The organism is Neorhizobium alkalisoli (genome assembly GCF_007829835.1).
GTDB lineage: Bacteria > Pseudomonadota > Alphaproteobacteria > Rhizobiales > Rhizobiaceae > Neorhizobium.
Genome location: NZ_VIWP01000003.1, coordinates 398,140 through 453,341 on the forward strand (window position 1 = coordinate 398,140; position 55,202 = coordinate 453,341).

Sequence of the window (55,202 nt, forward strand, 5' to 3'; positions counted from 1 at the left end):
AAGGTCACTTCGTCGACGAAGGTCGGTGCCTTGAATTCCTGTGCCAGCACAGAAACGGAAGAGGAAAGAAACAGGGAGAGAATGACGAGCGGCAGACGCATGGCTGGGTTCCTCGCTTGGGTTGCTCAAGCGGGACGTAACGAGGCCGAATGACAGCGTCATGAAGGGCGCATGCCCTGCCAGCAAGGACGGATTTTCGCGATGTATCCGGCTACCTCCGATCGCCCGTCAATTGTCGCGGATTGACAAAATGGCGCACATGGATTCAACATGATGCCCATCGGGGATATTACGGGATTTTCGATTTTCTTGGCTTTGGCCGTCGAAAATCTGTTATGGTCACCTAAATTTGGATTTTACGATGGTTCCGAAGTTTTCACTCCGGGACCTGTTTCTTTTTGTGTCCGCGGCATCCGCGGGCATGAGCTTGAAGGACAAGAAAATGGTTGAAAAGGTACCGATGACGCAGAACGGCTTCGTCAAGCTGCAGGAAGAACTGCGCTGGCGCCAGCAGGAGGAGCGTCCCCGCATCATCGAGGCGATCGCCGAAGCGCGCGCCCATGGTGACCTGTCGGAAAACGCCGAATATCATGCTGCCAAGGAAGCCCAGAGCCACAATGAAGGCCGCGTCACCGAATTGGAAGACCTGACGGCCCGCGCCGAGGTCATCGACCTGTCAAAGATGTCCGGCTCCAAGATCAAGTTCGGCGCCACCGTAAAGCTCGTCGACGAAGATACGGACGAGGAAAAGGTTTATCAGATCGTCGGCGACCAGGAAGCCGATGTGAAGGCCGGCCGCATCTCCATCTCATCGCCGATCGCGCGTGCGATGATCGGCAAGGAAAAGGGCGATTCGATCGAAGTCGTCGCTCCCGGCGGCTCCAAGGCCTACGAGATCCTCGCCGTCACCTGGGGCTGATCGCCCGTGGTCGAAAAGGCCGAAGTCGATATCCGTGACGCCGAGATCATAGCGCCGAATTTCAAGAAACGGCTCTCCGGCGTCACCTCGACGATCATCCAGCTAGTCCCCGTCCAGCGCGCCCGCGGCCAGAAGGTCGCGGCGCTCGGACCGGGTTTGCCGGAAACACTACCGCATATCCGCTTTCGCGATCTTTTCGCGCTCTGGTCCCCTCCCCGTGGCCGGCGCCGCCGGGTCTGGCATGCACGCCGCAATCTGGAAATGCTGCCCGCCATTCTGATGCGCGACGTGCTGCGCATGCCGATCAAGATCGCCTTCACCTCCGCCTCCCAGCGCCGCCATACGGGCTGGACGAAATGGCTGATCTCGAAGATGGACGCGGTAATCGCCACCAGCGGCAAGACCTCCGCTTATCTGACCGTGCCGAACACCGTCATCCTGCACGGCATAGACACCGCCCGTTTCTGCCCGGCCGAAAACAAGACAGAAGCGAAAGCGGCTCTCGGTCTCGATCCTCACCAGAAATACGCCGGCTGTTTCGGCCGTGTGCGCCATCAGAAGGGCACGGATCTTTTCGTCGACACGATGATCCGGCTCCTTCCCGACCGACCGGGCTGGTCCGCCATCGTCGCCGGCCGCGCCACCGGTCCGCATGTCGAATTCGAAAATGGGTTGAAGGCCAAGGTCGAGGCGGCAGGTCTTGCCGACCGCATTATTTTCGTCGGCGAGCACACGAATATCCAGGACTGGTACAAGCCAGTCGATCTCTTCGTCGCGCCGCAGCGCTGGGAAGGGTTTGGCTTGACCCCGCTCGAAGCCATGGCAACGGGCGTTCCGGTCGTCGCCACCGATGTCGGCGCCTTTTCCGAACTTCTCGTCACCGGCGAAAACGAAACCGGGATCATCATCAAGCCCGACACGCTCGACGACATGGTTTTCGCCAGCGCGGCCCTGATGGACGATGATACCCGCCGTGACGCAGCGTCGAGAAACGCGCTCCGGCACGCGCAGTCGAATTTCTCCATCCTCAACGAGGTGGAAGCGCTCGGAAAAGTCTACGAAGACCTGCTGTCACGTCCGTGACCGGCGAGCATACGCTCAGCGTCGAAACAGCTCGATATAGGCGCGGCTCACCGCTTCCTCGGAAAACTGCTCCATCAGCGTCCCGTAACCGCCAGTGACGAGGTCCCGTGCAAGCGCCGGGTCAGCCAGAACCTGCTGCATCGCGCGGGCAAAACCGGGCACATCGTCGATATCGACCAGCAGCCCGTTTTCGCCGTCGCGCATGAACCAGCTCGGCCCTTCCGAACGGGAGGAGACGACCGGCCGTTTCTGCGCCCAGGCTTCGAGAATGACATTGCCGAGCGGCTCGTGATTGGACGGCATCACGAAAAGATCAGCCGCCGCCACGTAAGGCCGCGTATCGGCCTGCCATCCGAGAAAACGAGTGCGGTTGATAATGCCCTTTTCACGCGCCAGATTTTCCAGCGCCAAGCGTTCCTCGCCGTCACCGGCAAGCCAGAGCCAGGTACCGGGCAGAAGCGCCACCGCCTCGATCAGCGTGTGAAACCCCTTGCGCTGCACGAAACGTCCCATCGATATGACCAGCGGCACCCCATCCGGCGTATCGACGGCGCTGCGGGCGATCGGCGCGACGATCTCTGTCGTGGTAAAGTTCGAGATCACCTCGACGCGACGGTCCCAGCCCAGCTTTCTCACGTGATCGGCAATGCCGGGCGTGTTGCAGACGATGATGTCGGTATTCTTGAAATAGGAGAGCTTTGGCGGGTAATCGCCAAGCCGCGAGATTTTTACGCAGCCCGGATAGGCCGGCATCAGCTCACTGGCGCGCGGCGCCCAGGCGATCAGCGCATCCGGCTTTTCCTGCTTTGCCAGCCGCATTGCCTTCATCGGCAGAAGCAGCCGGTCGAGCGACAGATTGCGGAAATGGCTTTCGATGATCCTTGTCGCGCCGTCGATATCCTTGCGCCACGCCCTGCCCGGCCGGATAATGCTGGTCTGCTCGATACCGCGGCGGCCAAAGGCATTGACCAGATGCGTGAAAAACCGCTCCGCCCCGCCGTCCTTGCCGAAATGGAAATGGATGACCTTCATTCTGCTGTCGACCCCGTTTCGAACAGGCGCAGATAGGTGCGGGTGATCACCTCTTCCGAAAACCGGGTTTCCAGTGTCCGCCGGCCGCCCTCGACCAGCTTTTCGCGCAAGCCCGCATCGTCGCGAACTCGTACAAGCGCCGCAGCCAGCTGATCGGCATCGCCGCAATCGACCATCAGCGCATCCTCGCCATCCGTCATCACCCAGGCCGGACCTTCGGCGCGGGACGAGACGGTCGGCTTGCCGGCGCCCCAGCCCTCGAAACAGACATTGCCGAGCGGCTCATGCAGCGAGGTGATCGAGAATGCGTCGGCGGCAGCGAGATAGGAATAGGCATCCGTCCGCCAGCCGGTGAAACGGATGCGATCGCGTAACCCGAGCTCACCAGCCAGCGCCTCGAGGTTCTCGCGCTCCGGTCCGTCACCGAGCAGCCAGAGATAGGCACCGTCAAGTTTTGCGACAGCCCGCATCAGCGTGTCAAAACCCTTGCGCTTCACGAAACGGCCCATGCCGATCACGACGAAAGCATTTTCCGGCGTCTGAAGCTGCGCGCGAGAAATCGGCGCGCCGGGCTTGGCACGGGTGAAATTCGGAATCACCTCGACATTGCGCTGCCAGCCGAATTCCCTGACCTTTCGGGCGATATCGGGCGTGATACAGACCAGCGTCTCGACATTGCGGTAATAATCGAGATGTTCTGGATAATCGCCAAGCCGGGAGATACGGCGTGCATTTTTGTATTTCGGCATGAACCGGCTGGCGCGCAGCTGCCAGGCCATGATCACGTCCGGCTGGAAATCCTTGAGAATCCTGTTCATCCGCGCCGACAGGATGAAGCGCGACAGCGAGATGCGGCGGAACACGCCTTCATAGATCGGCCCGCAGGCCTCGATCTCCTTGCGCCAGCTGCGATCCGGGCGGATCAGCATGCGCTGCTCGACACCACGGTCATGCAGCGCATTGGCAAGGTTGACGAAAAACCGCTCGGCGCCGCCATCCTTGCCGAAATGGATATGCATGACTTTCATGGTCGCGTTCCTTTAGTGGCCGCTGGCGTCGTCTTGGTTCGGCCGCTTTTTCAAGACGCTACGCTGATAGAGCTTGGCCTGGGTCAGGAAGGCATAGACGGCCCCCGTCATCGCCTCGATGAAACCGGCCGTGCCGCAGCGCCAGAGGCCGTTTTTCAGGTAAAGCCGCAGGAAGTAGAGCCAAGGCGAAAAGACGAGTTTGAGCGCCGACGGCTTTTTGCCGGCCAAAAACTGCTGCTGCGCCTTCAGCGTCGAATATTTGTTTTCCTTAAGAATCTGCTCGTCGAGGATCAGCGGCCGATAATGTAGGAGACTGCCGGTCTTCGCCTTTTCCACCTGACCTCGAGTAACAATCCCCTCATGCACCGCCTGTGTCAGATCATAGGCGCCGGCGCCCTTGCGGATCAGCCGCAGGTTCTTGCGTTCCTTGACGCTTTCCGGCGTATAACCGAAACCGATCAGATAGGGACGCCGCGCCACCCGCCAGCCGACGACGTTTGACGGCGCTTCGACCAGTTCCGGCAGAAGCTTTTTCAGCGCCGCATCCAGCCGTTCGTCGGAATCGATATTAAAACACCAGGGCTGCTCGCACTGATCCAGCGCGAACTGTTTCTGGGCGGCGTAACCGCGCCAGGCCTCATGAAACAGTCGGATCGGCCAGCCGCTTTCGATATAGGAATGGATGAGATCGACCGTACCGTCAGACGAGCCGGAATCGACGATGACGATCTCGGAAAAATCGACAAGGCTCTCGATGCAATTGCCGAGATAGGCCTCTTCGTTCTGACAGATGATGAAGGCCGAGATCGGAAGCTTTGCCATCGCCGGACCGCCTTTAAGCGCTGATGCGTTCGAAATGCGATGTCTTGCGATCCTGCTCGCGGACGGCAAAGCCCTGCGCCTTCAGCCGCGCAACGACCGCCGCGATCTTCTCTTCGCCGACGATATGCGGATGCAGTTCGACGACGATATGGCGGATCCGACCGAGGTTTTCGACCTGAAACAGATCGACCTCCGCACCTTCGACATCCATGATCAGCACATCCGGATCGAAACCGGCAATTACGTCGGCAAAGGCATCGCTTTCGACCACGACTTCCTGCGCCTGCAGCTTGCGGTCATAGACGCTAGACGAAATGATGTTGTCGTTGCGGAAAAAGCGGATCGGCTGACCATCAAAGGTCACGGCCCGCATCTTCAGATTGGGCTCCATGCCATTCAGCGCATAGTTTTCGCGGATCATCGGCTCCAGCGAGCCGTTTGCCTCGTAGCTCAGCACCTGCCCCTGGCCACAGAGCTTTGACGACAGGAGGCTGACGAAGCCGATGCCGGTGCCGATTTCCAGAACCTTCATGCCGGGTTTGAGGACGCGCAGCAGCAGATTGCGTTCGGTATCCTCATAGACTTCGCGAAACAGGAGCTCGCGCAGTGGATCGGGAATACGGCCCTTTTCGGAGACGATGCGGACGCCATCGATCACCACCGTACGGGCATTGGTGAGGTGGCGAAACCGCTTGCGCAGCGACCGCATCAATCGTTTCACGCTTTTATCCTTCCCGGATCTCGACGACGGGTGCGTCCTTGACCTGTCGAATGGTCAGCATCGTGCGGACGGTATCGACATTGTCCATTGCAGTGAGGCCTTCAATAACGAAGTCCTGAAAGCTCGCAAGGTTCTCGGCCACGCATTGCAGCAGAAAATCCGTTTCGCCGGAAACCATCCAGGCCTGCCGGACGATCGACCAGCCTTCCATGGCGGCGGCAAACCCCTTCAGTGTCGCATCCGACTGATGCTTGAGCCCCACCATGCAGAAGGCGACGAGATCGTAACCGAGCGCCGGCGCCTGCAGAAGCGCACGATAGCCCTTGATGACCCCGCTTTCCTCCAGCTTGCGCACCCGCCGCAGACAAGGCGGCGCCGAGATGCCGACGCGCTCGGACAATTCCACGTTGGTCATCCGGCCGTCCCGCTGCAATTCGCGGAGGATTTTGAGGTCGATGGCATCAAGTTCGAGTTTCATGGTCATCTCGACATATTCGTTGTGAGGTGTGGCGGAACAGGAACCCGGAAGACCGGCATTCTCATTCCCCGCGATATTTGATGAGGCGCGCAGGCACGCCACCGTAAATTCCGTAGGCTTCGGTGCGCCCCTTCACCACCGCATTGGCGGCGATCACACAGCCTTTCGCGACATGGGCGCCGGCAAGGATCTTTGCGCCGCTGCCGATCCAGACATCATCCTCGATGACAATCGGTCGCTTCGTCACGCCCTGATCGGTGATCGACTTGGAACGGTCGTCGTAGTTATGCTCGAACGAGACGATGACGGCATGCGCGGCAATCCGGACATCGCTGCCGATCGTCACGCCGCCAAGGCCATAGACGATCGCATAAGGATTGAGCGAAAGCCGGTCGCCGATCTCGATAAAACCTTTCTGGGCATCGAGCATCGACCCCTTATGCAGCCGCGCCCGCTTGCCGAGAACGATCCGCCCACGATGGAAAAGGACGCGGGCACCGGCCATGATTTTTGCCCGGCCGCCGATCTTCAGCGTCCCCGGCAGGATCAGGCCTTTCAGTCGATGACAGAGCACGACCGGCGTTTCGATCCTCACGCGCGCGCTCCTGTTCCGGCGGTAAAAAGCAAAACGAATCGCGGGTCGACGCCAGCGTCAAACGAGCGATATGCGATCTGTCTCATCATGATTTCCGGATTGACCCTCGGACCTTCGCCTTGCCTATCACATACAATAGTGTTGCGATGACGCAAGAAAATTTCTCAAACGGGTTATATTCCGATCGTTTAAGGCCCTGAAGTGGCAAGAGCAGGAATATGCCTGCTGCGCCGCAACAAAAACTGCCATCAACACCAAGTGATCTGTTGTTAATGCAAGCCTGCCCTTGCATTGATGCATGGATAGACCTTAGATGCTGGCCTTGATGCAGCAGACCGAGATTTGACCACCTATATAGGGGGAGACAAAAGGCGTCGCTCGGTCTTTGAAAGGAAATGTCATGTCCACCCGCCATACCGAAGTTCTGATCATCGGATCCGGCCCTGCCGGCTACACCGCTGCGGTTTATGCTGCACGCGCGATGTTGAAACCGGTGCTGATTGCCGGCATGGAACAGGGTGGTCAGCTGATGATCACAACCGATGTCGAAAACTATCCCGGCTTCGCCGATCCGATCCAGGGCCCCTGGCTGATGGAACAGATGCTGAAGCAGGCGACCCATGTCGGCGCCGAGATCGTCAACGACCTCGTCACGAATGTCGACACGACCCGCCGCCCCTTTACCGTGCAGACGGATTCCGGCACGGTCTGGACAGCCGACACGATCATCATCGCGACCGGCGCCAAGGCCAAATGGCTCGGCATCGAAACCGAACAGCATTTTCAGGGTTTTGGCGTCTCGGCCTGCGCGACCTGCGACGGCTTCTTCTACCGCAACAAGGACGTGATCGTCGTTGGCGGTGGCAATTCCGCCGTCGAGGAAGCGCTCTATCTGTCGAACATCGCCAAGTCGGTCACCGTCGTGCATCGCCGTGACGAGTTCCGCTCGGAAAAGATTCTTCGCGAACGCCTGTTCCAGCGGCCGAATGTTCAGGTCCTTTGGAATACGGAAATTGCGGAAATCACCGGCAAGATGGCCAAGCCGCCGATGCCGCCTTCGGTCGAAGGCGTGCTCCTGCGCAACACGCTGACCGGCGCGATCACCGAATTCCCGATCCACGGCGTCTTCGTGGCGATCGGCCACGCACCGGCAACCGAACTGTTCCAGGGCAAGCTGCGGCTTAAGCCGAACGGCTATCTGTGGACGGCACCGGATTCGACCGCAACCGACGTGCCCGGCATCTTTGCCGCTGGCGACGTGACCGATGATACGTTCCGCCAGGCGATCACTGCCGCCGGAATGGGATGCATGGCAGCACTTGAGGCCGAACGTTACCTTGCCGGCATCCAGCCGGTGGCCGTCGCCGCGGAGTAAGCATGGGCGTACCTTTAGACTGGGATAAACTTCGCATCTTTCATGCGGCGGCAGAAGCGGGATCCTTCACCCATGCCGCCGACAAGCTGCATCTCTCCCAGTCGGCGATCAGCCGTCAGGTCAGCGCGCTCGAGCAGGATGTCGGGGTCAAACTCTTCCATCGTCACGCGCGCGGCCTGATCCTGACCGAACAGGGCGAGCTTCTCTACAGAACCGCCCATGACGTTTTGCTGAAGCTCGAGACCGTAAAAGTCCAGCTCACCGAAACGACCGAAAAACCATCCGGCAAGCTGCGCGTCACGACGACCGTCGGCCTCGGCCAGGGCTGGCTGACGGACAAGGTGCAGGAATTCCTGCAGCTTTACCCGGAAATGGCGATCCAGCTGATCCTCGACAACGAGGAAGTCGACGTCAACATGCGCCATGCCGACTGCGCCATTCGACTGCGCCAACCACAGCAGTCTGACCTGATCCAGCGCAAGCTCTTTACCGTGCATATGCACGTCTATGCCGCTCCGTCCTATATCAACCGCTTCGGCGAGCCGCAGCAGGTCGAAGATCTCGACAATCACCGTATCATCACCTTCGGTGAGCCGGCGCCGAACTACCTCCTCGACGTCAACTGGCTGGAACATGCGGGCCGCTCTTCGGACAATCCGCGCATTCCGCATCTGCAGATCAACAGCCAGACCTCGATCAAGCGCGCCTGCCTGCTGGGAATCGGCATTGCCGTCCTGCCCGACTACATCGTCGGCCGCGACCCGGGACTGATTCAGCTGGCGATCAACGCCGACATTCCGTCCTTCGACACCTATTTCTGCTACCCGGATGAAATGAAGAACGCCGCCAAGCTGAAAGTTTTTCGGGATTTCATCGTCGCCAAGGCGCGGAACTGGAATTTCTGACGGTGCCGTGCGGGTCGGCACCGCGTCAATAACTCTATAGTTTATAGTAAGTTAGACGGGGCGACTCGGATTTGTGACAATCTCATAACGGTAGTGTTGCAGCATGCGCATGGCTGTCCTGCACAAAATGAGATTGTTCACTGCACAAAAAACCACCATATCGCACACAGCTGATGCACATGGTGGCTTTTTCCTCCCAGTTCCACCGCAGCAGCTGTTCCCCTCTGGAGGTTATTTTTGACCTTCACACTTCAAAGGGCCCTGGAGCAATCCGGTGGCCCTCTTTTTTTGCTGCAATGCCGAACGCGCCGCGCGGGCATGCCCCTGCAAAAATGTTAGACTTCCGTTCAATATTTCATCCAGCCTCTTGCCGAACGCTGCGGTACTCCCCATATGTCTAATCAGCTGACGCATTTTGGTGACTTCCCCCGTCACCGCCGCGTTGGCTGTTCCCCTCTGGAGGTTTTTGACCTTCACACCTGACGGGCCTCGGAGAAATCCGCAGGCCCTTTTTTTTGCTCTGCGCAAAATCTTTGGAACAATGTCCCTTTAAATCGGGATTGAGCGATCTATATATCGATTAAACCCGATATGAGGTTCCATCATGCCGAACCATTCGCAAGACAGCACCGAAATAGACAAGACCGAAATACTGAAAGCGCTGGCGCATCCGGTCCGGGTCGATTTCCTGGAATGGATGAAGGTGCCGGAAGAGCATTTTTCCAATCAGCTGCATCCGCTCGAAATGGGCATTTGCGCAAAACAGTTCGAAGAGCGCTGTGGCCTCTCGCAGTCGACCGTGTCGACACATCTTTCCACGCTCGAAAAGGCCGGCCTCGTTAAATCGAGCCGTGTCGGCCAGTGGGCGTTCTATAGCCGCGATGAAGAAAAGATCGCGGCCTTCCTCTCCGATCTGAAAGCCACGCTCTGATCGGCACTCCTCCCAGATCCTCAACGAAAATCGAAGGAAACTGCATGTCCAGCCTTTTTGATCCAGTCAAGTTCGGCGACATCGAACTTTCAAACCGTATCGTCATGGCGCCCCTGACGCGCAATCGCTCGCCCAAGGCGATCCCGAACGATCTCAACGTCACCTATTACGAGCAGCGCGCATCCGCCGGCCTCATCATCACCGAAGGCACGCCGGTCACCCAGCAGGGCCAGGGTTATGCCGACGTTCCGGGCCTTTACGCCCCGCAGGCCGTCGAGCAGTGGAAGAAGGTGACCGACGCCGTGCACAAGAAGGGCGGCAAGATCGTCACCCAGATCTGGCATGTCGGCCGCATCAGCCACGTCTCGCTGCAGCCAAATGAAGGCGCTCCGGTCGCCCCTTCGGCCGTTCCGGCCAAGAGCAAGACCTATATCATCAACCCGGACGGCAGCGGCGCCTTCGTCGAAACCTCCGAACCCCGCGCCCTCGACAAGTCGGAAATCGCTGGCGTTGTCGCAGATTATGCCAAGGGTGCCCGTGCCGCCATCGAAGCCGGTTTTGACGGCGTCGAGATCCATGGCGCGAACGGCTATCTGATCGACCAGTTCCTGAAGTCCGGCGCCAACCAGCGCACTGACGAATATGGCGGCTCGATCGAAAACCGCGCCCGTTTCGCACTTGAAGTGGTCGATGCGGTTGCAGCAGAAATCGGCGCCGGCAAGGTCGGCATCCGCATCTCGCCGGTCACGCCTGCCAATAACATTGTCGAAACCGAACCGCAGGCTGTCTTCAATTACCTGGTCGAAAAGCTCGGCTCGCGCGGCCTCGCCTTCATCCATGTCGTCGAAGGCGCAACCGGCGGTGATCGGGCCTTCACCCAGGGCGACAAGCCCTTTGACTACCATGAACTGAAGGACATCTATCGCAAGGCTGGCGGCACCGGCGCGTGGCTGGTCAATAACGGCTACACGAAGGACACGGCGGAACAGGCAATCGCCAGCGGTTATGCCGATGCCGTCGCCTTCGGCAAGCTGTTCATCGCCAATCCTGACCTCGTCGAACGCTTCAAGACCGGCGCAACGTCGTTTAACGAACTCGATGCTTCGAAACTCTATGGCGGCGGCGCAACCGGTTATACCGATTACCCGACGCTCGAAGCCGTCGCCTGATTGTCGGACCGACAGAACAAAAGCCACGCCCGGCAGAACCGGGCGTGGCTTTTTTCATAGGCAGCGAAGATCGGCCATCGTTGCCCGCACCGCTTCGTCGATCGGCGTTTTTGGCTCTTCGCCAAGAAACGCGACAAGCCTGTCATTGCGCAGGAAGACTGGCCGGCTCCAGAGATAACGCATCTCGACGATCTCGCGGAACATCGGGACGACGGGGGCGGCAAGCCTCAGCATCCACCAGGCAAAAGCCTTGACCTTGGGGCGGCGCCCGGCGACGCGGGCAATAGCCTCGACCATTTCCGTACCATCGCGATCGCGAAACCCGTCGAAATGAAACCGTGCGAAACGGGGAAGTTCTGCCCGGCGGTCGACAAGCCGCAGCATGGTTTCGGCAAGATCAGGCAGATAGGCCCATTGATGGCCGACGCCCTTCCCGCTCGGCCGGCTGACGGAAGTGACAGGCTTGCCCGGCGTGACCAGTGCCTGACTGAACCAGCTGCCACCGGCACGCGGCCCGAAAAAGTCCCCTGCCCGGACGATCAGAACCGACACATCACCCTGGGCGGCCTCTTCCAGCCGCCTTTCAAGCTCCACCCGGATTGCACCCTTGCGGCTCACCGGAAGTTGCGGGCTGTCTTCCGAAATATCGGCGAAGGTTTCCGGCCCGTAATTGTAGACCGTGCCCGGCAGGAGAATGAGTGCACCGTTGCGGCGTGCCGCGGCAATCGTATTGTCGAGCATCGGCAGGACCAGCTTGTCCCAGTCCCTGTAGCCGGGCGGGTTGACCGCGTGAACGATCAGAGAGGCGCCCTCGGCGGCGCGCTCGACATCTGTTGCCGACATGGCATCGCCCTGTATCCAGTCGAACAGCGGCTCGCGGCTGGCAGCAGCCTCGGCATTGCGGTTCAGCGCCCGCACCGTCCAGCCGCGTTCGGCGAGCCCGCGCGCCACATGGCCGCCAATGCCGCCCGTTGCACCAAGCACGAGGGCAATGCCGGTCTTTTCCATCTCATTATTCATCGCAGGATCCTTCCATCTGCTTGTCGCTTTCGATGACTGGATTATTGCGCGATGCCTTGATATACGGAATTGGCGTAATAATTTCACATGATATACAAAAATGAATAATGAGAACTGGGACTATTATCGCAGCTTTCTGGCCGTCCTGCGGACCGGCACGCTTTCGGCCGCGGCCCGCGAGCTTGGCCTGACCCAGCCTACGCTCGGGCGGCATATCGATGCTCTGGAAAGCGAACTCGGCTGCCAGCTGTTCACCCGCTCCCAGCAAGGCCTGCTGCCAACGGAACAGGCGACGGCGCTAAAGCCTTACGCGGAGACGCTGGAGACGACGACCGCCGCGATGCGGCGTATAGTGACGGCCGAACACGGGAAAATCCGTGGCACCGTGCGGATCGGCGCAAGTGACGTGATTGGCGTCGAGGTTCTGCCGCCGATCATCGCCACCCTGCAGGATGAACACCCCGGGCTGGAGATCGAGCTGTCGCTTTCTGACGCGCTGGAGGATCTGTTGAGCCGCGAGGTGGATATTGCCGTGCGCATGACACGGCCCTCCCAGGATGCGCTTGTCGCGCGCCATATCGGTGAAATCCCGATCGGCCTGTTTGCTCACCGTTGTTATCTCGATCGTCATGGAATGCCCAAAAACATCGATGAGCTTCAGGGCCACCGGCTGATCGGCTTCGATCGCCATACGGCCTTCATCCGCGCGGCCGCCGAACGCATCCGCACCGTTGCACCTTCGTTTCCCGATGTGGAAACCATTGCCTGGAGCTACCGGACCGATAGCAATCTGGCCCAGCTTGCCGCTATCCGTGGCGGCGTCGGGATCGGCCTTTGCCAAGCCGGCATCGCCCGACGCGATCCCGATCTCGTCGCAATTCTCCCTGATGATCTGAGCCTGCCGCTCGACACCTGGGTGGCCATGCATGAAAACCTGAGGTCGGCGCCCCGCTGGCGGGTGACATTCGATGCGCTGGTGCGCGGCCTCCTGAACTATCTGCGGGCCTGAAACCTACCGCGCGACCGCAGCATCTCCGTCGCCATCCACGACTTCCGCTTCGGGACGATCACCGCCATCACTGTGCTCGCTGTGCCAGACACCCTTGTCGTCCTGCCAGCTGATCTCTTCCGGCTCGCCGCCGACCTGCTGCTCGGCCGCGACGATGCGCGCCGCCTGCAGGGCGTCAGAATGGGTCGGAAAAGTCTCGGAATAGACATCGCCCTGACGGTACGCCCAACCACCGTCATGCGGCACGATCTTGTAGACAATCTTGGTCATGATACCTCCTGTCGTCTCCGTGGCCGCTTCGATCTTGCTGATCCTGGGCGACGCTTGAGAAAGGAGCGCGGCGCCGCGAAGTTCAAACCACGAAACGATAATGTCATCAAAGGCGCCCGACCGCAAACCCTGGAAAGATCGGCAGAGTTCCTTGATGACGGCGCCGATTGCTTTAGATCTGAAATCACCAATCAGGAGCCGCCACCCGTGACATTGTCCGCCCGCCTCGCCCAAGAGAAATTTCTCCTCATCGCCCTCGCCGTCGTCATTCTCGGATTTGTGGCGGAGCATTCGGTGCTTGAGGCCGGAAAGATGGCATCGGGAGTTGCGGCCGTCATCTTTATCGCAGTCATCGTGCTCGCCTCGACCCGCGTCGCCCACCATGCCGAAGTGCTGGCCCACAAGGTCGGCGACCCCTATGGCACAATGATCCTGACCCTGTCGGCCGTCGCGGTGGAAGTGCTGATCCTCGCGATCATGATGGGCAGCTCGTCTTCGCCGACCCTGGTGCGCGACACGATCTATTCCGCCGTCATGCTCGATATCAACGGCATATTGGGCCTTGCCGCCCTTCTTGGCGGCCTGAGACACGGCGAACAGCCCTATAACGACGATTCCAGCCGCACCTATAGCGTGATGATCCTGACGGCCATGGGCATTTCGATGATCGTGCCGGAATTCGTGCCCGACGACCGCTGGACCTATTATTCCGCCTTCACCATCGCTGCCATGATCGCCCTCTACGGCGTCTTCCTGAAAATGCAGGTCGGGCCGCACAGCTATTTCTTCAGCTACAGCTATCCGCGCACGCCGAAGACGGCGACCACCACGACCCCGACCGCGGAAGCGGGTGACGATTCCGCCGCCGTTTCGATCGGCATCATTCTTGTCGGTGTCCTGATCATCGGTTTCCTCGCCGAATTCATGTCGGCCTTCATGGAAACGGGCCTGGAAGGGTCCGGGGCGCCGGTGGCGCTGACCGCGGTCGTTGTCGCCGCGATTTCCGCCGCGCCGGAAATCCTGACCGCCATGCGCGCAGCCCTGCGCAATCGCATGCAGTCCGTCGTCAACATCGCCATGGGCGCTTCGCTCTCGACCGTGATCCTTACCGTGCCGGTGATGGAGGGCATTGCACTCTATACAGGCCAGCCGTTCATCATGGCCATGACCCCGGTCCAGACGGTGATGGTGGCGATCACGCTCGTCGTTGCCGCGATCAACCTCAATGACGGACAGACCAATGCGATCGAAGGCATGACGCATTTCGTGCTCTTCGCCACATTCGTCATGCTGACCATGATCGGGCTTTGAAAACCGTTCTGCCTCAGCACCATGCAGAGGCATCTTGAATCAGTTTAACAACAGGCCGACACAGCCGTGGCGGCCTGAAGTCCTACCAATAAAGAAATCTTGAACGCCCCGTGTTCGGCACCCGGAGGCTGCCGCACTACATGATCCGCATCACCATGGATGCGCTCGATAGATGCGGAGACGATCATGAAACGCCCCCTTATCCTTCTCGCCGGCACGGCCCTTGGCGCCGCCTTTATGTCCGGCCCGATATCCGGACTGGCCCTTGCACAGGCGCAAGGCACATCGGTTGAAACGCAGGCTCCCAATGCCCGCGACCAGAAACCCGCCTTCGCCAACCAGACCCGCGCGCGGCAACCGGCCGCGACAACAAAGGTCACAACCGCGGTCGTGGCAAGGGATCTGCCGAACCTGTGGTCAATGGAATTTCTCCCCGATGGTCGCATGCTGGTCACGGCCAAGGAAGGCGCGATGCATATCGTCGCGAAGGACGGCAAACCCGGTCCGAAAATCGAAGGCGTGCCGAAGGTCGCATCCGGCGGCCAGGGCGGCCTGCTCGATGTGGCATTGGCGCCTGATTTTCAGACCTCGGGCAAAATCTTCTTTTCATTCTCGGAACCGCGCGATGGCGGAAACGGCACCTCCGTCGCCTCGGCGAAACTCGCGGCTGACGGAAATGGCGGCGGCAGGCTGGATAATCTCAAGGTGATCTTCAGGCAGATGCCGACCTATGACGGCAACAAGCATTTCGGCTCCCGTCTCGTTTTCGGCCCGCAGAACGAGCTTTATGTGACGGTCGGCGAGCGATCCGACCGCCAGCCGCGGGTACAGGCCCAGGATCTTGCCAGCGGCCTCGGCAAGACCTTTCGCATCGACATGGAGGGCAAGCCTTTCCCGGGCAATCCCCATCTGAACCGCGACGGTGCGAGGCCGGAAATCTGGTCCCATGGCCACCGCAATCTGCAGGCGGCCACGCTCGATGGTCAAGGCCGGTTCTGGACTGTCGAGCACGGCCCGCGCGGCGGCGACGAACTCAATCGCCCGGAAGCCGGCAAGAACTATGGTTGGCCCAACGTCACATACGGGATTGACTACAGCGGCGCACCGATCGGCAAGGGTCTGACTGCCAAGACCGGCACCGAACAGCCGATCTATTACTGGGACCCGGTGATCGGCCCCTCCGGCATGGCCTATTACGGTGCCGACGCCATTCCCGAATGGAAAGGCGCCTTCCTGATCGGCGGCCTCGTCAGCCAGGGGGTGGTTGTCCTCCATATGGACGGAGACAAGGTGGCGACCGAGGAGCGCATCCCGCTCGACGCCCGCATTCGCGACGTCAAGGTCGGGCCGGACGGTGCGGTTTATGCAGTGACGGAGGAACGCGGTGGCGGCGGATCGAGCATCGTCAAGCTGACCAAGGCCTGATCAGGCAGAGCTACTCGCGGCTGGCTTCAGAACCGGAAAGCCAGCCGGTGATCGGCAAGCGCGCGGTCGATCGTCACCAGTTGCAGGCCTTCGACCTGGCATTGGGCGAGGAGTAGCCGGTCGAACGGATCTTTCGTCGGAGGTTCGGGATCGGCTGCTGTAATGACGTGCTGAACATCCACGGCAAGAATAGCGATGCCGGATGACGTCAGAAATTCCGGTATCTGTAAAACCGGGATTTCCGTCTTGAGCTTGCCAAGACGGGACTTGATTGCGATCTCCCACAAACTCGCCACACTGGCAAAGCCATAGGCTTGCTTCTCGATCAACAATCGCCGAACTTTTGGAAATTCGATTTCGAAGCGCCCATCGGCCATTGCTATGACAACGTGGGTGTCGAGCAGCAATCGCATTTTACGGCAAAGGTCTCAACAGGAAGTCTTCCGGCAACGGGTCGTCGAAATCATCCGAGATAAAACCCTCGGTTCTGACGATACCTTTTGATCTCAGATAAGCTTCACCAGCCTCCGGATCGTATCCGCCTTTAGCCGGCTCTACCTTGTGCTCCGAAGAGCGCGGCACAAGATCAAACACCGGTTTTCCGTCACGCGTCACCGTCACCGTCTCACCCTGCTCCACATCCTGGGCAAGTTCGTCAAAACGGTCCTGAGCTTCACGGATCGAAACGGTTTTCATACCCGAAATGTAAGCCCGCCTCGGGAAACGGTCAATCTGGGCGTCTATCAACGAAAAAGGCCCGCCGTCACCGGCAGGCCTCTTTGATGATCAGTTCAGAACGCTATTAGCGGCAATTGGCGCAGAAACGCTGGATGCGCTTGCAGGCTTCTTCCAGCAGTTCTTCCGAGGTCGCGTAGGAGATGCGGAAGTTCGGGCCGAGGCCGAAGGCCGAACCGTGCACGACGGCAACGCCTTCCGCTTCCAGCAGTTCGGAAACGAAGTCCTCGTCCGTCTCGATCTTCTTGCCCGACGGTGCGGTCTTGCCGATCAGGCCGGCGCAGGACGGGTAGACGTAGAAGGCGCCTTCCGGCTTCGGGCATACAATGCCGGTTGCCTGGTTGAGCATGGAGACGACGAGATCGCGGCGGCCTTCGAAGATCGCCTTGTTCTTGGCAACGAAATCCTGCGGACCGTTCAGTGCTTCAACGGCAGCCCACTGGGCGATCGACGATGCGCCGGAGGTCTGCTGGCCCTGGATCATGTCCATGGCCTTGATCAGCTCGAGCGGGCCGGCCGCATAACCGATACGCCAGCCGGTCATCGCATAGGCCTTGGAAACGCCGTTCATGGTCAGCGTGCGGTCGTAGAGTTTTGGCTCGACTTCGACTGGGGTCGCGAACTTGAAGTCGCCGAAGGTCAGATGCTCATACATGTCGTCCGTCAGGATCCAGACATGCGGATGCTTCAGGAGAACATCGGTCAGCGCCTTCAGCTCGGCGGCGCTATAGGCAGCGCCCGTCGGGTTGGACGGCGAGTTGAAGATGAACCACTTGGTCTTCGGCGTGATGACGCTTTCGAGCTCGGCGGCAGTCAGCTTGAAATTGTTTTCCTGGGTCGTGTTGACCGCGACCGGCGTACCGCCGCAGATCGCCACCATTTCCGGGTAGGAAACCCAGTAGGGTGCCGGGATGATGACTTCATCGCCCGGGTTCAGGGTTGCCATGAAGGCGTTGAAAAGAATCTGCTTTCCGCCGGTGCCGACGATCGTCTGCTGCCAGTCGTAGTCGAGGCCGTTCTCGCGCTTGAACTTGGCGGCGATCGCCTTGCGCAGTTCCGGAATGCCGGAAACCGGCGTGTACTTGGTTTCGCCGCGGTTGATCGCGTCGATGGCCGCCTGCTTGACATTGCCCGGCGTATCGAAATCCGGCTCGCCGGCACCAAGACCGATGACATCCCGGCCTTTCGCCTTCAGCTCGCGAGCTTTTTGGGAAACTGCGATCGTCGCGGAGGGCTTCACACGGGAAAGGGCGTCAGCAAGAAAGGCCATGTCTGGGGTCCTAGAGGCTATTGACAATGGGGCTGTTCAACAAGGCGGAGGCGCGCGCTCATCCGCCGCAAAGCTGTATGTCGAATGACATCACAGGTTTCAAGCGGAAACGGTGAATGTGTTCCATCAATGTCGCTGATTAAAAGCTTCAATGCGATGTTTACATCCGCGTAACCGGCACTTGGTACAACCTTTACGACCATGACGGGAGATGCGACGGACATGACGCCCAAAAGCATATTCGCAAACCTGATACGCCGTGACGACGGCTCCTTTTCGACGGCCTATGGACCGTTCATCCTGCAATCGGCCCTGCAGCCGGTCTTTCGGTCAGTCGCCGGCCAGGCTCTGCAGATCGAAGCCTTTGAAGGACTGGTGCGCACGACGCGCGATAACGAACCGGTCGCGCCTGGCGATTTCTTCGCTCTGGTGGACGGACAGGACATCGCGGCGATCGACAGCATTGCCCGAACCATTCACATTCTCAATACCGGCCGGCTCAACCGCAGCCAGGCAAAGATCTTCGTAAAATTCCAGCCCGGCATCGTGCGCACCCCGCTCGAGATGCGTCAGGAAGTGGAGCGCATCAAGCTTGCGAGCCATGAAGCAGGCCTCGGCGTCCAGCGGATCGTCTGCGAGATCCGCGAAAGCGTGCAGGCCGACAAGGATACGATTGCCGCCTTCATCACCCATATGCGCGATATCGGCTTCATGGTTGCCATCGACGATTATGGCGCCGGCCAGTCGGACCTGGAATTGCTGAAGCGCATCCGCCCGGACTACGTCAAATTCGAACCCCGCTGGGTGCGCGATTTTCTCGACAATCAGGCAGGCACCGCCCTGCTCCGCGTCATTGTCCAGCAAATGCTCGATGACGGCATAGAGCCGATCATTGCAGGTCTGGAAGAAGAATGGCAGGTCGAGGCCTGCGAGGATCTCGGCGTCTCGCTGATCCAGGGTTACGCGCTCGCGAGGCCCGAACTGGCACCGACCTCCTTCGACCAGACCTTTCCGGAAAGACCGGTGCAAACGTCTTCGGCCCTGCACACGACATCACGCTTCGAAATACCCGATACGCCCGCCAGCCCCCTCACACGCACCCTGTCGGCACCCGCCCCCTCGCCTTTGAAGCGCGCCAGGGCCTTCGGAAAACGCAATTCCGGATTGCTCTGACAGACGCGAAAAATCCTGAATTGCGCGCGCCGCAAGCATTGGCACGCGCTATGGATGTGGTCATCAATATTTGGCCACATCATGTGTTTCATGTCGGGACAGTTGAGGGTTAACGAAACATTGCTGGCGATCCATCGCCTCGGCGACTTTCCCGAAAGGACGCAAAGCCAGCATTTCCAGTGCTTCTAAAAATTTTCCGCCGCCATTTCGGGCATTACGTTAAAAAACTTTTTCTTGCCAATTTTCGATAAACACAGCACTCTGTCCAAGTTCGGGCAATTTACGAGCATGGGAAGACCTATAATGATGCGTTCCGAAGGCGCCAAAACTTCGGGCGGGGGACTTGGGGCGAATTTCATGAAATATTGCTGCCAGTTTACCGCGGTAAAGACAGGGACCCTTTCTTAAAACTGCCTGCCGCCGCCCACACGGGCAATACTGTGATGCTGTCCGCCGCTGAACACGGACAGAGAGAAAAGGACCTGCTGCATGGCCGAAACTGGCACTGTAAAATTCTTCAATACCGATAAGGGCTTCGGCTTTATCAAGCCTGACAATGGTGGCGCTGACATCTTTGTCCACATCTCTGCCGTCCAGGCTTCTGGCCTGTCCGGACTGACTGAAAATCAGAAAGTAAGCTTCGACACGGAACCGGATCGTCGTGGCAAAGGCCCCAAGGCCGTCAACTTGCAGATTGCCGGTTGAGCCGTTAACGGCGTTCGATCGCGTTGGAGCCCGGCAGTCATGCCGGGTTTTTTTTGACCTTTTTTCGCGCCAGCCTTTAGAGCAGTTCCAGCAAAAGTGCGTAGCGGTTTTGCGTCCGGAACTGCGTCAAATCAAAGAGATAGAGCAATTTCGCGTTTCGAAGAAAAGCGGAGTTGTTCTAGAGACCGCGCAGATAGGGATTGGTTCGGCGCTCATCGCCGATACGGCTGCCCGGCCCGTGCCCACACAGGAAACCGATTTCATCTCCGAGCGGCAAAACCTTGTCGCGGATCGATGCCATCAGGGTATCATGATCCCCGCCCGGCAGATCCGTCCGTCCGACCGATCCATTGAACAATACATCTCCGAGATGCGCGAAGGAATGATCGCGATTGAAGAAGATCACATGTCCAGGGGCATGGCCGGGGCAATGAAATACTTCGAACACATGGCTTCCGAATGAAACAGTATCGCCTTCGTTCAGAAAGCGGTCCGGCACGAGGTTGCGGACATCCATCTTGACGCCGAACATCCCGGCCTGGGTTTCCAGCTTGGCAAGCAGCGGAACATCGTCTTCATGTGGCCCGATCACCGGGATCGACAGTGCTTCCCGCAATTCGTCGGCACCGCCGGCATGATCGATATGACCATGCGTGATCCAGATCTCCTTGAGATTGATGCTGTTCTGCTTGACGACCTCCAGAATGGCCGGCACGTCGCCGCCCGGATCGATCACCACACCTTCCATCGTCTCGTCGTCGAATAGAATGGTGCAATTCTGCTGGAATGGTGTCACCGGAACGATACCGGCCTGCAACTTACCCATGAAACCTCGGCTCCGATCAGAGTTCTGCCGAGGATATAGCGGCAATCTACCACCGTTTCAGCCCAAAACGGCAGCCTCGTTGGAAAATCAGTTCGAGGCGACCGTCATGTAACGCGTTTCAGCGGAAACGGGCGGTGCGAGCGATACGGTGGCGATCAGAAATGCCGAAACGACGATCTTCAACGCAATCACAGTAATGAAGACCGGACGCAGCGGATGTGCCGTCTCGTTCGAACGGTTAAGCTCGATCGGCGGGATGGCGGAATAGGTGTGCGCGGTCATTGGTATTCTCCACTCTCTCTGGCGACGATAATGGCTCTGGAACCCAAAAGTTCCGCCACATTGTTTATCGCGGCGTGCACAACCGCTCTTGTATGAACTTGCCAGACTTGGCTTTACCGCGCGCAAAACCTGATAACGCACTTCGACAAATACTGTTGATTGTTGCGGGGGCACACGCTTTATCGCGGGCGACACAGCATCGCGTTTGCGCTAAACAGTTTAAGCCATTGCAATGACAGCAACAGCGGAAAGGAATCCGGAGTGTCGCTTGCCCCGACGGGAAAGACCGTCAAGAAGGCCCTGCCGCAGATGCCGCCGGTCGACGAGGCGCAGATCGACTTCGAATCGATCGAGTTGCTGTTCTTCGCCTATCGCGACTTCGTTTCCGATCCGGATGCCATCCTGGCGAAGATCGGCATGGGGCGTGCGCATCACCGCGTCGTCTATTTCGTCTGCCGCAATCCGGGCATGATGGTCGCCGATCTCCTCGACACGCTGCAGATCACAAAGCAGAGCCTTGCGCGCGTCCTGAAAAAGTTGATCGAGCTTGGCTATATCAGGCAGATGGCCGGTGCCAAGGATCGCCGCCAGCGTCGCCTTTATCCCACTTTGGCGGGAAGAGAACTCGCTCTTGCCCTTTGTGAGCCGCAATCGGTCCGTATCGCACGCGCCATGGAAAATTTCACACCGGAAATGCGCGACCATGTCAGGACCTTCCTGCAACGCATGCGCGGACGCGATCCGAACCTTGAAATTCCTGCAGTTGATCTCGATTAGCGCAAAGGACATTTGAGATGACGAAACAGCCCCCCTCAGATGATGCGCCGCACCTGCTCGTTGTCGATGACGACACGCGTATCCGCGATCTCCTGAACCGCTACCTGATGGACCAGGGGTTTCGCGTGACCGTCGCCGGTGATGCCGCCGAGGCGCGCAGAAAACTCGAAGGCCTGCATTTCGACCTGATCATTCTCGACGTTATGATGCCGGGCGAATCCGGCCTGTCCCTCACCCAGTCGCTCTATGAGAAGAAGACCATCCCGGTCATTCTCCTGACCGCCCGTGTCGAGGCGGAATCGCGGATCGCAGGACTTGAGGCCGGCGCCGACGATTATCTGTCAAAGCCTTTCGATCCCCGCGAACTGGTGCTGCGGATCAACAATATCCTGCGGCGCAGCAGCTCGGCCGACGCGCCGAAGATCGAACAGGTCATGTTCGGGCCCTTCACCTTCTCCATTCCCCGCAAGGAATTGCGCAAGGCCGCCGAGACGATCCGCCTGACCGACCGCGAGCAGGAGATCATGATGCTGTTTGCCCTACGCGCCGGCGACACGATCCCGCGCCACGAACTGATTGGCGACGATACGGATGTCGGCGAGCGGACAATCGACGTGCAGATCAACCGCCTGCGCCGTAAGATCGAAGAGGATCCGGCAAACCCCGTCTATCTGCAGACGGTACGCGGCATCGGCTACAGGCTGAGCATAGATTGCTCTTGACGAGGAAAGGCAGCGGACAGGCGGCAGGATGGCACTTTTCGAGACGCTGAAACGCGATGCGGCGCGACTGAGCCTTCCGGGCTGGCGTCCGTTCACGCGCTGGCTGCGCCGCCGCCTGCCGACCGGGCTTTACACCCGTTCGCTGCTGATCGTCATCCTGCCCATGCTGCTGCTGCAGACCGTCGTTGCGGCGGTCTTCATGGAACGCCACTGGCGCATGGTCACAGAACGTCTATCGGAAGGCACGATCCGCGATATCGCGGCGATCATCCAGGTGATCAAGGACTATCCGCAGGACAGCAATTACGACCAGATCACGAAGATTGCCGACGACGCGCTCGACCTGACGATCGCCGTTGAGGAGAATGGCGAACTGCCGCCGCCGCGTCCCCGCCCCTTTTTCGCGATCCTCGACGACATTCTTGCCGACCAGATCACCCGCCAGATCCGTATGCCCTTCTGGATCGACACCGTCGGTGACAGCCGTCTCGTCGAGATCCGCGTCAAGTTCGACGATCGGGTTCTGCGTGTCTTCGCCCGCCGCGGCTCCACTTACGCATCCAACACCCATATCTTCCTGATCTGGATGGTCGGCACCGCCTTCGTGCTTGTCGTCATTTCCATCCTCTTCCTGCGTGGCCAGATCCGCCCGATCCTGATGCTTGCCCGCGCCGCCGAAAGTTTTGGCAAGGGCCAGAAGACGGAAGGCTTTTCGCCACGCGGCGCAGATGAAGTCCGCCGTGCCGGCCTTGCCTTCATCCAGATGCGCGAGCGCCTCGAACGCCAGATGGAGCAGCGCACAGCGATGCTGGCCGGCATCAGCCACGACCTGCGCACCATCCTCACCCGCTTCAAGCTGCAACTGGCACTGGCCGGCGACAAGCCCGAGCTTGCCGGCATGGGCCAAGATGTCGACGATATGCAGTCCATGCTGGAAGGTTATCTCGCCTTCGCCAAGGGCGAGGCAGAGGAGGATTTCGGCCAGCTGTTCCTGAGCGAACTCCTCGAAAAATTCCGCACCAATTTCGCTCTCAAGGGCAAGGTGCTGACATATACGATCGATGGTGACGACGAGATCGCGGTGCGCCCCAACGCCTTCAACCGCCTTCTCGGCAATCTCGTCGCCAATAGCGACCGGTACGCCAAATCGCTGAATATCGACGCCCGCCACAGCGCCAAATGGCTGACGCTGACACTCGATGACGATGGTCCGGGCATTCCGCCGGAATCGCGCGAGGACGTGTTCAAGCCCTTCCACCGGCTCGACGAGGCTCGCAATCTCGACGCCTCCGGCACCGGCCTCGGTCTGGCGATCGCGCGCGACATTGCCCGCTCCCATGGTGGCAACGTCACGCTCGACGAAAGCCCGCAGGGCGGCCTGCGCGCCGTGATCCGCATTCCGGCATAATCAGGCCCAGAAAACAGACTCGGGAAACCCGCAATCTCACGGTGATCGTACCGTTCTGATATGCCGGCGGCTTTACAGCGCTACCACTGCAAGATAGCTGTAATACCAAATATTAGGGTACCATCGATTTGCCAAATTCTCCCGCCCGCGAAAATGTCGGACAGCTTATTGCCCAGATCGCACGCCAGTGGCGCCGCAGGCTGGATCTGCGCCTGCGCCCCTTCGGCCTGACCGAAGCGACCTGGCTCCCCCTCCTTTACCTGTCGCGCGCAAAAACGACGATGCGCCAGAAGGATCTGGCAGCCGCGCTGACACTCGACAATTCGTCGGTCGTGCGTCTGCTCGACGCCCTGCAGGCCGGCGGGCTGATCGAACGCCGTGACGAGATTTCGGATCGGCGGGTAAAAACGATCCACCTGACCGAGGCGGCGCATGACGTGATCGAACAGGTCGAGGCAGCCTCTCGCGCCGTGCGCGACGAACTCCTGCAGGGTATCGACGACGAGGCCCTCAAGACGACTTTCGATGTGCTGACGCAGATTTTCGAGCGCCTCGCCGAACCGGGTAGCGATACGGATGACTGATACCCTGCAGGCCGCCATGCCCCAAAAGGCAGACGCGGAGCAAACTGACGGAAAACCGAATGTACTGGGCGGCAGGCCCATACCACCTCTCTGGCTGCTGGCACTGATCACCTTCAGCGGCACCCTTGCCATGCACATATTCGTGCCGGTCCTGCCGCTTGCCGGGCAATCCCTGGACGCCAATCCGGCGCAGATGCAGCTGACGATCAGTTTCTACATTCTGGGCCTTGCCTGCGGCCAGCTGTTCTACGGCCCGCTTTCCGACCGGCACGGGCGTCGCCCTGTCCTGCTCGCCGGCCTTGCCGTCTATCTTGTCGCCAGCGTGATCGCGCTTGCCTCTCCCGACATTCACACCCTGCTCGGCGCCCGGCTTCTGCAGGCGCTCGGCGGCTGCGCCGGCATGGTGATCGGCCGTGCCGTCGTGCGCGACACCTCGACCACCGAAGAGGCGACGCGCCGGCTGGCGCTGATGAACCTCATGGTGACGATCGGCCCGGGTTTTGCGCCGGTTCTCGGTGCAATTCTCGGCGATATTGCCGGCTGGCGGTCGATCTTCGTTTTCCTCTGTCTGCTCGGCCTCGCAAACAGCCTGCTCACCTGGAAACTTCTGCCTGAAACCGCTCGCAAGACGGCCGACCAGACAGCCGGTCTGGTTCTGAAAAACTATCTGAACCTGCTGCGGACGCCGGCATTTCTGGGTTATGCGATCGGCGGCAGCTGCGCCACCACATCCTTCTACGCCTTCGTCAGTGCGGCGCCCTTCATCTTCGGCACCCAGCTGAACCGGCCGAGCCACGAGATCGGCATCTATCTCGGCATCCTCATTCTCGGCTACTGGCTCGGAAGCCTGATCGCCAGCCGCCTCGCCGGCCGGGTATCCGTCCCCAAACTGCTGCGCTCGAACATCTTGAGCCTCGCCGCTGCCCTCTACCTGCTCGTCACGGCCATGACCGGTCACCTGACCGTCATCACCGTCATGCTGCCCATGTTTATCTACACGATCGGCGGCGGCATTGCGTCACCGGCAGCATTGGCCGAAGCGATCAGCGTCAATCCGCGCGTCGCGGGCTCAGCCTCGGGTCTTTATGGATTTTTCCAGATGGCGGTCGGCGCAATCGCCACCGCACTTGCAGGCCTGGGCGAAGACCACACGCTGACGGCTTCGAGCGTCGTTGTGGTCGCCTGTCTGCTGAGCCAGGTCTGTTTCGCTGTAGCGAACCGTGCCGCCCGGCGGCGGGCCGACTATATTTCCAGCTGACGGATAACCTCTCCGCCGGAAGATATCACATCATCTTGCGGCCGTTCGGCACGCCCTGCTCGACCGCGGCAAGCACGATCGCACCATTTTCATCCTCGAAACCAAGCGTCAGCACTTCCGATCGGAACGGCCCGATCTGGCGCGGCGGAAAATTGACGACGCCGAGGACCTGACGGCCGAGAAGCGTCTCCGGCGTATAATGCACGGTGATCTGCGCCGAAGATTTCTTGATGCCGATTTCCGGCCCGAAATCGATCTTCAGCTTGAAGGCCGGCTTGCGCGCTTCGGGAAAGGTTTCGACCTCGACGATCGTGCCGACGCGGATGTCGACCTTCTCGAAGTCGGCATAAGTAATCTCTTCAGCCATGCCGTCTCAGCTTCCCAGTTCTTCCGCACGCTTGCGCGCCGCTTCAAGCGCCGTGTCGAACAGCGGTTGCATCGCATCGTCCGCCATCAGCACACCAAGTGCCGCCGCCGTCGTGCCGCCCGGAGACGTGACGTTCTGGCGGAGCTTCGAGGCTTCCTCGGACGACTGATAGAGCATCTCGCCGGCACCAGCGACGGTTTCGCGCGCAAGGCGCATCGAAAGATCGGCCGGCAGCCCGAGCTTGCGCCCGGCTTCGGCCATGCATTCGACGAGATAGAAGACATAGGCAGGGCCACTGCCGGAAACGGCGGTCACCGCATCGATATCGGCTTCCGTCGCTACCCATTCGACCGGGCCGCTGACGGCGAGCAGCGCCTGCACGGCATCGCGCTGAGCGCCGCTGACTTTGGAATTGGCAAAGGCGCCGGTCACACCGCGGCCGACCATAGCCGGCGTGTTCGGCATGGCGCGCACCATGCCGATCTCACCGAGATGCGATGCGAGATAGGCAAGGGTCTTGCCTGCAGCGACCGAGACGGCAACCGTCTTTTCGCCGGCCGCAGATTTTACGGCCGGAAGCACGACATCCATTGCCTGCGGCTTGACGGCCAGGAACAGGATATCGGCCGACATCCCTTCCGGCAGAGCCGTGAAATGACGAGCGCCGGCATCGGCGATCATCTTTTTCATGGTTTCGGAAGGTGACGGGTCGAGCACCGTCACGTTTTTGCCCGGTACTCCGTTTTTCAGCCATCCGGACAGCAAAGCGCCACCCATATTGCCGGCACCGACGAGAATGACCGTTCCGAAATCTGCAGACATCAGGCTTCGCCCACCGTTTCGAACAGGACGGCATCCATGGCGGCCTTGGCCTCCATGCCGGACCAGACGACGAACTGGAACGCCTGATAATAGGCTTCACAGGCATCGAGCGCACTCGAAAGCAGCACTTCGACCTGCTGATTGGTCGGTTCGGCACCGCCGGCAAGCAGCAGCGACTGCCGGAAGATGACAACGTCTTCCTGGCGCCACAGGTCAAAATGGCCCATCAGCGTCTGACCGTTGACATGCGACAGAAGGCGAATGACTTCGTTGACGCGGATATCGGGGACGCGAAGATCGAAGGCACAGGCAAGATGCAGTGCTTCAAACTCTTCCATCCAGGAAAAGGAGACGTGGTAGTCGGCCCAGCGGCCGCCAACCGTCATGGCGATTTCGTCTTCACCGGAACGTTCGAACGTCCAGTCGTTCGAGGCAGCGACGAACTCGATCATGTCGACCGGGTTCGATTGACGCTCAATTTCAAATTCCATGAGGCTCATGCGGCACCTTTTTGACCGGAATGAATGCGAATTCGAGCGAGAACGCGCCAACAATTACCGGAGACATACTATTTAGATGATCGCCCGACGCCGCCAGAATAACGCTGTTACCCTGTCTGGAGCTTACCGGCCCGTTTCGAATCATCCTTTAAAATCAGTGTAGCTAGACGGAGTCTGAGTACCATCCCCCGATGGGCTGATTTTCGTGGATTGAGGCCGAAAGCTGTTCTTGTGGGAGATCAGAAGGGGTGCTTAACCGACTCTGGACACTGGTCTTTTTGGGAGTGTCCACAGGGTGTGATTTTTTAACGGCACCTTAACGCGAAGGACGCCCGATCGGCTGTCCTGTCTCGCAAAGGGACACGGCCGGAAGGCCGAATCCATGGCCGCCTCATGAGCAGGCGGCCGATATGAAGAAGCAGATTGCAGTGATCCGCATCACTGCGATTCTCGGCTATTTGCCGAGCTTGGCTTCGAGCGCTTCGATCCGCGCCTTCAATGCATCATTCTCGTCGCGGGCACGGGCGGCCATTTCGCGGACGGCTTCGAACTCTTCGCGCTTGACGATGTCCATGCCGTTCAGGAAACGCTCGGCCTGCGCATGAAAGGCGGTCTCCACTTCCTTGCGCACACCCTGGGCAGCGCCGGCAGCATCGGTCATCAGACGCGCAAAATCGTCAAAAATACGGTTCGTTCCGGTTGACATTGGTTCATCTCCGTCGGTCGCGGCAACATGGCCCTAAAAAAGCCGTGCCCCATGAAAATCATGGGGCTTCCAGCTCCATTAAACAAGCAAGTAGGGCCTGCCGCGCATCCTTGCAAGCGTCATCCACCGTTAGCACTTAAGCCCCGTCAGATTCGTCTTGACCGCGAATGAGCACAACGGCATGTTCCGCCCAAAGAGGCGCGGACAAGAGCCGCAATGAGACCTCTGTTTTTGGTGAGACAACAGTAACTTGTACGAAGCCCTTCATCTTTTTGCTCTCATCCCGTTCCCGGACATCGATCCGGTCGCATTTTCTATCGGGCCGCTCGCAGTCCACTGGTATGGACTGGCCTATGTTGCCGGCATCATGCTCGGCTGGTTTTATGCCCGCAAGCTGATCGCGAGACCTTCGCTCTGGCCGAAGGACGAGGCGCCGCTGACGGCCGCCAATCTCGACGATTTTCTCGTCTGGATCGCCGCCGGCATCGTGCTCGGCGGCCGCACCGGCTACGTGCTTTTCTACGATCTGCCGTCGGTGATGGAAAACCCGATCCGCGCGCTGGAAATCTGGAATGGCGGCATGTCCTTCCATGGAGGCCTGATCGGCGCGACGCTGGCGATGATCCTGTTTGCCCGCCGCAACAAGCTCCCGGTCTGGAGCATGTTCGACACGGTCGCGGCCGTCGTCCCGCTCGGCCTGTGCTTCGGCCGTATCGCCAATTTCATAAATGGTGAACTCTGGGGTCGCCTCAGCGACATGCCCTGGGCAATCGTATTCCCGACTGGCGGTCCCTTCGCTCGTCATCCGAGCCAGCTTTATGAGGCAGGGCTCGAAGGCATCGTGCTTCTTCTGGTCCTTGCGCTGATGATCTTCCGTTTCCGGGCGCTGAAAGTGCCGGGTGTGATCTCCGGCACATTCGTCTGTGGTTATGCGCTCTGCCGGATCTTCGTCGAATTCTTCCGCGAGCCGGATGCCCAGCTGGGCTATCTGCTCGGCACCAACTGGCTGACGATGGGCATGATATTGTCCCTGCCGATGATCGCCATCGGCCTCTGGGCAATTGTCAGGGCTCGTATGGCAGCGGCAAAGGCTTAGATGGAGGCGCATTTGGGCACCCCTCATGTAAGCACCCCTCTCGCCGAAAAGATCAAGGCTCTGATCCGGATGAACGGCCCGATCAGCGTCACGGATTATTTTGCCCTGTGCCTCGCCGATCCCGAACACGGCTATTATCAAGCCCGCGAGCCGTTTGGCCGGCATGGCGATTTCATCACCGCGCCGGAAATCAGCCAGCTGTTCGGTGAAATGGTCGGCATCTTCATGGTCCATGCCTGGCAGCGCCACGGCTCGCCCGACAATGTCAGACTGGTCGAAATCGGCCCCGGTCGCGGCACGATGATGACGGACATGCTGCGCGTCATCAAACGCATCGCGCCACCTCTCTTCGAAGGCCTGCACGTCCATCTGGTCGAGACCAGCGAGAGGTTGCGCGGCGCCCAGCGGGTGACGCTCGAGGCCTATTCGACGAAGATCTCCTGGCATGCGAGCTTCGACGACGTGCCGGACGGCTTTACCCTGATCGCCGCCAACGAGCTGTTCGACGCGATCCCGATCCGCCAGTTCATCAAGTTCCAGTCGGCCTTCCGCGAACGGATGGTCGGCCTGGATGCCGATGACGAGCTCGCCTTCACCACGGGCGTCGCAACGCTCGATCCGGCCATCCTGCCCACTCCGATCACCAACATCCCCGACCGGACGATTTTCGAATTTGCCCCGGCCCGCCAGGCCGTGATGCAGGCAATGTGCGAAAGACTGCGCGAAACCGGCGGCTCCGCTCTGATCATCGATTACGGTCACATGGTCACCGGTTTCGGCGACACCCTTCAGGCCGTGCGGGACCACGATTACGATCCGCCACTGGCGCATCCCGGCGAGGCGGACCTGACCAGCCATGTCGATTTCGAGGATCTTGCCAAGGTCGCGCTTTCGGCGGGCATCCACTTGAACGGCGGCCTGCGGCAGGGCGAATTCCTCTATGGCCTTGGCCTTTCCGAACGCGCCTCGGTGCTGGCACGAGACAAGGATCATGCCGAACAGCGCCTGATCGCGGCGGCCGTTGACCGTCTGGCCGGCGAAGGTGCGGGCAAGATGGGCGAGCTTTTCAAGGTCATCGCCGTCTCGAGCCCGGCCCTCAATCTCATGCCTTTCCGGCCAGTGGACTGATACTCGGGCTGATACCCGGATTGACACAACGCCTCCCCTTGCGCCAATCTCCCGCCAGATCGAACCTGCGGGCGGCATTCTGACGCCCGCCAAAAATCTCAACAAATCATAGGGATAGACACGCCGATGCAGGAAAAGACCTCGCCGACGCCGATCGAGAGCCCTCTCCTGTCGCAAAAGGCCGGACCGCGTATCGCCCATGGTTTCTTCACCCGCGAAGGCGGTGTCTCTGAAGGAATCTATGCCGGCCTCAATGTCGGCATTGGCTCCAATGACGACCGAAACCATGTGCTGGAAAACCGCGCCCGCGTCGCCGGTTGGTTCGGACTTGCTCCCGAAAAGCTCGCGACCGTGCATCAGGTCCATTCGCCCGATGTCGCCGTGGTCGATTCGGCCTATGACGGCGAACGGCCGCAGGTGGATGCCATGGTCACCTCGGTACCGGGCATCGTGCTTGGCGTTCTGTCGGCCGATTGCGGCCCGATCCTGTTTGCCGATTCCGAAAACGGTGTCGTTGGCGCCGCCCATGCCGGCTGGAAGGGTGCGCTGACCGGTGTGCTCGAAAACACGATCGATGCGATGATCTCGCTCGGCGCCGAGCGGGAAAAGATCACCGCTGTGCTCGGCCCGTCGATCGGGCCCGAGAGCTACGAGGTCGGACCGGAATTCGTCGAGCGGTTCCTCGCCACCGATCCGTCCTATGCCGCCTTCTTCAGCCCGTCGAAAAATGCCGGACATTCGATGTTCGATCTGCCCTCGCTGATGATCAGCCGGCTGAAGGCAGCAGGCGTTACGGCGGAAAACCTCGACATGGATACCTATCCGGACAAAGAGCGGTTCTATTCCTACCGCCGCACCACTCATGCCAAAGAGCCGGATTACGGCCGGCAGATCTCGGCAATCGCAATTCGGGAGGATTGATATGGCCCTGCATTTCGAACGAACGGAATATTCCGCGCGGCTTGAACGCCTGACGGAAAAGATGAAGGCAGAGAAGCTCGATGCGATCCTGCTCTTTGCGCAGGAAAGCATGTACTGGCTGACCGGCTATGACACGTTCGGCTACTGCTTTTTCCAGACGCTGATCGTCAAGGCCGACGGCTCGATGACCTTGCTCACTCGCTCGGCCGACCTGCGCCAGGCGCGCCAGACCTCGGTGATTGAGAATGTCGTGATCTGGGTCGACCGGGTGAATGCCGATCCGACCCTCGACCTCAAGAACCTGTTGAGCGAGATGGATCTGCTCGGCGCCAGGATCGGCGTCGAATATGACACGCACGGCATGACCGGCCGCGTCGCCCGCCTGCTCGACAGCCAGCTGATGACCTTCGGCCAGATCAGCGATGCCTCCTATCTGGTGAGCGGCCTGCGCCTCGTCAAAAGCCCGGCCGAAATCGCCTATGCCAAGCGCGCCGCGGAACTGGCCGACGACGCATTGGATGCGGCACTCCCCTTGATCAAGGAAGGTGGCGACGAGGCCGCGATCCTTGCCGCCATGCAGGGCACGATCCTGGCCGGCGGCGGCGATTATCCCGCCAACGAATTCATCATCGGCTCCGGCGAGGATGCGCTTCTATGCCGTTACAAATCCGGCCGCCGCACGCTGGATGCAAACGATCAGCTGACGCTCGAATGGGCAGGCGCCGCAGCGCATTACCATGCCGCGATGATGCGCACGATCGTTCTCGGCGAACCGTCCATGCGACACAAGGAACTCTACAAGGCCTGCGTCGAGACCATCGATGCGATCGAGGAAGTTTTGCGTCCCGGCCATACATTCGGTGACGTCTTCGACATCCATGCCAAGATTCTCGATGAACGCGGTCTGTCCCGGCACCGGCTGAATGCCTGCGGTTATTCGCTCGGCGCACGTTTCTCGCCATCCTGGATGGAACACCAGATGTTCCACTTCGGCAATGTCCAGGAGATCCTGCCCGACATGACGCTGTTCGTGCACATGATCATCATGGATTCCGACAGCGGCGTGGCGATGTCGCTCGGCCAGACCTATCTGACAACGGATGGCGCTCCGCAGTCCCTTTCGCGTCACGACCTCTCCCTTATCCAACGCTGACTGCCCAGCGTTGGACCGCCCGCATTGACAGGCCGGAAACCGCGCCCGTAAGCTTGCATCCGGCGGAACGAAGGCGAAGGAGACTGGCGGATGCGGCTTTTCGGAAAACTGCTTTCCGCAAACCTGCTGCTGATCGTCCTTACCTCGTGCAACACGTCGGATGCGCTCTCCCCACCTATGGAGATTGGTTCGAGCCGGCGCCCGTCGACGCCGGTTACCCAGGCAGATACCGAGCGCATGGCACGCGCACCACTGCCGGAAGCCTCTGGCGCCGCCAATTCCTATCCACAGCAAAGCGGCAACATCGACCGCGGCCCGCAAAACACGCTCGATGCCCAGGCCGATGCGATGCAATCCGGAAACGGCACCTCGCCGGCCTCCTCCGGCCCACCGCCGCAATGGGGCGACCAGGGCCCGGCGACAGCAGCCCAGCAACCGGCCTATGATCCACCTGCGCACAACCAGCAGGCACCGCAGCAGCAGGCCGGCACGCCGCCGCCAGCCGCAGCGACCACGGACACGGTCCGTTTCCTGCCGATCATCGGCGCTCCCGTCCAGGCCGTCACACCGCTGTCCCGCCGCCTCGGTTCGGAAGCGCGCGCAGCCGGCCTGACGATCCGTCCATCCGGAGACACCGGTACGGAGCAGATCCTCAAGGGTTATTTCTCCGCCTTTTCCGACGAGGGCAAGGTAACGATCGTTTATGTCTGGGACGTTCTCGACGGATCCGGCGCAAGGCTTCATCGCATGCAGGGACAGGAAAACATCGCGGGCGGCGGACAGGACCCATGGGCCTCCGTACCGGCATCGGTGATGGAGACGATCGCCGACAAGACCATACGGGAATATATGAGCTGGCGTCGTTCTCGCGCCGGCTAAAAGGCAAGAGTCACGCTTTCTTCATAAAAAACGGTGACCGCGTGGAAAACTCTATTGCATTCGAGGGCAGCGACGGTAAAAGGCCCCCATCCAGCTCAAAACAGGCGGACCGCAATGAAGGTTTTCGCAGGCAATTCGAACCGGCATCTCGCCGACGCGATCTGCAGCTATCTCAATGTCCCAGTCGGAAAAGCCTCCGTAAGGCGATTTGCAGACCAGGAAATCTTCGTTGAAATCCAGGAGAACGTGCGCGGCGAAGACGTCTTCGTCATTCAGTCCACGTCCTTCCCGACCAACGACAATCTCATGGAACTGCTGATCATGATCGACGCTTTCCGCCGCTCGTCGGCGAAGCGCATCACCGCAGTGCTTCCTTATTTCGGCTATGCACGACAGGACCGAAAGGCCGGCCCGCGCACGCCGATCTCGGCCAAGCTCGTCGCCAACCTGATCACCGAGGCCGGTGCGGATCGCGTCCTGACGCTTGATCTGCATGCCGGACAGATCCAGGGCTTTTTCGACATCCCGACCGATAACCTCTACGCCGTGCCGATCCTCGCGCGCGACGTGAAGGAACATTACGACCTGAACAACGTCATGGTCGTTTCGCCGGACGTCGGGGGCGTGGTGCGTGCCCGTTCGCTCGCCAAGCGCCTCGACTGCCAGCTGGCGATCGTCGACAAGCGCCGCGAACGCGCCGGTGAATCCGAAGTGATGAACGTCATCGGCGACGTCTCCGGCAAGGACTGTCTTCTGATCGACGACATCGTCGATTCCGGCGGCACGCTCTGCAATGCGGCCGAAGCGCTGCTGAAGCACGGCGCCACCAGCGTCACGGCCTACATCACCCACGGTGTTCTCTCCGGTGGTGCCGTTGCCCGTATCGCGGCCTCCAAGCTGCGCGAACTGGTCATCACCGACAGCATTCAGCCGACCACGGCGGTGCAGTCCGCCCACAATATTCGCGTCATCACCACCGCCAACCTGCTTGGCGAGGCGATCAACCGTACGGCGATGGAATCCTCGGTTTCCAGCCTGTTCGACTGAGCATGGCGGCACGCGATCGATATTCCCGCAAGCTCGAATGTTCGCAATGCGGACATTCGGGTTTTGCGGAAGTCTCCGAGTCCGACGACAAGCGCGCGGGAAACCGCGATTTCCGGGTCGACGAATTCCCAAAAGGCTTCGTCACGGAATTTTCCTCGACCGATCCCCGCAAATACATGATCCGCTGCACCGAATGCAGCCACAAGTTCCGTTTCGAGAGCAAGACAGCCTATGCGCCGGGCGGCGAGCCGCGGCGCTGATCGCCGCGGTTGGGTAACGGAGGCGTTTAGGCCGCCTCGACTTCGATTTCCAGCTGATCGCCCATCGGCATGGGCTTGCCGAACAGATAGCCCTGAACCTCGTGGCAGCCTTCATCGCGCAGGATGTCGAGCTGATCGGTCGTTTCAACGCCTTCCGCCAGAACCGGAATACGCAGGCCCTGCCCGAGCGCCAGGATGGCCCGTACCATGGCTTTCGCCTCGTCGCTGTTTTCCACCTCGATCAGGAAGCTCCGGTCGAGCTTGATCTTGTCGAACGGGAAGGAGCGCAGCGTCTCGAGCGACGAATAACCCGTGCCGAAATCGTCGATCGCGATCGAGACGCCGAGCGCCTTGATCGAGCGCAGCGCGTTGAGCGCCCGCTGCTTGTCGCTGATGATCGAGCTCTCGGTGATTTCCAGTTCCAGCCGGCGCGGGCTCAGGCCCGTTTCGAAGAGAACGGAATGAACGAGTGCCGGCATGTCCGCATGGGCGATCTGCACCGGCGAAAGGTTGACCGCGACCTTGTAATTGTTGGGCCAACTCGCCGCTTCGATGCATGCCTGCCGCAGAACCCATTCGCCGATCGGCAGGATCGCGCCGCATTCCTCGGCAACGGTGATGAAGTCGGCCGGCGAGACATTGCCGCGTTCCGGATGATGCCAGCGCAGGAGCACTTCGTAACCGGTGATCTCGCCGGTCGAGACCGACTTCTGGACCTGATAATGCAGGCGGAACTGGTTTTCCTCGATCGCCGTCCAGAGTTCCTTGGCCATCTTCGTCCGGTCGCGGGCCGCTTCATCCATTTCCACGTCGTAGAAGCAGATATCGCGCGTCAGCGACGCCTTGGCGCGGTACATGGCAAGATCGGCATTGGCGATCAGCGCTTCCGGCGACTGGCCATCATGCGGATAAAGCGCAACGCCCATGCTGGCGCCGGGGCTCATGCGCAGACGGTCGATCTGGATCGGCAGGCTGAAGGCGCTCTGCAGCCGGTCGAGAAACTCCTGGACTTCGGCAATATCCGAATACCGCTTCACCGCCACGAATTCGTCGCCGCCGAAGCGCCCGACCATTTCGTGGGTACGGATCATCGACTGCATCCGGCTGGAGATTTCCTTCAGCACGCGGTCGCCGACCGCATGGCCGAGCTGGTCGTTGATCTGCTTGAACTTGTTGAGATCGATGCCGATGACGGCGATATTCCCCGAAGCATTCGAGACTTCCGTCTCGAGATGATCCACCAGAGCCGCGCGGTTGGGAAGCTTGGTCAGGCTGTCATGCCGCGCCATGAAGGCGATCTTTTCCTCGGTCTTGATCCGCTCGGTAATGTCCTCGAACGTTGCGACCCAGCCGCCCTTGGGAAGCGGGTTGAGATTGACGCGAATGGTCCGACCCGACATCGTCCTGTGAAGGATCGCGTTTTCCATCGAGTTGAGCGCCTTCTTGTATCGCTCGTAGTGCTCCTGCGCCCGCTGCAAGGCTTCGGCTTCGTCATCGATTGCGACGGAATAACCCTTGGCGATCATCTCCCAATAGCTCATGCCCGGAACGACAAACCCTTCGGGGAACTTGAAGATCTGGCTGTAGCGGCCGTTGGCGAGGATGAGCCTTTCATCACGATCGAAAAGGCAGATGCCCTGCGTCATGTTTTCGAGCGCCAGATCGAGGTTCTGCGTTACGACCGCGATACGATCGCTGTCCTGCTTCTGACGCGTCACGTCGCGGGTGATCTTGGTATAACCGACGAGCTGATTTTCGTCGTCGCGCACCGGCTGGATCACCACATGCGCCCAGAACCAGGTGCCGTCCTTGCGATACCTCTTGCCTTCCGCATCGAAGCGGCCGTTCTCGCGCGCCGTCTGCAAGGCAAGCTGCGGCATGCCGCGCGCCTGTTCGTCGGCGGAGTAGAAGCGGGCAAAATTCTGCCCGACGATTTCCTTGGCTGTATAGCCCTTGGCGCGCTCGGCGCCGGCATTCCAGTTGGTCACGACACCATCCGGATCGAGCATGTAGATAGCGTAGTCGGTAACACCACGCACCAGAAGCTGGAAATTGGCTTCGCTGGCCTTGGAGGATTTCTGGGCACGACCCGTCACGGCGGAAACGGCAAGGCCCGATCCGATCAGCGACAGGGAGACCGCGACGATCGTCGCCAGCATCAGCGGCTTGGAAAGCTCGCCGGTATCGAGGCTGACGCCGGCATCCGGCACCAGCGTCACCGCGCCCATGGCGATGAAATGCATGGCCACGATGCCGAGCGAGAGAGTTGCCGCGGCAATCGACGTCGACTTGAGCGCCCTGCCCTGCGTCAGGAGAAAGGCAAGCGGTGCGGTCAGGACGGAAGCTGCAATCGACGCCAGCACCAGTGGCTGCGACCAGACCATCTTGCCGCCGAATTCCAGCGCCGACATGCCGGTGAAATGCATACAGGCGACGCCCGCGCCGAACACGACACCGGCAGCGACGGCTCCCTGGCGTCCTTTCAGCAGCACGACGATCAGGCCCGCTGCAAACGTGGCAAAGAAAGCCAGCGCAAGCGAGATCAGCGTCGCAACGATATCGAAGGTAACGGTGAGGCCGGGGTCGTAAGCGAGCATCGCAACGAAATGCGTCGACCAGATGCCGAAGCCGCCGGCTGCACCCGCGATCGCGATCCAGCCGATCAGCACTCCATGGCTGGCTTCCTTGGCCCGACCGATAAAGGTGACGGTCGCCATGTTCGCCAGATAGCAGAGCACGCCCGCTAGAAGGACGAGTGCAGGATTATGTTCATAAGCGAGGCAGTTCAGTACGGCATACATTAATCGGTTTCCCCCGAAACTGTTGCAGTCCTGACCGAAGCCGCTTAACAAACCCCGTCAAATCCGGCTTTTTCGCCCCGGCATGCATTTCTCTTCGCTAACATGCTTAATGCAAAGAGAACCGGTTCCCATCTGGAGTTATGGCCGGCCATGCAGCGAACCTGCCGTTGTGCGCCGCACACCATAAGCGCATATGCCGGCCCCTGAATGCCGGCGTCGTCACGCCTGCATCACAGCTTGCATCACGGGGCGCCATATATTATAGGGACCGCGTCCGCGCAGACACCCTTGGAGGCAACGCGGATGGAGAGCGTCGGACGATGCCCTCCAGTTTGACACGGCGATTGCCGCTGTGACGAACTCTCCAAATAACCTCGAAAGGACATGCCATGAGCCACGAATCGTATGAGCTCAAGGCCGAGGCGCGCGAACGGGTAGGTAAGGGGTCCGCCCGTGAACTTCGCCGCAACGGTTTTATTCCTGCCGTCATCTATGGTGACAAGCAGTCCCCCATTGCAATCGCACTGAACACCAACGAAGTGACGAAGCGTATCCACGCTGGCGGTTTCATGACCACCATCGCGACGATCGACGTCAACGGCGAAAAGATCAGCGTCCTGCCGAAGGATTACCAGCTGGATCCGGTTCGCGACTTCACCATGCACGTGGATTTCCTGCGCGTTTCCGGTAACACGGAAGTCAACGTTGAAGTCCCGGTTCACTTCGTCAACGAAGACAAGGCTCCCGGCATCAAGGTTGGCGGCGTTCTCAACATCGTTCGCCACGAAGTCGAGCTGCATGTCCCGGCAAGCGACATTCCGGAATTCCTGACGGTCGACCTGACCGGCGCGAAGATCGGCGACAGCATCCACATCTCGCACGTCAAGCTGCCGAAGGGCGCTCGTCCGGTCATCACCGACCGCGACTTCACCATTGCAACGATCGTTGCACCGGCTGCCGGCGTGTCCGAAGACGAAACGACTGAAGCCAGCGAGTAATCGCAGCTACAATCCGTTGAATAAAAACCCGCCTTCTCACGAAGGCGGGTTTTTTAATGCTCGAAATTTCAAATTTGAATAAATGTCAAAGCAAAAGCGCGTCAGATTGATAACTTTGCTGCCGCGCATGCTTTATTTGCCATTTCCATTTCAGCAAAGTTTTAATCAATCGCTGGAAGGATGCGCCCCAACTACTGAACGATAAAAAATACCTTTGACTTATGTCTAAGCAAATTTTGTGGGGAACGGATGACTCATTCCGTTGAGAGTCGATTTATCGCGATCATTTCAGGCGCACTCCTGGTGGTCGTCGCCCCGCTATTCACGCTTTTCCTCGCGCTTTCGTCGCAGCAGGCCGCACGCAATCAGAGCGAACATATCGACGTCATGCTGACGACAAATTCGCAGGCGCTGGCACGGCCGCTCTGGGATCTGGATTCGGAAAGCATCCACCAGATCGTCGCCATGCTGATCGCCGACCCGATGATCCATGTCGTGCACGTGACGGACAATACCGGCAAGATCGACATTTCCGAAATCGACGTTGATCGCTCCGAGATTGCCAGCCTCACCGAAATATCACGTCAGATAACCTATAAATCCGCCAATGGCACGCGCGAAGTCGGCACGATCACCGTTGCCATTCCGACGCTCGGCTGGTTCTCGACCCTGCACGAGATGGAGCTCGCGTTCATCTCCATCTTCATCATCGCCATTCTCACCGTGTTCGGCGCCGCCATTCTCGGCAACCGCGTCATGGTGATCAAGCCGCTCTTGCGGCTGACGGCCGCCATCGAAGCAACCCGCCGTCTTGGCTCCCGCCACCACGTCGACTGGCGCTCCACCGACGAAATGGGTCGCCTCGCCAAAAGCTTCAACGAAATGCAGGCGCTACTCGAGCGTGAGGAACGCGAACTGAAGCGCGCCCACCAGCAGACGACGGAAATCTACAACCTGACACCCGCCATGCTGTTCTCGCTGAACCCCGCAGACGAGATCGCCGCCGTCAGCGACTATTGGCTGCTCGCAACCGGCTATCAGCGCGCAGACGTGGTCGGACGCCCGTTTTCGCATCTGGTCGCGCTCCAGGACCGCACCCTTTACGAAAACCGCAAGCAGAAGAAACGCTCGGCAGGCGCTGCCATCGAGATTACCCTGCCTTTCCTGTGCAGCGACGGCAAGGTGATGGACGTGCTGATCGTGGAAACCGAACTCGGTGCCGTCGGCGGCAATGTTCCGGGCTCGCTCAGCGTCATGACAGACGTGACGGAACTGCGCCAGTCGGAAATGCGCAACCACCAGCAGGCCATCTCGGATCACCTGACCGGCCTTCTGAACCGACAGGGTTTTGAAGCTTTTCTGGAACAGAAGATCGCAGAGGCGGATGCGGTCGGCGGCGAAGTCTCCTGCCTGTTCATCGATCTCGACCGATTCAAGGCGATCAACGACAATCTCGGCCATGCCGCCGGCGATGCCGTCCTGTGCCAGTTCGTCGAGCGCCTCCAGCCGCTGCTGCGCAGCAGTGATGCGGCATCGCGACTGGGCGGCGACGAATTCGCGGTTCTCTTGGCCGGCGACGCCGCAGGCAAATCGGCAGCCGAACTCTGCCAGAAGATCGTCGATCTCTTCGAAGTGCCGTTCCGTGCCGAAGGCACGGGTGTGCGTCTCAGCGCCAGCATCGGCCTTGCCATCTATCCGATCCACGCCACATCCGGCGCGGACCTTCTGCAGAAATCAGACCTTGCCATGTATGCGCGCAAGCGGGACGGCAAGAACGGCGCGCAGGTCTACGATTCCTCCATCCTCGACAAAACGCGTGAACGCGCCGAGATCGAAAGCGATGTCGAGGTCGGCATTGCCGCCAACTGGTTCGAGGCGCATTTCCAGCCGATCGTCGATATCGTCACCGGCGTACCCGCCGGCTTCGAAGCGCTGATGCGCCTGCGCCATCCGCGAAAAGGCCTGCTCTCCCCCGCAGGCATCATCGCCGTCGCAGAAGAGAACGGCACGATCGGCCAGATCGGCAACCTCATTCTCGAAGACGCGCTCGCCAATCTCGCACGCGTGTCGCGCCTCTCCGGCATGGCCGACAGCTATGTCGCGGTCAATTTCTCGCCCCTGCAGTTCGATGCAGGCCTGCCCAGCCGGCTTGCAGCCCTTCTCAGCCGCTACGCGATCCGCCCGTCGCGACTGGTCGTTGAAATCACCGAAGCCGTGCTGATGCACGACAACCCGGAGATCCGCACTATCCTCAACGAGATCCAGGGCTTTGGCTGCCGCATCGCGCTCGACGATTTCGGAACCGGCTATTCGTCGCTGAGCTACATGAGCCGTTTCCCCGTCGACATCGTCAAGATCGACCAGTCCTTCATCCGCTCGCTCGACCAGCAGGGCGAAATCGGCCGCAAGAACAAGATGCTGATCGAAGGCATCACGGCGATCTCACGGAAGATGAACTGCAAGATCGTCGCCGAAGGCGTCGAGACCAGTCAGCAGAGATCGACACTGATCGACATGGGTGTAGATTACGCGCAGGGTTATTACTTCTCCAAGCCGCGCGAGATCAATGATCTCCTGTCGGGATTGCGCGCAGAACAAGTTCCCGTCGCATCGATGGCAGGATAAACCAACAGAAGATTTGCAACATCCACGGATTTGAGACACGATTACATTCCACCCGGAGTCGACAGATGAAGGCAGTAGCACTGGCCCTGACCATATTCTGCCTAGCAGGCGCACTGCGGGCTGAGGAAATGGTGGAGCTCAAGACCGAGTCCTATCCTCCCTTCAGTTACCGCGATGCCGACGGGACCTATAAGGGCACGGCTATCGAGCAGGTGGAAACGATCATGCGGGATGCCCGCCTGCCCTACAGCCTGGAAATGCTGCCCTGGGCGCGCGCAATCGCTCTTGCCGAGACCAAAGCCAACAATTGCGTCTTTACGACCGCGATGACGCCTGATCGCGAAAACCGCTTCAAGTGGGTTATACCTCTTTCGACAAGCCCCAACATTCTCGTGCGCCACATCGATTCCGATGTCAGGGCGGCGACGATCGATGACGCCAAGCGATATATGGTCGGTACCCATCGCGGCGATTACACGGAAGGGCTTCTGACCAACTGGGGCTTTCAGAAGATCGATATCAGCGCCGATTTCGATACCAGCCTGCGCAAGCTCCTCGACCGACGGATCGACATGATGCCGATGTCGGAAAATGTCTATGACCGGCTGAAGCGCAATGGAACGCCGGTCGAGAAGGTGATGCAATTTGCCCTGCAGCAATTCGGCATCGCCTGCCAGAAGGATATGGCCGACGAAACCATCGCCCGCATGCAGAACAGTCTGGACGCGATGAAGCGCGACGGTCGGATGGCGGAGATCTATCGCCGCTATGGCCTGAACCCGCCGAAATGATCCGCACGGAGACACAAACGGGTTGACTTCATTCCTGTTTCGATGTGGTGAGAAACCATCGAAACACGGAAATGGCGCATGTTGATCCTCGCAGGTCTCGGCAATCCCGGCAGCCAATATGCCGGCAACCGGCACAATATCGGCTTCATGGCGCTCGACGCGATCCAGCGTCGCCCCGAATTTTCGCCCTGGTCGAAGAAATTCAAGGCAGAGATTTCCGAGGGCGAGATCGGCGGCGAGAAGGTGTTACTGGTCAAGCCGCAGACCTACATGAACCTGTCAGGCGAATCCGTCGGCGAGGCCATGCGCTTCTACAAGCTCGGCCCCGAAAACATCGTCGCCATCTATGACGAACTCGACCTGCCGCCCGGCAAGTCCCGCATCAAGACCGGCGGCGGCCATGGCGGCCATAACGGCGTCAAATCGCTCGATGCCCATTGCGGCAAGGAATACCGCCGCCTGCGCCTCGGCATCGGCCACCCCGGCTCCAAGGAACAGGTGCACAACCATGTGCTCGGCGATTTCGCCAAGTCCGACCGGGTCTGGCTGGAGCCGCTGCTGGACACGCTTGCCGACAATGCAGCCATGCTGGTCAAGGGCGAGGATTCGCAACTGATGAACAAGCTTGCCCTTGCCGTCGGTGCCAAGCCGGACGAGGAAAAGCCGAAGCCGGCCGCGAAAAAGCCCGAGGGGCAGCCTTCGCCCAAGCCCGCCGGCAAATCCCACGTTCATCAGGCCCGCGGCGGCGGCAAGCCGAACATTCCGACGACGGGCCCGATGGCCGACATGCTGAAAAAGATGTTCGGCAACAAGGGCGACTGAGGGTGACCGGAACGCACCCGGTTTTGGTGCGTTCAGCCGAACGATGCGGTAGCAGATTGCGGTGGAACAGACGCCGTCAAGCAGTTATGGAAATGCCAAACCGGATGAGGCCTTCCTTTGAGCACAAATAATATTACCGACGAACTCGTCACCCTTCGCGACTACTGGCGTTATGCCATTTCACGTTTCAACGCTGCCGGCCTGACATTCGGCCACGGCACGACGCGGGCCATCGACGATGCCGCCTTCCTTGTGCTGGACTCGCTCGATCTGCCGATCGACACGCTCGATCCCTTCCTTGATGCCCGCCTGACTGCTGCAGAGCGCAAGCTGCTGGCGGAGCGGATCGAGGCGCGTGTGACGACCCGCAAGCCCTCCGCCTATCTCACGGGCCGCTCCTATATCCAGGGCGTCCGCTTCAAGGTCGACGAGCGCGTTATCGTGCCCCGTTCGCATATCGGCGAGATCCTGTTTTCCGAATATATCGGCGACGACGAGCCGTCCTATCTTCCCGACGCTGAATCGGTCGAAAGCGTCATCGATATCTGCACCGGTTCGGGCTGCCTTGCCATTCTGGCCGGAAAGTTCTTTCCGATGGCCGAGATCGACGCTGTCGATCTCTCGGCCGACGCCTTGGAAGTGGCCAAGATCAACGTCGCCGATCACGAGATGGAAGACCGGCTGCAGCTGCATGAAGGCGATCTCTTCGCGCCGATCGGCAACCGCAAATACGATCTGATCATCACCAACCCGCCTTATGTCGATCATGAGGAAATGGCGATGTTCCCGGATGAATACCGGGCCGAGCCGGAAATGGCCTTCGACGGCGGCGTCGACGGTCTCGACATCGTTCGCCAGCTTCTCACCGAAGCGCCAAAACATCTCAATCCGGGCGGCGGCATGCTCTGCGAAATCGGCAGCGGCCGCGAAATCCTCGAAGAGGAATTCCCCGATCTCGAATTCCTTTGGATCGAGACGGCAGAGTCGGAAGACAGTGTTTTCTGGATCAGCGCCGAATCTCTTGGCGTGAAGGCGCCCAAGAAGAAGTAAGAACTCGGCCGAGCCGGCCTAACAGCCGGCTCGCCTCCTTATTCTTCCGGCTCCGTCGTGAACATCAGCGGAAAACCGGCCTCCTTGGCAAGGTCGATCGCCTCCTTGGCCTTGGTCTCGGCAATATCCTTCGTACAGACGACAACGACGGCAACGCCCATCCGGTGCGCCGTCATCATCACGCGATGCCCTGTCTCTTCGCTCATCCGGAACACGGCTTTCAGCACCATCGTCACGAATTCGCGCGGCGTATAATCGTCATTGACCAGCATGACCTTGTAGAGCTTCGGTCGCTCCAGCTTCGGTTTGGTCACGGTTTTCGGTTTGAGGGTCGTGTTTTCGGCCATCGGCATCTCCTGATGACGTTCGCCAGTCTGAAATAGCGATATGGATATAAATTCCATATCGCACTGCGATTGAGACAATTCAAGGAAGGGCGCTGAACTTCGGCTCGAGATTTCCGCTTAGTCGCTTGCCAGCAACACGGCCTTCCTGCCTTGTTTCTCGACGATCGATGCAGCACGTCTATCAAATGTGGCGAAGGCCTCGCCGCCCTGCCTGCGTCCCTCGAATTCGATGACGCCGTCGGCGAAATCACCACCCGCCCTCAGAAATGACAGCCCGCTCGCAACTGCTGCATTGTCCAGATAGACGCTGTCCGTTTCGCTCAGATAGACGATGGCCGTCTCAAGCTCCGACTTGGTGAACTTGTAAAGGCGCGCCAAAACCCAGGCGAGTTCGCAAACCGTCTGGTTGGTAACAACAATATCGTGGGACTTGAGAAATTCCTCGGCGATCGGCGTCTCGACCGGATGATCGTGCTGAACATCCTAACAAGCACATTGGTATCGACGACCGCCCTCAAGACTTGATCTCGCCGGCATAACCGGCCTCGATGGCCTCATTGATCTCCTCGATCGAGTGCGATCGAGCGTCCCTGTTACTGAACATGCCGAAAAGGCTTTCTATCTTGCGCGTCCGGCCGGCAGCCCGGATATTGCCCTGGCCTTCCGGAAGAAGGTCGATTTCGACCTCATCACCCGGCTCTACGCCAAAATGTTCGAGAACTTCCTTCTTCAGCGTCACCTGCCCCTTGGCAGTCACCTTAAGCCTGACCATCGCAGATCTCCTTTCCCTTAAAGTAAGGCAAAAATGCCTTACCTACAAGCAATGGGAACGACGGGATCGGAACCCAAGCCTTGACCGCCCGACCACTTTCCCCCATAGCCAGACCAACGAAAATTCAAAGATACAGGGTCCGGACCCATGGGTTTCAAATGCGGTATCGTGGGCCTGCCGAATGTCGGCAAGTCCACGCTCTTTAATGCACTCACCAAGACGGCGGCGGCACAGGCGGCGAACTATCCGTTCTGCACGATCGAGCCGAATACCGGCGAAGTGGCGGTTCCCGATCCACGCATGCAGCAGCTGGCGACGATTGCCGGCTCCAAGGAAATCATTCCGACCCGTATCTCCTTCGTCGATATCGCTGGCCTCGTGCGCGGCGCATCGAAGGGCGAAGGCCTCGGCAACAAGTTCCTGGCCAATATCCGCGAAGTCGATGCCGTCGTGCACGTCCTGCGCTGCTTCGAAGACGACGACATCACCCATGTCGAAGGCCGCATCAACCCGGTCGGCGATGCCGAGACGATCGAGACCGAGCTGATGCTCGCCGACCTCGAAAGCCTGGAGCGGCGTGTCGAACAGACCCGCAAGCGCGCCACCGGCAAGGACAAGGAATCGGTTGCCCAGCTGCCGGTCATGGAAGCCGTCATCAAGCTCCTGAACGAAGGCAAGCCGGCCCGTCTTCTCCTGAAGACGCTGGCGGCGGAAGAGATCGAGATCCTCAAGGGCCTCAACCTCCTCACCTCGCATCCGGTCCTCTACGTCTGCAACGTCGCCGAGGGCGATGCCGTCGACGGCAACGAGCACACGAAGGCGGTCGCCGAAATGGCGAAGGCGCAAGGCGCGGAATGCGTCATCATCTCGGCTGCGATCGAAGCCGAAGTAGCGCAGCTGCCGGAAGAAGAAGCTGCAGAATTCCTTTCGGCTCTCGGCCTCGAGGAAGCCGGTCTCGACCGCCTGATCCGCGCCGGTTACCACCTGCTCGACCTGATCACCTATTTCACGGTCGGCCCGAAGGAAACCCGCGCCTGGACCATCCGCCGTGGCACCAAGGCACCGGCCGCAGCCGGCGTCATCCACACGGATTTCGAACGCGGCTTCATCCGCGCCTTCACCATCGGCTTTGACGACTACGTCGCCTTCAAGGGTGAAGTCGGCGCCAAGGAAGCCGGCAAGGGCCGCGACGAAGGCAAGGAATACGTCGTCCACGACGGCGACGTCATCCACTTCCGCTTCAACACCTGATCGAAGACGGAAACGGCGTGAACGGCTGGGTCTATTATTTCGAGGATTTTGTCGAAGGCAGGGCTTTCCCGCTCGCCGAACGGCAGGTCCTTGCGGAAGAGATCGTCGAATTCGCATCGGAATTCGACCCCCAGTCCATGCACCTCTCGGAAGAAGGCGGCAAGGCCAGCATTCTCGGCGGCCTTTCGGCTTCCGGCTGGCACACTGCAAGCCTGTTCATGCGCATGATGTATGACGGCTGGCTGTCCCGCTCGGCCTCCGAAGGATCTCCCGGCATCGAGTTCATGGAATGGAAGAAGCCGGTCCTGGCCGGCGACACACTATCCGGCCGCTCGACGGTGATCGAGGCTCGCGCCTTGCGCTCCCGCCCCGGCATCGGCCTCGTCAAATTCCTGCACGAGGTGGAAAACCAAAACGGCGAGATCGTCATGCGCGGCGAAAACCCGATCATGATCCGCGTGCGCAATCCGGCCGAGGGTGCAGCCAAGGGGACGGTATGAGACTGATCGAACTCTCCTCCCCCGGCACACGGATCGAGACCGGCACGCTGCTCTTCACCGCCGAAGACATCATCCGTTTCGCGAAGAAATTCGACCCGCAGCCGTTTCACACGGATCCGGTCGCGGCCAAGGATTACGTCTTCGGCGCGCTCTGCGCTTCGGGCTGGCATACCTGCGCCGGCTGGATGAAGATGTTTCTGGCCTATTGGGAAACCGAAGTGGCCAGACTGGAAAGCCAGGGCGTCACACCGCCAAAGCTCGGCCCTTCGCCCGGTTTCAAAAAACTGCAATGGCTGAAGCCCGTTTATGCCGGCGACAGCATCACCTATTCGGTGACACTCACCGACAGCCGCCCGCTCGCCTCGCGGCCCGGTACATTCATCAACATGATGATCAATGACGGCGTCAACCAGCGCGGCGAAACCGTGATGCGCTACGAAGGCACCGTCCTCGAATTCGAGTGAACGACCGCCCGCGTTTTAACGCGCAGCGACGACCGCCACCCCTGCCCCGACCATGACGACACCACAGCTGCGATTGACCCGCCGAAGCACTTTTGGCCGACGCAGAGCCGTGCGGGCGCGGCTCGCCAGAAACACATGCCCACCGATCACCAATGCCTCCACCGCGACGATGACCGCGGCCAGAATGCCCGCCTGCCGGAAAGAAAGGTCGGCACCGACGACATTCGGCAGAAGTGCGATGTAAAAGAGCGGCATTTTCGGATTGCCGAGATTGAGCACGACACCCGTGGCAAAACTTGCGAGCAGTCCGCCACTGCCCCGCTCCGGTTTCACATCCACGGCCACAGGCTCCGCAAACCAGAGCTTTAGCCCCATCCAGACGAGATAAGCCGCACCGCCATAGCGCAGCACGGTCATCACGCTCCCCATCTCGGCTGCAACGAGCGATAATCCGAAACATGCGAGAAACAGGAAGAACAGAATGCCGGTTACCGTGCCGGCGCCGTAAGCGATGCCGGAGGCTGCCCCGTGGCTCACAGTCCGCGCGACGATGGTGATATTATCCGGCCCGGGACTTGCGGCAAAAACAAGGAAGGCGGCAGCAAAGGCTGCGATCGTCGAAAATTCCATCGGCCCCTCACCCATATGGAGAAGCGACAAGTCTAGCGGGTTCGCAGCGACCTGCAACCCGCCAGAATTGATGGGATGGGACCGATCAGTGGCCGGAAAACTCGACCAGCGTACGTACCTCGACACCGAGCGCCTCAAGCTTCTTGCGGCCGCCGAGATCCGGCAGGTCGATGACGAAGCAGGCCGACACGATTTCCGCGCCGAGCTGACGCAGCAGCTTCACGGCACCTTCGGCCGTGCCGCCGGTGGCGATCAGATCGTCGGTCAGGATCACCTTTTCGCCGGGCTTGACGGCATCGACATGCACTTCCATCTCGTCGACGCCGTATTCCAGGCTATAGGCAACCCGCACCGTCTCATGCGGCAGCTTGCCCTTCTTGCGGATCGGCACGAAACCGGCCGAAAGCTGATGTGCCAGTGCACCGCCAAGAATGAAACCGCGCGCCTCGATACCCGCGATCTTGTCAACGCCGAGCCCCTGATAGGGATGCACGAGCTCATCCACCGCCGTGCGGAAGGCCGCGGCATCGCCGAGCAGCGTGGTGATGTCGCGAAACACGATGCCCGGCTTCGGGTAATCATAGATGGCGCGAATGGAGGCGGCGAGTTTTTCGTTGACTGGCATGATGGTCCGACTGGATTGAAAGATGAGGCCGCAACCTATCAAGCCTCGCCCACCAGCCCAACAAAAAAGGCGACCGGAAGGCCGCCTTTTTGATGCGTTGAACCTCAGGGAGCTCAATGCTCCTTGTTGGCATAAACCGACTTCTTCGTCAGGTAGATCAGCACGGTGAAGATCAGCAGAAACACCATGACCATGAAGCCGGTGCGCTTGCGTTCTTCCAGATGCGGTTCCGCCGTCCACATCAGGAAGGCCGAAACGTCCCTGGCATACTGGTCGACCGTCTGCGGGCTGCCGTCGTCATAGGTGACCTGATCGTCATTGATCGGCTTCGGCATGGCGAGCGAGGAGGCGTTGGCGAAATAGGGGTTGTAGTGCCCCCCTTCCGGCACCTGCGTGCCCGCCGGCGGTTCCTCATATCCGGTCAGCAGCGAGTGGATATAGTCCGGTCCGCCTTCCTGATACTGCGTGAACATGTCGAAGATGAACTGCGGAAAGCCGCGGGTGATGCCGCGTGCCTTGGCCAGCAGCGACATGTCCGGCGGTGCCGCCCCGTTATTGGCGGCAGCAGCGGCCTGCGCGTTCGGATAAGGCGACGGGAAATAGTCGGACGGGATGGCTGCCCGCTCGAACATCTCGCCTTCGTCGTTCGGTCCGTCCTGCACCTTGTAATTGGCGGCAAAGGCCTTCACCTGCGCGTCGGAATAACCGAGATCCTCCAGCGTCCGGAACGACACCAGACGCATGGAATGACAGGCGGAACAGACTTCCGCATAGACTTTCAGGCCGCGCTGAAGCTGCGTCTTGTCATAGTGCCCGAAGGGTCCGGAAAACGTCCATTTCTCGCTCTTCGGATGTTTGAGCGGGTAATGCGGCGTCTCGGCTTCGGCGTGCTGTGCTGCAGCCCCTGCCTTTTCCTCCTCCGCTCTGGCTTGCGGCGCCATGACGGCGCTGCAAAACCCTGCGACAAGAACCAGTGGCAGGAACCTTGCTGCAAGCTTCTTCATGATTGCGTTCCTCTCTCCCGCGCCGCTCATCAATGCGCCTCCCCGTGTTCCTCATCGGCAACAGGAGCGCCGACGACCGGACGCGGACGCCTCGGACGATTCTTCTCCTCAAGAACCGCCTCCGTGATCGAATTGGGAATGCGTGTCGGCGTTTCGAACAGGCCGAGAAGCGGCATGATCACCAGGAAAAAGCCGAAATAATAGACCGTGCCGAGCTGCGACATCAGCGTGAACACGCCTTCCGCCGGCTGCGAGCCGAGCCAGCCGAGCAGGATCGCATTTGCCACGAACAGCCAGAAGAACAGCTTGTACCAGGGGCGGTAGACCGCCGAACGGACCTTCGACGTATCGAGCCAGGGCAGGAAGAACAGGATGATGATCGAGCCGAACATCACCAGCACGCCGCCGAGCTTGGAATCGATCGGCCCGATGTTGAAGGTGATGGCGCGCAGCATCGCGTAGAACGGCAGGTAATACCATTCGGGCACGATATGGGCTGGTGTCTTCAGCGCATCGGCCGGAACGTAGTTATCCGGATGGCCGAGGAAATTCGGCATGTAGAAGATGAACCAGGCGTAGAAGATCAGGAAGACCGAGACGCCGAGCGCATCCTTTAGCGTCGCATAGGGCGTAAACGCCACCGTATCCGTCTTGGTCTTCACCTCGATGCCGGTCGGGTTCGTCTGGCCGGTCACATGCAGCGCCCAGATATGCAGGACAACGACGCCGGCGATCATGAACGGCAGGAGATAATGCAGCGAGAAGAACCGGTTCAGCGTCGGCTGTTCAACGGCAAAGCCACCAAGCAGGAACTGCTGGATCCATTCGCCGACAAAAGGAAAGGCCGAGAAGAAGCCGGTGATGACGGTCGCGCCCCAGAAGGACATCTGCCCCCAGGGAAGCACATAGCCCATGAAGCCGGTCGCCATCATCAGAAGGTAGATGACGACGCCGAGAATCCAGAGGATTTCGCGCGGCGCCTTGTACGAGCCGTAATAAAGGCCGCGGGCGATATGCAGATAAACGGCGATGAAGAAAAACGATGCGCCGTTGGCATGCATGTAGCGCAGCAGCCAGCCATGATTGACGTCGCGCATGATCTTTTCGACGGAGTCGAAGGCAGCACCCGTCGATGCCACGTAATGCATGGCCAGCACGATGCCGGTGACGATCTGCACGATCAGCATGACCGACAGCATGGCGCCGAACGTATAGGCGTAATTGAGATTGCGCGGCACCGGATAGGAAATGAAACTGTCATGGATGAGACGCGGCAAAGGCAGCCGCGAATCGACCCATTTTTCAATACCGGTGGATGGCTGGTATGTGGAATGACCGCTCATGATCGAATGCCCCCTCAGCCAATCTGGATCACAGTATCGGACGTAAACTTGAAGGCCGGGATCGCCAGATTCTGCGGCGCCGGGCCTTTTCGTATGCGGCCCGCCGTATCGTAGACGGAGCCATGACAGGGACAGAACCACCCGTTATATTCGCCGGACTGGCCGAGCGGCACGCAGCCGAGATGGGTACAGGAGCCGATCATCACGATCCAGTTCTCCTTGCCCTGGCCGCCAGAACGGTCGGCACCGGTTGCCTGCGCATCGGCCGGCAGGTTGGCATTGCGCGCCACCGGATCTTTCAGCTGGTCGAGCGGCACGGCTGCCGCAGCCGTTACCTCTTCCGGCGTACGGTTGCGGATAAAGACGGGCTTGCCGCGCCATTTGACGGTCAGCGACATGCCGGGCTGCAGAGCCGCGACATTCACCTCGATCGAGGCCAAAGCCAGGGTCGATGCATCCGGCCGCATCTGGTCAATGAAGGGCCATGCCACCGAAACGGCACCGACGGCACCCGCCATCCCGGTCGTCAAATATAGAAAGTCACGGCGGGTGGGCTCGCCCACCGCCTCGCTATGCGTATCCTGCTCGCTCACGTCTATCCATCCTCTCACGCTTTAGCGGGAAAAACCCGCATCACTCCTCCGTGCGCATCGGATCCGGACATATTTCGGCCACAGAATCCCCTCGCATTCCGGCGCGTCCAATGCTTGATCGCAGATTAACTCCACACTTGGCAAGTGCCTACACGGTACAATGTCGCGGCTTGCCCCACCCTGTTTCTCGCAGGCTCTGCCCCCGAAATGCCGCCGCACGGACACGACCGTAAAAGCCCTGGCAATTTGCTGCACTGCACGCAAAGCGCGTAAGCCCCAATTTGCGCCCCTTGCGCATGCGAAGCCGACACGTTGCAAGCGGACGGGCGGCATGTTACGCCCTCGCTTCCCAGTGGCTGCCGGTTCGGAATATCTGAATGAGACAGACGTTATCGGTTGCCATCTGCGTCATCGTGTCGCTTGTGGTTCTGGCCATTGCAACGCGTTACGTGCATCCGCACTGGATGCTGGCGACCCTGCATAGCCTGCAGTTGCATGCCGCACTCGCCTGTGTCGCAGCGATGCTTTTCGCACTCATCCTGTCGCGCAATCTCTTGAGCTACGCGCTGCTCGCCGCTTCGCTGTTCCTGGTGGGCCACTCGCTCTATATCGGCCGCGAAGTGGCATCGTCTCCCACGGAAGCAGAGGCTGCAGGCCCAGGCTTCCGGCTGATGTCGTTCAACATCCTTTCGGAAAACTATGAAAACGGAGCAGCGATCGCCCAAGCGATCATTGGCTCGGGCGCCGATATCGTCAACATCATGGAGGCCGAGCCGCTGCTCAATTCGCTGGGGCAGATCAGCGAAACCTATCCCTACAGGGTCGGCTGCGGCGTGATGGTCGATGATTGCGACCAGCTCATGCTGTCCAAAGTCCCCTTGCGAAACGCCACGGTGCGATCCTTAAGCGGCATATTCGACAACCGCTTCATCATGGCCGAGGTGACGCTGCAGGGCCGCACGATCCATGTCGGTGGCATCCACACGACGAAGCCCTATTTCGACAATTTCCATACGCTGGAATTGATGCGGGCGGCGCTGGCGGTCACCGATACGGATGGTCCGCTCGTTCTGTCGGGTGATTTCAACGCATCGAGCCTGGCGCCGAACATGATCGGCTTCCTGCAATGGACAGACCTCAGGACGGCCGCCTGGGAACAGGCCACATGGCCGGTGCGCGCCGGAAAATTCGGCGTGCCGATCGACCATGTCTATGTGCGGGCGCCCCTCAAGATCAGGACGCTGACACGCATGCCGGATGCGCTCGGCTCCAACCATGACGGCCTGATCGCCGACATCGTCATCACTGGGCGATAAGCTCTTCCTCGGCGCCGAGAAACCCGCCCGACTGCCGCGCCCAGAGTTCGGCATAAAGACCGCCCGCCTCGATCAGCTCGGCATGCGTGCCTTCCTCGATGATCGCGCCCTTGTCCATCACGATCAGCCGATCGAGCGTCGCGATCGTCGACAGCCGGTGCGCGATGGCAAGCACAGTCTTGCCCTGCATCAGCCGCTCCAGATTGGACTGGATCGCCGCCTCGACTTCGGAATCAAGCGCCGACGTCGCCTCGTCGAGCACGAGGATCGGCGCATCCTTCAGCATGACCCGCGCAATCGCGATCCGCTGCCGCTGCCCTCCGGAGAGCTTGACACCACGCTCGCCCACATGCGCGTCAAAACCCTTGCGGCCGCGCTGGTCCTCCAGCGCCTGCACGAATGTATCGGCTTCCGCCTTGCGCACGGCATCGGTGAGCTGCGCATCCGTTGCATCCGGCCTACCGAACAGGATGTTGTCGCGGATCGAGCGGTGCAGCAGCGACGTATCCTGCGTGACCATGCCGAGATTGGCGCGCAGCGACTCTTGAGTGACCTTGGAAATATCCTGCCCGTCGATCAGGATCCGGCCCGATTGCAGGTCGTAGAAGCGTAGGAGAAGATTGACCAGCGTCGACTTGCCCGCCCCCGACCGGCCGACAATACCGATCTTCTCGCCCGGCCGGATCGTCAATGACAGATCCCGGATGACGCCTGACGCCTTGCCGTAATGAAAGCCGATATGCTCGAAACGGATTTCCGGCCTTTCGACTTTCAGGACCGTAGCATTCGGCACATCGACAAGCCCGATCGGCTGCGAAATCAGCTCGGCCGCATTCTGCACGGTGCCGAAATTGCGCATGATGCCATTGAACTGCGTCATCAGCCGGCTGAGCAGGAAATTCAGGCGCAGAACCAGCGCCAGCGTGAAGGCGACCGCCCCGGAGGTAATGCGGCCGGAAAGCCAGAGATCGATACAGAGCGCCGCCATGCTGACGATCATCACGCCCGAGAGCAGCGCCATCGAGGCGCGCACACCAGTGATGAACCGCGTGAACATGATCAACGTCGTCTGATAGGTCTCGAACCCTTCGCGCATGTAGCGGTCATTGGCCTCGTCGCGCCCGAACAGTTTCAGCGTCTGGATATTGCTATAAGCATCGACCATGCGGCCGGACAGCATCGAGGCCGTCTCCGCCGTCTCGCGTGAATGGTAGCGGATACGCGGCACGAAATAACGGGCGAGAAAGCCGAACACGACCACCCAGAGACAGACAAGCAGCCCCAGCCGCCAGTCGAGACCACCGACGAGCAGAAGCATCGACACGGAATAGATGCAGACGAACCAGACGCTTTCCATCAGCGAGGTGACGAGATCACCCGCCGCCTGCCCGCCCGACCAGACCTTTGTGACGATGCGGCCGGAAAAATCGTTCTGGAAGAAGGACAGCGACTGCCGCGCCACGTGCATGTAGGACTGCCAGCGCATCAGGTTGTAAAAACCGGGCGTGATGATCTGCTGGTCGGTCAGCGCCGTCAGCAGCGTCACGACGAACCGCACGACGCCGATCAGCACCAGCATGCCGACCAGCTCGCCGCCATGTTGGGAAAGCAGCCCGGCCCATCCGTCACCCGGCTTCACCGTCGCCAGAATATCGACGAGCCGCCCGACGAACCAGAACAGCGCAGCCTCGATCGCCGCCGTGATGCCACCGAGCACCAGCATGGCGATGAACGGCGCCTTGGCCTGGGAGATATAGAACCAGATGAAGGCAAACACGTTTTCGGGCGGCTTCAGGTCGCCCTGCCGCGCGAATGGTGAGATCCAGTTTTCGAAAATGCGGAACAGTGCGGTAATGCCCATGCGACCGATATAGCGGCCTCACGGCAGGCGGCAAAGGCGGCGGAAGGTTATATTTCCGTAATGCAGCAAAATCCGCCGACCTCTATCGTCGAAGGCAAGGCAAGATGACGGCCACAGCCGCCATCTGCCGGGAGATCTGTCAGGCAACGTGCTGTATCTGCGCCTCGCCGCCATGCAGGAAGCAGGCTTTCGTGAAAAGGCCAAGATCGACAAGGTTGGGCAGCCTGATGTCATGGATATCCGGCAAGCGCTTGTCTGCCGGATCGAAGGATCGGTCGATCTGCGAAAGCACGCCGATCGCCACCCCGGACGCCCGGGCAAAATCACCGAGTGCCCGAACCTGCTCGCCAAGCGGCGGCTTGCGCCTCTGCTGGTCGAGGATCTGCAGATAATCGATGACGGCAACGGTTCCCCGCGCGGCACCGGCCAGGTGGCGGATGATATAGTCGGCGCTGATCTCGTCCGATGTGACGATCTCCACCGCATCGGCAATGTTGGTATTTTCAGCGCCATCACCGGCCAGTGACCGGATATGATGGCGCGCCTGGCGTTCGGTGAATTCGAGCGTGAAAAACACTGCTCTTCGCCCATCGCGGGCGGCATCAAGCAGAAGCTGCAGGCCGAGCATCGTCTTGCCCTGTCCGGGCCGGCCGGCGATCAGGACAAGATCGCCATCAGCAAGCCGCCCCAGCAATGC

General features: G+C 60.0%; 62 protein-coding genes (2 of these 62 only partly in view). 33 read left to right on the forward strand and 29 right to left on the reverse strand.

Annotation, left to right across the window (positions count from 1 at the left end; all coding sequences use genetic code 11):
• Positions 1–101: the beginning of an esterase-like activity of phytase family protein gene (locus FHW37_RS12685; protein ID WP_145636829.1), read on the reverse strand. Its footprint begins 988 nt before the window's first position; 101 of the gene's 1,089 nt are visible here — the first part of the coding sequence; the start codon lies at positions 99–101; its stop codon lies beyond the left edge, outside the window.
• A gap of 169 nt (positions 102–270) precedes the next feature.
• Here FHW37_RS12685 and FHW37_RS12690 point away from each other — a divergent pair, with 169 nt between their 5' ends.
• From FHW37_RS12690 to FHW37_RS12700, 3 genes are read left to right on the forward strand one after another with little or no spacing between them, the layout of a single operon-like run.
• Positions 271–450 (forward strand): hypothetical protein, encoded by a 180-nt coding sequence (locus FHW37_RS12690; protein ID WP_145636832.1) that lies wholly within the window; start codon positions 271–273, stop codon positions 448–450.
• Positions 443–919 carry a transcription elongation factor GreA gene (gene greA / locus FHW37_RS12695; protein ID WP_145636835.1) on the forward strand — a complete coding sequence of 159 codons (477 nt, stop codon included), beginning with the start codon at positions 443–445 and terminating at the stop codon, positions 917–919. Before FHW37_RS12690 ends, greA begins: the two co-directional genes overlap by 8 nt.
• A 6-nt stretch (positions 920–925) precedes the next feature.
• Complete coding sequence (locus FHW37_RS12700) at positions 926–2,002, forward strand: glycosyltransferase family 4 protein (RefSeq protein WP_145636838.1); 1,077 nt, start codon at positions 926–928, stop codon at positions 2,000–2,002.
• A 15-nt stretch (positions 2,003–2,017) separates the two neighbouring features.
• Here FHW37_RS12700 and FHW37_RS12705 read toward each other — a convergent pair whose 3' ends face one another.
• The 6 genes from FHW37_RS12705 to FHW37_RS12730 are packed head-to-tail and all read right to left on the reverse strand — an operon-like array spanning position 2,018 to position 6,678.
• Entirely contained in the window at positions 2,018–3,034 is a 1,017-nt protein-coding gene (locus FHW37_RS12705) for a glycosyltransferase (protein WP_145636840.1), read from the reverse strand.
• Positions 3,031–4,062, reverse strand: coding sequence for a glycosyltransferase (locus FHW37_RS12710; protein WP_145636844.1), 1,032 nt, complete (start codon positions 4,060–4,062; stop codon positions 3,031–3,033). The genes FHW37_RS12705 and FHW37_RS12710 overlap by 4 nt, the downstream gene beginning before the upstream one ends.
• A gap of 12 nt (positions 4,063–4,074) precedes the next feature.
• Positions 4,075–4,884, reverse strand: a complete 810-nt coding sequence (locus FHW37_RS12715; RefSeq protein WP_145636847.1) for a glycosyltransferase family 2 protein — start codon at positions 4,882–4,884, stop codon at positions 4,075–4,077.
• A gap of 13 nt (positions 4,885–4,897) precedes the next feature.
• The gene (locus FHW37_RS12720; RefSeq protein ID WP_145636850.1) at positions 4,898–5,605 is read right to left on the reverse strand and encodes an FkbM family methyltransferase; all 708 of its coding nucleotides are present in this window, start codon (positions 5,603–5,605) and stop codon (positions 4,898–4,900) included.
• Positions 5,606–5,609: 4 nt separating this feature from the next.
• Positions 5,610–6,089, reverse strand: a complete 480-nt coding sequence (locus FHW37_RS12725; protein ID WP_145636853.1) for an Lrp/AsnC family transcriptional regulator — start codon at positions 6,087–6,089, stop codon at positions 5,610–5,612.
• A gap of 55 nt (positions 6,090–6,144) precedes the next feature.
• Positions 6,145–6,678 (reverse strand): acyltransferase, encoded by a 534-nt coding sequence (locus tag FHW37_RS12730; protein ID WP_246690755.1) that lies wholly within the window; start codon positions 6,676–6,678, stop codon positions 6,145–6,147.
• Between the two features lie 400 nt (positions 6,679–7,078).
• Here FHW37_RS12730 and trxB point away from each other — a divergent pair, with 400 nt between their 5' ends.
• The 4 genes from trxB (at position 7,079) to FHW37_RS12750 (ending at position 11,058) form a co-directional block, all read left to right on the forward strand.
• Positions 7,079–8,053 (forward strand): thioredoxin-disulfide reductase, encoded by a 975-nt coding sequence (gene trxB, locus FHW37_RS12735; protein ID WP_145636855.1) that lies wholly within the window; start codon positions 7,079–7,081, stop codon positions 8,051–8,053.
• Positions 8,054–8,055: 2 nt separating this feature from the next.
• Positions 8,056–8,958 carry a LysR family transcriptional regulator VtlR gene (locus FHW37_RS12740; RefSeq protein WP_145636857.1) on the forward strand — a complete coding sequence of 301 codons (903 nt, stop codon included), beginning with the start codon at positions 8,056–8,058 and terminating at the stop codon, positions 8,956–8,958.
• 634 nt (positions 8,959–9,592) lie between these two features.
• Complete coding sequence (locus FHW37_RS12745; protein WP_145638020.1) at positions 9,593–9,889, forward strand: ArsR/SmtB family transcription factor; 297 nt, start codon at positions 9,593–9,595, stop codon at positions 9,887–9,889.
• Positions 9,890–9,933: 44 nt separating this feature from the next.
• Positions 9,934–11,058 (forward strand): alkene reductase, encoded by a 1,125-nt coding sequence (locus FHW37_RS12750; RefSeq protein ID WP_145636860.1) that lies wholly within the window; start codon positions 9,934–9,936, stop codon positions 11,056–11,058.
• A 54-nt stretch (positions 11,059–11,112) separates the two neighbouring features.
• Here the strand turns inward: FHW37_RS12750 and FHW37_RS12755 are convergent, their stop codons facing one another.
• Positions 11,113–12,078, reverse strand: a complete 966-nt coding sequence (locus FHW37_RS12755) for an NAD-dependent epimerase/dehydratase family protein (protein WP_145636863.1) — start codon at positions 12,076–12,078, stop codon at positions 11,113–11,115.
• Between the two features lie 100 nt (positions 12,079–12,178).
• Here FHW37_RS12755 and FHW37_RS12760 point away from each other — a divergent pair, with 100 nt between their 5' ends.
• On the forward strand, positions 12,179–13,087 hold the full coding sequence (locus FHW37_RS12760) for a LysR family transcriptional regulator (RefSeq protein ID WP_145636865.1): 909 nt from the start codon (positions 12,179–12,181) through the stop codon (positions 13,085–13,087).
• Between the two features lie 3 nt (positions 13,088–13,090).
• Here the strand turns inward: FHW37_RS12760 and FHW37_RS12765 are convergent, their stop codons facing one another.
• Positions 13,091–13,357 (reverse strand): DUF2188 domain-containing protein, encoded by a 267-nt coding sequence (locus tag FHW37_RS12765; protein WP_145636867.1) that lies wholly within the window; start codon positions 13,355–13,357, stop codon positions 13,091–13,093.
• 207 nt (positions 13,358–13,564) lie between these two features.
• On the opposite strand from FHW37_RS12765, the gene FHW37_RS12770 reads away from it, so the two are divergent.
• Positions 13,565–14,668: a calcium:proton antiporter gene (locus tag FHW37_RS12770; RefSeq protein ID WP_145636870.1), complete on the forward strand. Its 1,104-nt coding sequence runs from the start codon at positions 13,565–13,567 to the stop codon at positions 14,666–14,668.
• 186 nt (positions 14,669–14,854) lie between these two features.
• Positions 14,855–16,093: a PQQ-dependent sugar dehydrogenase gene (locus FHW37_RS12775; protein WP_145636874.1), complete on the forward strand. Its 1,239-nt coding sequence runs from the start codon at positions 14,855–14,857 to the stop codon at positions 16,091–16,093.
• A gap of 26 nt (positions 16,094–16,119) precedes the next feature.
• On the opposite strand, the gene FHW37_RS12780 is transcribed toward FHW37_RS12775, so the two are convergent.
• The 3 genes from FHW37_RS12780 to FHW37_RS12790 all read right to left on the reverse strand — a co-directional run bounded on the left by FHW37_RS12780 (position 16,120) and on the right by FHW37_RS12790 (position 18,098).
• On the reverse strand, positions 16,120–16,506 hold the full coding sequence (locus FHW37_RS12780; RefSeq protein WP_145636877.1) for a type II toxin-antitoxin system VapC family toxin: 387 nt from the start codon (positions 16,504–16,506) through the stop codon (positions 16,120–16,122).
• 1 nt (position 16,507) lies between these two features.
• Complete coding sequence (locus tag FHW37_RS12785) at positions 16,508–16,789, reverse strand: type II toxin-antitoxin system Phd/YefM family antitoxin (protein WP_145636880.1); 282 nt, start codon at positions 16,787–16,789, stop codon at positions 16,508–16,510.
• Positions 16,790–16,895: 106 nt separating this feature from the next.
• Positions 16,896–18,098: a pyridoxal phosphate-dependent aminotransferase gene (locus tag FHW37_RS12790; RefSeq protein WP_145636883.1), complete on the reverse strand. Its 1,203-nt coding sequence runs from the start codon at positions 18,096–18,098 to the stop codon at positions 16,896–16,898.
• Between the two features lie 222 nt (positions 18,099–18,320).
• Here FHW37_RS12790 and FHW37_RS12795 point away from each other — a divergent pair, with 222 nt between their 5' ends.
• Entirely contained in the window at positions 18,321–19,271 is a 951-nt protein-coding gene (locus FHW37_RS12795) for an EAL domain-containing protein (protein WP_145636886.1), read from the forward strand.
• Positions 19,272–19,760: 489 nt separating this feature from the next.
• A complete protein-coding gene (locus FHW37_RS12800) occupies positions 19,761–19,976 on the forward strand; it encodes a cold-shock protein (protein WP_128442587.1) in 216 nt (71 codons plus the stop codon).
• 178 nt (positions 19,977–20,154) lie between these two features.
• Here FHW37_RS12800 and FHW37_RS12805 read toward each other — a convergent pair whose 3' ends face one another.
• Entirely contained in the window at positions 20,155–20,802 is a 648-nt protein-coding gene (locus FHW37_RS12805) for an MBL fold metallo-hydrolase (RefSeq protein WP_145636889.1), read from the reverse strand.
• Positions 20,803–20,889: 87 nt separating this feature from the next.
• Positions 20,890–21,084, reverse strand: coding sequence for a hypothetical protein (locus FHW37_RS12810; protein WP_145636891.1), 195 nt, complete (start codon positions 21,082–21,084; stop codon positions 20,890–20,892).
• Between the two features lie 309 nt (positions 21,085–21,393).
• Here FHW37_RS12810 and FHW37_RS12815 point away from each other — a divergent pair, with 309 nt between their 5' ends.
• The 5 genes from FHW37_RS12815 to FHW37_RS12835 all read left to right on the forward strand — a co-directional run bounded on the left by FHW37_RS12815 (position 21,394) and on the right by FHW37_RS12835 (position 25,833).
• Positions 21,394–21,861, forward strand: a complete 468-nt coding sequence (locus FHW37_RS12815; protein ID WP_145638022.1) for a MarR family winged helix-turn-helix transcriptional regulator — start codon at positions 21,394–21,396, stop codon at positions 21,859–21,861.
• A gap of 17 nt (positions 21,862–21,878) precedes the next feature.
• Complete coding sequence (locus FHW37_RS12820; RefSeq protein ID WP_145636894.1) at positions 21,879–22,583, forward strand: response regulator; 705 nt, start codon at positions 21,879–21,881, stop codon at positions 22,581–22,583.
• 28 nt (positions 22,584–22,611) lie between these two features.
• Positions 22,612–23,991 (forward strand): ATP-binding protein, encoded by a 1,380-nt coding sequence (locus tag FHW37_RS12825; protein WP_145636897.1) that lies wholly within the window; start codon positions 22,612–22,614, stop codon positions 23,989–23,991.
• A gap of 128 nt (positions 23,992–24,119) precedes the next feature.
• The gene (locus tag FHW37_RS12830) at positions 24,120–24,575 is read left to right on the forward strand and encodes a MarR family winged helix-turn-helix transcriptional regulator (RefSeq protein WP_145636900.1); all 456 of its coding nucleotides are present in this window, start codon (positions 24,120–24,122) and stop codon (positions 24,573–24,575) included.
• Positions 24,568–25,833 (forward strand): multidrug effflux MFS transporter, encoded by a 1,266-nt coding sequence (locus FHW37_RS12835; protein ID WP_145636904.1) that lies wholly within the window; start codon positions 24,568–24,570, stop codon positions 25,831–25,833. The genes FHW37_RS12830 and FHW37_RS12835 overlap by 8 nt, the downstream gene beginning before the upstream one ends.
• 25 nt (positions 25,834–25,858) lie before the next feature.
• Here FHW37_RS12835 and FHW37_RS12840 read toward each other — a convergent pair whose 3' ends face one another.
• The 4 genes from FHW37_RS12840 to FHW37_RS12855 form a co-directional block, all read right to left on the reverse strand.
• Positions 25,859–26,200, reverse strand: a complete 342-nt coding sequence (locus FHW37_RS12840; RefSeq protein WP_145636907.1) for a tRNA-binding protein — start codon at positions 26,198–26,200, stop codon at positions 25,859–25,861.
• A 6-nt stretch (positions 26,201–26,206) separates the two neighbouring features.
• A complete protein-coding gene (proC, locus tag FHW37_RS12845) occupies positions 26,207–27,022 on the reverse strand; it encodes a pyrroline-5-carboxylate reductase (RefSeq protein ID WP_186458241.1) in 816 nt (271 codons plus the stop codon).
• The gene (locus tag FHW37_RS12850) at positions 27,022–27,522 is read right to left on the reverse strand and encodes a YbjN domain-containing protein (protein ID WP_145636913.1); all 501 of its coding nucleotides are present in this window, start codon (positions 27,520–27,522) and stop codon (positions 27,022–27,024) included. The genes proC and FHW37_RS12850 overlap by 1 nt, the downstream gene beginning before the upstream one ends.
• 454 nt (positions 27,523–27,976) lie before the next feature.
• Entirely contained in the window at positions 27,977–28,228 is a 252-nt protein-coding gene (locus FHW37_RS12855) for an accessory factor UbiK family protein (protein WP_145636916.1), read from the reverse strand.
• Between the two features lie 250 nt (positions 28,229–28,478).
• Here FHW37_RS12855 and lgt point away from each other — a divergent pair, with 250 nt between their 5' ends.
• From lgt to FHW37_RS12890, 7 genes are all read left to right on the forward strand, one after another.
• Positions 28,479–29,324, forward strand: coding sequence for a prolipoprotein diacylglyceryl transferase (gene lgt, locus FHW37_RS12860; RefSeq protein ID WP_145636919.1), 846 nt, complete (start codon positions 28,479–28,481; stop codon positions 29,322–29,324).
• Between the two features lie 69 nt (positions 29,325–29,393).
• The gene (locus FHW37_RS12865; RefSeq protein ID WP_246690788.1) at positions 29,394–30,452 is read left to right on the forward strand and encodes a class I SAM-dependent methyltransferase; all 1,059 of its coding nucleotides are present in this window, start codon (positions 29,394–29,396) and stop codon (positions 30,450–30,452) included.
• 126 nt (positions 30,453–30,578) lie between these two features.
• Entirely contained in the window at positions 30,579–31,373 is a 795-nt protein-coding gene (gene pgeF, locus FHW37_RS12870; RefSeq protein ID WP_145636925.1) for a peptidoglycan editing factor PgeF, read from the forward strand.
• A 1-nt stretch (position 31,374) separates the two neighbouring features.
• Positions 31,375–32,526 (forward strand): M24 family metallopeptidase, encoded by a 1,152-nt coding sequence (locus FHW37_RS12875; protein WP_145636927.1) that lies wholly within the window; start codon positions 31,375–31,377, stop codon positions 32,524–32,526.
• 90 nt (positions 32,527–32,616) lie between these two features.
• Positions 32,617–33,405 carry a hypothetical protein gene (locus FHW37_RS12880; RefSeq protein WP_145636931.1) on the forward strand — a complete coding sequence of 263 codons (789 nt, stop codon included), beginning with the start codon at positions 32,617–32,619 and terminating at the stop codon, positions 33,403–33,405.
• Positions 33,406–33,519: 114 nt separating this feature from the next.
• Complete coding sequence (locus FHW37_RS12885) at positions 33,520–34,452, forward strand: ribose-phosphate pyrophosphokinase (protein WP_145636934.1); 933 nt, start codon at positions 33,520–33,522, stop codon at positions 34,450–34,452.
• Positions 34,453–34,454: 2 nt separating this feature from the next.
• The gene (locus FHW37_RS12890) at positions 34,455–34,712 is read left to right on the forward strand and encodes a hypothetical protein (protein ID WP_145636937.1); all 258 of its coding nucleotides are present in this window, start codon (positions 34,455–34,457) and stop codon (positions 34,710–34,712) included.
• A 26-nt stretch (positions 34,713–34,738) separates the two neighbouring features.
• On the opposite strand, the gene FHW37_RS12895 is transcribed toward FHW37_RS12890, so the two are convergent.
• Complete coding sequence (locus FHW37_RS12895; protein ID WP_145636940.1) at positions 34,739–37,513, reverse strand: bifunctional diguanylate cyclase/phosphodiesterase; 2,775 nt, start codon at positions 37,511–37,513, stop codon at positions 34,739–34,741.
• 389 nt (positions 37,514–37,902) lie between these two features.
• Between FHW37_RS12895 and FHW37_RS12900 the strand changes: the two genes are divergently transcribed.
• From FHW37_RS12900 to prmB, 5 genes are all read left to right on the forward strand, one after another.
• A complete protein-coding gene (locus FHW37_RS12900; protein ID WP_145636943.1) occupies positions 37,903–38,511 on the forward strand; it encodes a 50S ribosomal protein L25/general stress protein Ctc in 609 nt (202 codons plus the stop codon).
• Between the two features lie 249 nt (positions 38,512–38,760).
• Positions 38,761–41,136: a putative bifunctional diguanylate cyclase/phosphodiesterase gene (locus tag FHW37_RS12905; protein ID WP_145636946.1), complete on the forward strand. Its 2,376-nt coding sequence runs from the start codon at positions 38,761–38,763 to the stop codon at positions 41,134–41,136.
• 65 nt (positions 41,137–41,201) lie between these two features.
• Positions 41,202–41,927, forward strand: a complete 726-nt coding sequence (locus FHW37_RS12910) for a substrate-binding periplasmic protein (RefSeq protein ID WP_145636949.1) — start codon at positions 41,202–41,204, stop codon at positions 41,925–41,927.
• 78 nt (positions 41,928–42,005) lie between these two features.
• Positions 42,006–42,749: an aminoacyl-tRNA hydrolase gene (gene pth, locus FHW37_RS12915; RefSeq protein WP_145636952.1), complete on the forward strand. Its 744-nt coding sequence runs from the start codon at positions 42,006–42,008 to the stop codon at positions 42,747–42,749.
• A gap of 117 nt (positions 42,750–42,866) precedes the next feature.
• Positions 42,867–43,799, forward strand: coding sequence for a 50S ribosomal protein L3 N(5)-glutamine methyltransferase (gene prmB, locus FHW37_RS12920; RefSeq protein WP_145636955.1), 933 nt, complete (start codon positions 42,867–42,869; stop codon positions 43,797–43,799).
• A gap of 38 nt (positions 43,800–43,837) precedes the next feature.
• Here prmB and clpS read toward each other — a convergent pair whose 3' ends face one another.
• The 3 genes from clpS to FHW37_RS12935 all read right to left on the reverse strand — a co-directional run bounded on the left by clpS (position 43,838) and on the right by FHW37_RS12935 (position 44,918).
• Positions 43,838–44,146, reverse strand: a complete 309-nt coding sequence (gene clpS, locus FHW37_RS12925; protein ID WP_145636958.1) for an ATP-dependent Clp protease adapter ClpS — start codon at positions 44,144–44,146, stop codon at positions 43,838–43,840.
• Positions 44,147–44,263: 117 nt separating this feature from the next.
• A complete protein-coding gene (locus tag FHW37_RS12930) occupies positions 44,264–44,524 on the reverse strand; it encodes a type II toxin-antitoxin system VapC family toxin (RefSeq protein WP_145636963.1) in 261 nt (86 codons plus the stop codon).
• Positions 44,525–44,660: 136 nt separating this feature from the next.
• Complete coding sequence (locus tag FHW37_RS12935; RefSeq protein ID WP_145636966.1) at positions 44,661–44,918, reverse strand: AbrB/MazE/SpoVT family DNA-binding domain-containing protein; 258 nt, start codon at positions 44,916–44,918, stop codon at positions 44,661–44,663.
• A gap of 147 nt (positions 44,919–45,065) precedes the next feature.
• Between FHW37_RS12935 and ychF the strand changes: the two genes are divergently transcribed.
• Genes ychF through FHW37_RS12950 form a run of 3 tightly spaced genes read left to right on the forward strand, consistent with a single transcriptional unit; the run spans position 45,066 to position 47,133 of the window.
• Positions 45,066–46,169: a redox-regulated ATPase YchF gene (ychF, locus tag FHW37_RS12940; protein ID WP_145636969.1), complete on the forward strand. Its 1,104-nt coding sequence runs from the start codon at positions 45,066–45,068 to the stop codon at positions 46,167–46,169.
• Between the two features lie 17 nt (positions 46,170–46,186).
• Positions 46,187–46,669, forward strand: coding sequence for a MaoC family dehydratase (locus FHW37_RS12945; protein ID WP_145636972.1), 483 nt, complete (start codon positions 46,187–46,189; stop codon positions 46,667–46,669).
• On the forward strand, positions 46,666–47,133 hold the full coding sequence (locus tag FHW37_RS12950; protein WP_145636975.1) for a MaoC family dehydratase: 468 nt from the start codon (positions 46,666–46,668) through the stop codon (positions 47,131–47,133). The genes FHW37_RS12945 and FHW37_RS12950 overlap by 4 nt, the downstream gene beginning before the upstream one ends.
• A gap of 15 nt (positions 47,134–47,148) precedes the next feature.
• Here the strand turns inward: FHW37_RS12950 and FHW37_RS12955 are convergent, their stop codons facing one another.
• The 5 genes from FHW37_RS12955 to petA all read right to left on the reverse strand — a co-directional run bounded on the left by FHW37_RS12955 (position 47,149) and on the right by petA (position 51,328).
• A complete protein-coding gene (locus FHW37_RS12955) occupies positions 47,149–47,763 on the reverse strand; it encodes a LysE family translocator (protein ID WP_145636978.1) in 615 nt (204 codons plus the stop codon).
• Between the two features lie 85 nt (positions 47,764–47,848).
• Positions 47,849–48,388: an adenine phosphoribosyltransferase gene (locus FHW37_RS12960; protein WP_145636981.1), complete on the reverse strand. Its 540-nt coding sequence runs from the start codon at positions 48,386–48,388 to the stop codon at positions 47,849–47,851.
• 113 nt (positions 48,389–48,501) lie between these two features.
• Complete coding sequence (locus FHW37_RS12965; RefSeq protein ID WP_145636983.1) at positions 48,502–49,392, reverse strand: cytochrome c1; 891 nt, start codon at positions 49,390–49,392, stop codon at positions 48,502–48,504.
• Between the two features lie 29 nt (positions 49,393–49,421).
• The gene (locus FHW37_RS12970; RefSeq protein WP_246690756.1) at positions 49,422–50,735 is read right to left on the reverse strand and encodes a cytochrome b; all 1,314 of its coding nucleotides are present in this window, start codon (positions 50,733–50,735) and stop codon (positions 49,422–49,424) included.
• A 14-nt stretch (positions 50,736–50,749) separates the two neighbouring features.
• Entirely contained in the window at positions 50,750–51,328 is a 579-nt protein-coding gene (gene petA, locus FHW37_RS12975) for a ubiquinol-cytochrome c reductase iron-sulfur subunit (protein WP_145636986.1), read from the reverse strand.
• 377 nt (positions 51,329–51,705) lie between these two features.
• On the opposite strand from petA, the gene FHW37_RS12980 reads away from it, so the two are divergent.
• Positions 51,706–52,644 (forward strand): endonuclease/exonuclease/phosphatase family protein, encoded by a 939-nt coding sequence (locus FHW37_RS12980; RefSeq protein WP_145636989.1) that lies wholly within the window; start codon positions 51,706–51,708, stop codon positions 52,642–52,644.
• Here FHW37_RS12980 and FHW37_RS12985 read toward each other — a convergent pair.
• Together FHW37_RS12985 and FHW37_RS12990 are read right to left on the reverse strand one after the other, a co-directional pair.
• Positions 52,631–54,505 carry an ABC transporter ATP-binding protein gene (locus FHW37_RS12985; protein ID WP_145636992.1) on the reverse strand — a complete coding sequence of 625 codons (1,875 nt, stop codon included), beginning with the start codon at positions 54,503–54,505 and terminating at the stop codon, positions 52,631–52,633. The two genes, FHW37_RS12980 and FHW37_RS12985, sit on opposite strands and share 14 nt — an antisense overlap.
• A 139-nt stretch (positions 54,506–54,644) precedes the next feature.
• On the reverse strand, positions 54,645–55,202 hold the 3' portion of the coding sequence (locus FHW37_RS12990; RefSeq protein ID WP_145636995.1) for a DNA helicase. 165 nt of this gene lie beyond the right edge of the window; the window shows 558 of its 723 coding nt (coding positions 166–723); its start codon lies off the right edge, out of view; it ends in the stop codon at positions 54,645–54,647.

What these genes read in the sequence shown, in the direction of transcription:
- FHW37_RS12690 (WP_145636832.1), top strand. Translation starts at nt 271, where the DNA reads ATGATGCCCATCGGGGATATTACGGGATTTTCGATTTTCTTGGCTTTG.
- greA (WP_145636835.1), top strand. Translation starts at nt 443, where the DNA reads ATGGTTGAAAAGGTACCGATGACGCAGAACGGCTTCGTCAAGCTGCAG.
- FHW37_RS12705 (WP_145636840.1), bottom strand. Translation starts at nt 3,034, where the DNA reads ATGAAGGTCATCCATTTCCATTTCGGCAAGGACGGCGGGGCGGAGCGG.
- FHW37_RS12710 (WP_145636844.1), bottom strand. Translation starts at nt 4,062, where the DNA reads ATGAAAGTCATGCATATCCATTTCGGCAAGGATGGCGGCGCCGAGCGG.
- FHW37_RS12715 (WP_145636847.1), bottom strand. Translation starts at nt 4,884, where the DNA reads ATGGCAAAGCTTCCGATCTCGGCCTTCATCATCTGTCAGAACGAAGAG.
- FHW37_RS12725 (WP_145636853.1), bottom strand. Translation starts at nt 6,089, where the DNA reads ATGACCATGAAACTCGAACTTGATGCCATCGACCTCAAAATCCTCCGC.
- trxB (WP_145636855.1), top strand. Translation starts at nt 7,079, where the DNA reads ATGTCCACCCGCCATACCGAAGTTCTGATCATCGGATCCGGCCCTGCC.
- FHW37_RS12740 (WP_145636857.1), top strand. Translation starts at nt 8,056, where the DNA reads ATGGGCGTACCTTTAGACTGGGATAAACTTCGCATCTTTCATGCGGCG.
- FHW37_RS12750 (WP_145636860.1), top strand. Translation starts at nt 9,934, where the DNA reads ATGTCCAGCCTTTTTGATCCAGTCAAGTTCGGCGACATCGAACTTTCA.
- FHW37_RS12755 (WP_145636863.1), bottom strand. Translation starts at nt 12,078, where the DNA reads ATGAATAATGAGATGGAAAAGACCGGCATTGCCCTCGTGCTTGGTGCA.
- FHW37_RS12760 (WP_145636865.1), top strand. Translation starts at nt 12,179, where the DNA reads ATGAATAATGAGAACTGGGACTATTATCGCAGCTTTCTGGCCGTCCTG.
- FHW37_RS12765 (WP_145636867.1), bottom strand. Translation starts at nt 13,357, where the DNA reads ATGACCAAGATTGTCTACAAGATCGTGCCGCATGACGGTGGTTGGGCG.
- FHW37_RS12775 (WP_145636874.1), top strand. Translation starts at nt 14,855, where the DNA reads ATGAAACGCCCCCTTATCCTTCTCGCCGGCACGGCCCTTGGCGCCGCC.
- FHW37_RS12780 (WP_145636877.1), bottom strand. Translation starts at nt 16,506, where the DNA reads ATGCGATTGCTGCTCGACACCCACGTTGTCATAGCAATGGCCGATGGG.
- FHW37_RS12785 (WP_145636880.1), bottom strand. Translation starts at nt 16,789, where the DNA reads ATGAAAACCGTTTCGATCCGTGAAGCTCAGGACCGTTTTGACGAACTT.
- FHW37_RS12790 (WP_145636883.1), bottom strand. Translation starts at nt 18,098, where the DNA reads ATGGCCTTTCTTGCTGACGCCCTTTCCCGTGTGAAGCCCTCCGCGACG.
- FHW37_RS12795 (WP_145636886.1), top strand. Translation starts at nt 18,321, where the DNA reads ATGACGCCCAAAAGCATATTCGCAAACCTGATACGCCGTGACGACGGC.
- FHW37_RS12800 (WP_128442587.1), top strand. Translation starts at nt 19,761, where the DNA reads ATGGCCGAAACTGGCACTGTAAAATTCTTCAATACCGATAAGGGCTTC.
- FHW37_RS12805 (WP_145636889.1), bottom strand. Translation starts at nt 20,802, where the DNA reads ATGGGTAAGTTGCAGGCCGGTATCGTTCCGGTGACACCATTCCAGCAG.
- FHW37_RS12810 (WP_145636891.1), bottom strand. Translation starts at nt 21,084, where the DNA reads ATGACCGCGCACACCTATTCCGCCATCCCGCCGATCGAGCTTAACCGT.
- FHW37_RS12815 (WP_145638022.1), top strand. Translation starts at nt 21,394, where the DNA reads ATGCCGCCGGTCGACGAGGCGCAGATCGACTTCGAATCGATCGAGTTG.
- FHW37_RS12820 (WP_145636894.1), top strand. Translation starts at nt 21,879, where the DNA reads ATGACGAAACAGCCCCCCTCAGATGATGCGCCGCACCTGCTCGTTGTC.
- FHW37_RS12825 (WP_145636897.1), top strand. Translation starts at nt 22,612, where the DNA reads ATGGCACTTTTCGAGACGCTGAAACGCGATGCGGCGCGACTGAGCCTT.
- FHW37_RS12835 (WP_145636904.1), top strand. Translation starts at nt 24,568, where the DNA reads ATGACTGATACCCTGCAGGCCGCCATGCCCCAAAAGGCAGACGCGGAG.
- FHW37_RS12840 (WP_145636907.1), bottom strand. Translation starts at nt 26,200, where the DNA reads ATGGCTGAAGAGATTACTTATGCCGACTTCGAGAAGGTCGACATCCGC.
- proC (WP_186458241.1), bottom strand. Translation starts at nt 27,022, where the DNA reads ATGTCTGCAGATTTCGGAACGGTCATTCTCGTCGGTGCCGGCAATATG.
- FHW37_RS12850 (WP_145636913.1), bottom strand. Translation starts at nt 27,522, where the DNA reads ATGAGCCTCATGGAATTTGAAATTGAGCGTCAATCGAACCCGGTCGAC.
- FHW37_RS12855 (WP_145636916.1), bottom strand. Translation starts at nt 28,228, where the DNA reads ATGTCAACCGGAACGAACCGTATTTTTGACGATTTTGCGCGTCTGATG.
- FHW37_RS12865 (WP_246690788.1), top strand. Translation starts at nt 29,394, where the DNA reads ATGAACGGCCCGATCAGCGTCACGGATTATTTTGCCCTGTGCCTCGCC.
- pgeF (WP_145636925.1), top strand. Translation starts at nt 30,579, where the DNA reads ATGCAGGAAAAGACCTCGCCGACGCCGATCGAGAGCCCTCTCCTGTCG.
- FHW37_RS12875 (WP_145636927.1), top strand. Translation starts at nt 31,375, where the DNA reads ATGGCCCTGCATTTCGAACGAACGGAATATTCCGCGCGGCTTGAACGC.
- FHW37_RS12880 (WP_145636931.1), top strand. Translation starts at nt 32,617, where the DNA reads ATGCGGCTTTTCGGAAAACTGCTTTCCGCAAACCTGCTGCTGATCGTC.
- FHW37_RS12885 (WP_145636934.1), top strand. Translation starts at nt 33,520, where the DNA reads ATGAAGGTTTTCGCAGGCAATTCGAACCGGCATCTCGCCGACGCGATC.
- FHW37_RS12890 (WP_145636937.1), top strand. Translation starts at nt 34,455, where the DNA reads ATGGCGGCACGCGATCGATATTCCCGCAAGCTCGAATGTTCGCAATGC.
- FHW37_RS12895 (WP_145636940.1), bottom strand. Translation starts at nt 37,513, where the DNA reads ATGTATGCCGTACTGAACTGCCTCGCTTATGAACATAATCCTGCACTC.
- FHW37_RS12900 (WP_145636943.1), top strand. Translation starts at nt 37,903, where the DNA reads ATGAGCCACGAATCGTATGAGCTCAAGGCCGAGGCGCGCGAACGGGTA.
- FHW37_RS12905 (WP_145636946.1), top strand. Translation starts at nt 38,761, where the DNA reads ATGACTCATTCCGTTGAGAGTCGATTTATCGCGATCATTTCAGGCGCA.
- FHW37_RS12910 (WP_145636949.1), top strand. Translation starts at nt 41,202, where the DNA reads ATGAAGGCAGTAGCACTGGCCCTGACCATATTCTGCCTAGCAGGCGCA.
- pth (WP_145636952.1), top strand. Translation starts at nt 42,006, where the DNA reads ATGTTGATCCTCGCAGGTCTCGGCAATCCCGGCAGCCAATATGCCGGC.
- clpS (WP_145636958.1), bottom strand. Translation starts at nt 44,146, where the DNA reads ATGGCCGAAAACACGACCCTCAAACCGAAAACCGTGACCAAACCGAAG.
- FHW37_RS12935 (WP_145636966.1), bottom strand. Translation starts at nt 44,918, where the DNA reads ATGGTCAGGCTTAAGGTGACTGCCAAGGGGCAGGTGACGCTGAAGAAG.
- ychF (WP_145636969.1), top strand. Translation starts at nt 45,066, where the DNA reads ATGGGTTTCAAATGCGGTATCGTGGGCCTGCCGAATGTCGGCAAGTCC.
- FHW37_RS12950 (WP_145636975.1), top strand. Translation starts at nt 46,666, where the DNA reads ATGAGACTGATCGAACTCTCCTCCCCCGGCACACGGATCGAGACCGGC.
- FHW37_RS12955 (WP_145636978.1), bottom strand. Translation starts at nt 47,763, where the DNA reads ATGGAATTTTCGACGATCGCAGCCTTTGCTGCCGCCTTCCTTGTTTTT.
- FHW37_RS12960 (WP_145636981.1), bottom strand. Translation starts at nt 48,388, where the DNA reads ATGCCAGTCAACGAAAAACTCGCCGCCTCCATTCGCGCCATCTATGAT.
- FHW37_RS12965 (WP_145636983.1), bottom strand. Translation starts at nt 49,392, where the DNA reads ATGAAGAAGCTTGCAGCAAGGTTCCTGCCACTGGTTCTTGTCGCAGGG.
- FHW37_RS12970 (WP_246690756.1), bottom strand. Translation starts at nt 50,735, where the DNA reads ATGAGCGGTCATTCCACATACCAGCCATCCACCGGTATTGAAAAATGG.
- FHW37_RS12980 (WP_145636989.1), top strand. Translation starts at nt 51,706, where the DNA reads ATGAGACAGACGTTATCGGTTGCCATCTGCGTCATCGTGTCGCTTGTG.
- FHW37_RS12985 (WP_145636992.1), bottom strand. Translation starts at nt 54,505, where the DNA reads ATGGGCATTACCGCACTGTTCCGCATTTTCGAAAACTGGATCTCACCA.